We start from the raw sequence: 57,671 nt of genomic DNA on the forward strand, positions 1-57,671 counted from the left end.
AAATAGCGCGGCTTTTTATTGAGGCTAAGAGTTACTCAGCGCTCAACGTTTTGGTCATTGCAGAGCTTGCGCGACCCGCAGGTTTAATTGAACCTGCACGTAAACCACTGTCTGGAACTAGTTCACGTTTATCGTGCGCCATCGCAACAGAAGTATGTTTTACTTCGCTATCTGCAACTGGAGTCGGTTGTGCCATTGGTGCACTTGCCGCACCTTTGGTGATAACCGTTTTTGCATTGGCATCTTTTGCAGGTGCACTTACAGTCTCAACTTGCTCAGCTACTTTTTGCTCAGTTTCTGCTTTAACAGGCTCTGGAGTTACTGGTTGCTCAGTTACTTCAGTTTCTGCTTTAACAGGCTCTGGAGTTACTGGTTTCTCAGTTACTTCAGGTTCTGCTTTTACAGGCTCTGGTGTTACTGATTGCTCAGCTACTTCAGGCTCTGCTTTTACAGGCTCTGGTGTTACTGGTTGCTCAGCTACTTCAGGTTCTACTTTAACAGACTCAGGGGTAACTTCAGGCTCAGGTGCAGCGATAGGTTGTTCAGTTACTACAACTGGCTCTTCAGCTGTAACTGGGTCTACAGTTTTTACTGTTTCATCGCTTTGAGAAGGTTGCTCTGTTGCAGGCTCCATTTCAACTTTAGCCAAATCTTCAGCAGCAATTGCTTGCTCAACATTTTCAGAGGCATCATTTGATGTAGGCTGTTCAGCTTTTGCTTTCAACTCAGCTTCGTACTCTGCAGCAGCTTGGTCAGCTACTGGCACAAACGCTGGTGCTTCATCAGATTTCTCTTCTGTTGCTTCACCTTGCTCTGGGCGACGACGACGCTGACCAGATGCTCTAAGATGACGAGGTGAACGGCGTGAACGAGTACGCGTTTGACCTTGGTCATCATCACTTGTTGCTTCGTCAGTAGTGTTTGCATCAACCGGTTTTTCATCAAGCTCAGCTTTAGTATCAACCGCTTGCTCTTTGACAGGCGCTGGTTGCTTTTGTGGAGCCGGTTTTTCTTGCTCTACTTTTTGCTCTGTAGGTGCTTGCTTAGCTACTGGCGCTTTAGGCTGCTCTACTTTTGCAGTGTCTGCTTGTTCTGAGGCAGTTGTTGCTGATACTTGCTCTGCATTTTCATCTTGCACGCGTACTTTCTTACGAACATTACGACGTTGACGACGAACCTTAGGTTTTTGCTCTTTAGGTTCTGCATTTTGCTTTGTATCAGTCTCAGCTGCTTTTACGTCAGTTTTAACTTGCTCTTTGTCGGCGTTACGGTTTTCGTTATTACGATTATCGTTACGCTTGCGCGAGTTAGGGTTACGGCGACGCTTATTGCGGTTCTCGTTCTTCTCTTGGTTTTCGGTCGTTACTGGAGAATCTGTTTTAACTTCTTCTTCGTTGTTACGATCGGCACGCGGTTTAGAACGCGGGTTATTGCGACGACGCTGGTTGTTATTACGACGACGGTTGTCGTTGTTACCACGGCGATTATTATTGCGTGTTTGCTGTTGCTTTTCTTGCTCAGCTTTTTCTTTGGCTTGTTTTTCTTCTTCGCTTTCACCAGCAAATAAAGACTTAAACCAATTACCAATAGCGGCTAGTAAGCCACCTTCAACTTTAGGTACTGCAACAGGAGCTGCTGGCTTGTCTACTTTAGCTTGTGGCGCTGGCGTTGAAGGCATTACTACGCCTTTTAGCATTGGTTCTTCGCGTACTGGTGTAGAGGCGGGCTTTGCCATCTCAAACGACTCAGGCTCAGGTGCAACAACTTGCTCGTAGCTTACGGTTTCAAGCGTTTCATCTTTACGCAAACGCATTACTTCGTAGTGTGGTGTTTCCATGTGTTGATTAGGAATAATAACCACATCACACTTGTGGTGTTTTTCAATGCGGTGAACACTTCTACGTTGTTCATTTAGCAAATAAGCAGCTACAGCTACAGGCACTTGAGCGTTAACTTGTGCTGTGTTGTCTTTAATTGCTTCTTCTTCAATTAAACGAAGAATAGAAAGTGCAATAGACTCGTTAGAACGAATAGTACCTTGGCCGCTACAACGCGGACATGGGCCTTGGCTTGCTTCACCTAGTGAAGGGCGCAAACGCTGGCGCGACATTTCTAATAAGCCAAAGCGAGAGATTTTACCAATTTGTACGCGAGCACGATCTGGTCGAGCAGCATCTTTTAAACGGTTTTCAACTTCACGTTGGTGGCGCGGAGGCGTCATGTCGATAAAGTCGATAACGATTAAACCACCTAAGTCACGCAAACGTAGTTGACGCGCAATTTCATCAGCGGCTTCTAGGTTAGTATTAAGTGCTGTTTCTTCAATATCGCCGCCTTTTGTTGCTTTAGACGAGTTGATATCGATAGAGGTAAGCGCTTCGGTTGGATCAATTACAATTGAACCACCTGAAGGCAAACGTACTTCACGTTGGAACGCAGACTCAATTTGGCTTTCAATTTGGTAGTGCGTAAATAATGGGGTGTCGCCTTGATAAAGCTTTACACGGCTCATGAAGTCAGGGCGAAAACGCTCAATGTGCGCTTTTGCTTCTTCAAATACACGTGGTTTATCAATTAAAATTTCGCCAATATCACGACGTAAATAATCGCGAATTGCGCGGAAAATTACATTGCTTTCTTGGTGAATTAAAAACGGGGCTTTAGCACTGTCGGCTGCTTGTTGAATTGCATCCCAATGTACTAAAAGCGCTTTTAAATCGTAGTTTAACTCTTCAAACGATTTGCCAACACCAGCGGTACGTACAATTAAACCCATGCCTTTAGGAAGTTCTAGGCGGCTTAGTGCTTCTTTAAGGTCGGTACGTTCATCGCCTTCAATACGGCGAGAAATACCACCGGCACGCGGGTTATTTGGCATTAGTACTAAGTAGCTACCCGCTACGCTGATAAAAGTAGTTAAAGCAGCGCCTTTTTGGCCGCGCTCTTCTTTATCAACTTGTACAATAACTTCTTGGCCTTCTTTAATCACGTCGCGAATATTTGGGCGACCATGAAAAGTATAACCTTGCGGGAAGTAAGTACGGGCAATTTCTTTTAAAGGAAGGAAACCATGACGATCGGCGCCGTAATCTACAAAAGCGGCCTCTAAAGATGGTTCAATGCGTGTGATTTTGCCTTTATAAATATTGGCTTTTTTCTGTTCGTGACCTGGGCTTTCTATATCTAAATCATATAGGCGCTGGCCGTCAACCAGTGCTACGCGCATTTCTTCTTGCTGCGTTGCATTGATTAGCATACGTTTCATATTGTTACTCTACTTATTTTTTGTCGCTGACATGACGAAACGTGTTCGCCTGTTCAGTTGTTCCTTTTTTTAGAATGTGCAGCCTCACGACTGGGTCTGTAACGGAACGCTCTGTAATGTGTACGCAGTATTTTTTAAATGCTGGCTAACAATAACGTACGTTTACGTTATTAAATTCTTAATGGTGCTAAAACTGTCGGCTTTTAAGCTACGTTTACAAGTTTTACCCAGAAGTTGGCCTGTCATATCAATCTTTTTAGTGCGTTTATGTTAGGCGCGTAGGGCTCGTAAAGTTACTTAAATACTATGAGTATTTATATTGGCACTTTCGAGCAAAGTTCGCTGCCGAATGTTAATAAACGCTTATTTGCTAGATTTTTAGTTCTAAATAAGCTGCTGTACGGTACTACAATTGAGCAAATGCTGAACAACGTTTTTACGTCGTCACTATCAAACAAATTATTTGTTCATTGCTTTTATTTTTACATAAAACGTAAATTCATGTTCAAACTTAACCAGTAATATATTACGCGCATTACTGTTAATTGATCGCACGTGTTAACTGAGTAGGCATAAAAGCTTTGGAAAACTTAACTCGGATCTGTATGATCGGCTACCCAGAATGTGCATCACGAATGTTTTAATGTGTTAAAAAGCACCGTTGTTATTTGCAAATACTAAATATTTGCGCTGCTGATTATCCCACTATTATAACTGTGTTAGCAACTAAATTATTTTACTTAAATCAGTGATTAGGCAATGTCAGAAAAAACCGGCTTACAAGTATCTTTTGTTACAATCAACGAAGACCATTTAGGTCAGCGTATTGATAACTTTCTTATTACCCATTTAAAAGGGGTGCCTAAAAGCGCTGTTTATAGAATTTTACGCAAAGGTGAGGTGCGCGTTAATAAAAAGCGCATTAAGCCTGTTTATAAATTACAGCTCGATGATGTAGTACGTATTCCGCCAATTAAAGTGGCAGAGCGTGAAGAGTTTGTGCCTAAAAAACTTGATAAAGTAAAGCAATTAGAAGACGCCATTCTATTTGAAGATAAATACCTAATTGTGATCAATAAACCTTCAGGTATGGCTGTACACGGTGGCAGCGGCCTAAGCTATGGCTTAATCGAAGCGCTGCGAGTGTTACGCCCAGATGAGCGCAGTTTAGAGCTTGTACATAGGCTAGATAGGGATACATCAGGGTGTTTGTTAATTGCCAAGCGCCGCTCGGTGCTGACTGCATTGCATGAGCAACTGCGTGAAAAAACCATGGAAAAAAATTACTGGGCATTAGTAACAGGGCAGTGGGATTCGTCGGTTAAAAACGTAACCGAAGGGCTACGTAAAAATACATTAAAATCTGGCGAGCGAGTGGTGCGTGTAGATAATACCGAAGGTAAGCCATCGCATACGCGCTTTAAAGTGCTTGAACGTTTTAACGCGTGTTCATTAGTGCAAGCTTCTCCAGTAACCGGTCGTACGCACCAAATTCGTGTTCATACACAATGTAAAGGGCACGCTATTGCTTGTGATGATAAATACGGCGACCAAGGTTTTGATGAATCAATGCGCAAAATTGGCTTAAACCGCTTATTTTTACACGCTCACGATTTAAGCTTTTATCACCCTAAAAACGAAACCACCATGCGCGTAGAAGCACCGCTCGATAGCGCACTTAAAAATTGTATTTTAAAATTAAGAGATGCCAAAGCGTAATAAGTAGCCCTTACGCGCAGCAAGTAAACGAATTTACACCTATTGCAACTGTTAATAATTACTAACAGTTGCAACGTACTTTAATTGGTTAAGCTGTTGGCTGCTCAGCGAGTATATCAAGGTTAAACTCAGCTAATAATTGGCTGAGCTTAATAAGTGGTAAACCTATTAAGCTATTTGGATCGTCCCCGTTTAGTTTTTCAAATAAACAAATGCCTAATCCCTCACTTTTAAAGCTTCCTGCACAGTTATAAGGCTGCTCTGCGTCACAATAAGCTTCAATTTGCTTTTGAGTCAGTGTTTTAAATACGACTTTAAATGGTTCAATTAATGTTTTTGCTTTATTGCTCGCAATATCGTAAACACAAAGACCCGTTAAAAACGTAACGGTTTGCCCACTAAATAATGAAAGCTGTTTTATCGCGTTTTCTTTATTGTGAGGTTTTCCAAGTATTTGGCCATCAAAAACCGCAACTTGGTCAGAGCCGATGACTAAACCTTGGTCAAAGTGATTAATAGCCTCACGTGCTTTTGCTTCACTTAAGCGTTTTACTAGTTGCTCGGGGGATTCGTTTTGCTTAGCTGATTCGTCAATGCCGGGCGAGAAAGTACTAAATGGCAAATTAAATTTTTGTAATAAAGACTGCCTAAACGGCGAGCTTGAGGCTAATATAAGCGGGTACTTCATGGAATAATATCCTAATCAAAATTAGTTTGAGTTAGGATAAATCAGATCCGTGATGAAAACACGTGAAAAACCATGTAAAAATGCTTTTTTGCTTTGACTAACCAATTAACTATCTATATGATGCAGCCCCTATGCAAAAGGTAAAAATTCCCATCACTCTTCATCCTGGGAAAGCAGCGCAACACCGTTTAACTTACGATGGTATTGTACCGCTTGAAAAACTTGCTCGTTTACGAGGTGTTGTACAGGAAGAAGTAGGTGAAATAGCGGTAAAAATTCAGTGCAAAAACGATGAGCAAGGTTTAGTTGTGATTAGCGGCAATTTGTCCACACACGTAACTGTAACTTGTCAACGTTGTAATGATGATTTAGGGTTGGATTTGGATCAAGACTTTATGTATTCGCCAGTTGGTTTGGATGCTGAGTCAGATGATTTTCCAGAAGTCTACGATGAAGTAGCACTTGATGAAAACGGCGAAATTAACGTATTTGAGTTAATCGAAGACGAGCTAATTTTAGCAGTGCCATTAGTGCCTACACACAACGAAGCTTCGTGCAATTACTCATCAAAGCCTGCCAGCTTTGGTGTATTAAAGGCAGAAGATGATAAGCCAAATCCATTTGATATTTTGAAACAACTTAAGAAAGATTCTTAGGAGAAGACTAATGGCTGTACAAAAAAGCAAAAAGTCTCGTGCAAGACGCGGCATGCGCCGCTCACACGATGCGATCAACGGTCCAACTTTAACAGTTGACCAAACTTCAGGTGAGACTCATCGTCGTCACCATGTAACTGCTGACGGTTACTACAAAGGCGTTCAAGTAATTTCTAACTAAGAGATTGCTTTATGCTGACTAATCTAACCATAGCGTTAGATATGATGGGGGGCGATTATGGCCCCCGTTCATCTATCCCCGCTGCCGTTTGCGCAGTAAATGCTCATGCCAATTTAACACTCATTTTATGTGGCAACGAGCAGGTTATTACCAATCAATTAGAATCACTCGATTCGCTTTCACACCCAAGATTAATAATTCGCCATTGCAGTGAAGTTGTCACTAACGCATGCGAACCTGCTTTAGCTGTGCGATCTAAAAAAGATTCTTCAATGCGCGTTGCCCTTGATTTAGTTAAATCGGGTGAGGCACAAGCGTGTGTAAGCTCCGGTAACACCGGCGCCTTATTTTTTATGGCCCACTACGTTTTAAAAATGTTACCCGGCGTTAAGCGCCCAGCATTAATTTCAGCGGTGCCAACAGAGCGAAAAAATCCGGTATATTTGCTTGATTTAGGCGCTAATGTGCATTGCGATTCAGAAATACTTTATCAATTTGGCATTATGGGCTCGGTGGTAGCTGGCCAAGCACTTGGTTGCGACAACCCTAAAGTGAGTTTGCTCAATATTGGCTCTGAAGATATAAAAGGCCACGAAGGCATTAAACAAGCTGCCCAGCTTATGCAGCAAAGCCCTTATATTAATTACACCGGTTACAGTGAGGGCAGTGATATATTTTCGGGCAAGGCTGATGTGATTGTGTGTGAGGGGTTTGTTGGCAACGTTGCATTAAAAACATGCGAAGGTATTGCCAAGCTAATTATGAAAAAGTTTACAAAAGCCCTCGAAAAGCACTTAATTTACAAATGCATGGCGTTTATTTTAAGTCCTATCATAAAAAAACTCTATAATCGGGTGAACCCCGACCAGTATAACGGTGCTTCTCTGGTAGGATTGCGCGGTATTGTCGTTAAAAGCCATGGAAATGCATCAGCTAAAGCATTTCAAGCAGCAATCGATGAAGCGGTAAAAGAAGTTGAACGCCAACTTCCAGATAAAATAGCCGCTATTTTCGAAAAAACACATTCTAAAAACTCGGCGGCCAATTAAATTTTAGGTGCCGTAGTTACAATTAATTTTTGTTTAATTAAAAAGAGCAAAGTATGGCACAAAAAATTGCACTTCTATTTCCTGGTCAAGGCTCACAAAGCGTTGGCATGTTAAGCGAGCTACTAGAAAGCTCTGACATTGTAAAAGAAACCTTTAGCGAAGCCTCAAACGCACTAGGTTACGACCTAGCAGCACTGGTACTAAACGGCCCAGAAGAAGAACTCAATCAAACTCATCGCACACAACCGGCTTTATTAACAGCAAGTGTTGCTATTTACCGCCACTGGTTAGCAGCCAACCCTGATGCCGACGTTGTTATGGCAGGGCATAGCTTAGGTGAGTACTCTGCACTTGTGTGTAGTGAAGTTATTAGCTTAAGCGAAGCGGTAAAACTTGTTGAAAACCGCGGTTTATACATGCAAGAAGCAGTACCCGCAGGTGTAGGCTCAATGGCCGCTATTATTGGTTTAGGTGATGACGAAATAAAAACCGCGTGCGAGCAATCGGCGCAAGGCGAAGTGGTTTCTCCTGTAAATTACAATTCACCAGGGCAAGTTGTTATTGCCGGGCACACAGCTGCGGTAGATAGAGCATCTGTAGCGTGTAAAGAAGCGGGCGCAAAACGTGCATTGCCACTAAGTGTAAGTGTGCCGTCGCATTGTGAGCTAATGAAGCCTGCGGCTGAAAAACTAGCTAATGATTTAGCTGCTTTAACATTTAATGCACCTAAGTGTGATGTAATTAATAATGTTGATGTAAAAGCTGAAAATTCTGCCGATGCCATTAAAGATGCATTGGTTCGTCAATTATACAGCCCAGTGCGCTGGACAGAAACAGTTCAAGCACTTGTTGCGCAAGACGTAACACAAAGCTACGAATTTGGCCCTGGTAAAGTATTAACAGGCCTCGCAAAACGAATCGACAAAGCAATGGTGTGTGGCTCAGTAAATGACGCTGCTGGCATTGAAGCTGCTAAATAAGAGTATATAAAATGACTAATTTATTTTCATTAGAGGGCAAAGTTGTCCTAATTACTGGCGCAAGCCGTGGTATTGGTAAAGCAATTGCAAATACCTTAGTTGCTCAAGGCGCAAAAGTAGCGGGTACTGCTACTAGCGAGTCTGGTGCTGCTAAAATTAGTGAGTATTTAGGTGATAACGGTAAGGGTTATGCTTTAAACGTAACCGATCCTGCATCGATTGAGGCTACTTTGGCTGCAATAAAAGCTGATTTAGGTGATGTTGATGTATTAGTTAATAATGCAGGTATTACCCGCGATAACCTACTTATGCGCATGAAAGATGGCGAGTGGGACGATATTATTGATACTAACCTAAGCTCTATTTTCCGTTTATCTAAAGCCGTATTACGTCCAATGATGAAGAAAAAGAATGGCCGTATTATTAACATAGGCTCAGTTGTAGGCACTATGGGTAATGCGGGCCAGGCCAACTATGCTGCGGCTAAAGCCGGTGTTATTGGTTTTTCTAAGTCACTTGCACGTGAAGTTGCATCGCGCGGCATTACAGTAAATGTAGTTGCGCCTGGTTTTATTCAAACTGATATGACAGACGAGCTAACTGAAGATCAAAAAGCAGCAACGCTTGCTAATGTACCAGCAGGTCGATTAGGTCAGCCTGATGAAATAGCAGCAGCGGTGTGTTATTTAGCATCTGACGCGGCTGCGTATGTATCTGGCGAAACTTTGCATGTAAATGGCGCGATGTACATGGTTTAATAACCACAGTAACCCGTTAGCGAGCAAAATAACTTAAGTAAGCCACCTCAAAAACATTGAATTTTTTGTGATCTTGCTTTAAACATACTTGAAATCGCTGTGAAAATAAGCGATAAAAGACAAAACAAACACTCAGAGGTTTGACCAGACAATTATTTATGGTCAAATCATTGAATCAGAGAATTATGCGGCGTAAACTACGCCGCAATCTGAAAATAACGCATTGGCGTTTTTAATAAAGGAAAGAAGAATGAGCGATATCCAAGAACGCGTAAAAAAAATTATCATCGAACAGCTAGGTGTTAAAGAAGAAGAAGTTAAAAACGAAGCTTCTTTCGTAGACGACCTAGGTGCAGATTCTCTTGATACTGTTGAACTAGTAATGGCTCTAGAAGAAGAGTTTGATACTGAGATCCCAGATGAAGAAGCTGAAAAGATCACTACAGTACAATCTGCAATCGATTACGTATCAGCTCACGCTGAGTAATTAATCGCAAATTAAAGGCAGCATTCGCTGCCTTTAATCTATATATCCAAACCACCTCAAAGTTCATGATTCAAATTCACCCGCTTTTACTCTCTACTGCATTAATTTGTAATAGCACCTACTTAACAGAATTTGAGACTCGCACTTTGAGGTCGCTTGGGTATGAATTCCCTTTGTAATGCCAATAGATTTAAACTTAGTGAGTTAAACAGCTTACTAACATAATAAAATTTTAATCAATTGGTTTAAATATCCCTTATTGGAGGCAAACCGTGGCTAAACGTCGAGTCGTCGTAACTGGCTTAGGAATGTTGACGCCGCTAGGTAATGATGTTCAATCTACCTGGCAAGGCTTATTAGATGGTAAAAGTGGTATACAAAATATAACCCACTTTGATACATCGAAATTTGGTACTAAATTCGCAGGCCTTATAAATGATTTTGATGCAACTGCATACATGTCGGCGAAAGATACTAAAAAAATGGACTTATTTATTCAGTACGGCATTGCAGCGGGTGTTCAAGCCTTTCAAGACTCAGGCCTTGAAATTACCGAACAAAACGCAACACGTATTGGTGTAGCTGTTGGCTCTGGGATTGGCGGTCTTACACTAATCGAAGAAAACCACATTAAGTTACTTAATAGTGGCCCTCGTAAGCTTTCTCCTTTTTATGTGCCATCAACCATTATTAATATGATCTCGGGTCATTTATCAATGATGCACGGTTTACGTGGACCTAATATTTCTATTGTAACAGCCTGTACTACCGGTTTGCACAATATTGGCCATGCAGCGCGTATGATTGCTTACGGCGATGCTGATGCAATGGTTGCCGGTGGTGCAGAAAAAGCCTGTACACCAATTGGTATGGGTGGTTTTAATGCTGCACGTGCTTTATCTACCCGTAACGATGACCCTCAAGCAGCGTCTCGCCCGTGGGATAAAGACCGCGATGGCTTTGTGCTTTCAGATGGTGCAGGTGTTGTTGTAGTTGAAGAGTACGAACACGCTAAAGCACGTGGTGCTAAAATTTATGCTGAGCTAGTTGGCTTTGGTATGAGTGGCGATGCATACCACATGACATCACCACCAGAAGACGGTGCAGGTGCTGCACTGGCTATGGAAAATGCATTAAATGATGCACAAGTAAATGCAGAGCAAGTTGGTTACATAAATGCACACGGTACTTCTACCAATGCAGGTGATAAAGCTGAAACACAGGCTGTTAAATCTATTTTTGGTAATGCTGCAAAAGATGTAATGGTAGGTTCTTCTAAATCGATGATGGGCCACTTGTTAGGTGCTGCAGGGTCTGTTGAGTCGATTATTTCTATTTTATCGCTGGCCGATCAAAAAGTATCACCCACTATAAACCTTGATAATCCAGATGAAGGCTGTGATTTAGATTACATTGCCCACACTGCACGCGATGCAAAATTAGACTTTGCACTGTGTAACTCGTTTGGTTTTGGTGGTACTAATGGCTCGTTACTATTTAAAAAGGTATAATCTTTTTTAACAACGAACCAAATTATAGAAAGCTCAGTTGTTTAACTGGGCTTTTTTTATGCAAGTTAACTATGCAAAAAATAATAATAGCTGATGATACAAGTACAATTAGCACGCGAGACAGAGGCCTCAACTATGGCGATGGCTTTTTTACCACGGCCAAAATAGTTGCAGGAGAGGTAGAGCACTGGCAACACCATAAAGCACGGTTAATTGAATGTGCTGAGCGTTTAGGCTTTTCGGCGATTGATTTTACCGAGCTTGAACAAAGTATTAAAAAGCGTATTGCAACCTTAAGCTTAAATGTACTTAAAATAGTAATTACCCGTGGTGAAGGTGGGCGTGGTTATGCCTTACCAACGCACAGTAATTTAACTATTTTGATAAGCGTATTAGATTTTCCTACACATTATTCATCATTAGCTAATACCGGTATAAGCGTAAACATAAGCCCAATTAAATTAGCAGCTCAACCATTACTGGCAGGGCTTAAAACCCTCAACAGATTAGAGCAAGTATTAATTAAAAACGCGATGGCAAAACAAAACTGTGACGATGTTATTGTGCTCGATCATCAAAACAATGTGATTGAAGCCTCTGCAGCCAATATATTTGCCATAGCCAATAACACAGTATTTACACCAAGCCTTGAGCAATGCGGTATAAAGGGGGTTTATCTGCAATCGTTATGTGATAAATTAGCGGTTGAATTTAAGCAGGTAAGTGTACTTGAGCTTACCCAAGCAAGCGCAGTGTTTATATGTAATAGCTTAATGGGCGCCGTAGCGGTTAATCGTATTGAGCAGCACACATTTGATGTACCGCAAAGCCAGCGATTATTAAACGAATTACTAGCCAAGGAGGCTAAGTGTTAAAAGTTATTTTATCGGTATTATTGTTAGCTTTAATTACAACGCTAGTAGGGTATCAACAATTACAAGCCACAATAAACAGCCCGTTAAACATAACTACGCCTACGCAATTTGAAGTTGAAAAAGGCACAGGATTTAATAAGCTTTGTAAGCAGTGGCAAGCAAAAGGGTGGCTAAACAGCTGTTGGCGTTATCAGGTGGTCGCAAAGCTTGACCCTACGCTAACAGATTTAAAAGCCGGGCTTTACGAGCTGACAAATACGAGCGTTATCAACAATATAAAAAAAATTAACAATGGCGAGCAGCTTAGCTTTAGTTTTACCATTATTGAAGGACAAAACCTGCGCGAAGTGATTGCCGCTATTGCTAATGCGCCGCAGTTAAATAACAACTTAAACACTGAACAATTAGCTCAGCAAATACGTGGCGAAGACACTCATTTAGAAGGCTGGTTATTTCCAGATACGTACCACTACCATAGTAACGATACCGCGACGAGTTTATTAAAGCGCGCAGCTGAAAAAATGCAACAAACACTCGCTCAAGCGTGGCAGCAACGGGACAAAAACGTACCGTATAAAAACGCTTATGAAGCGTTAATAATGGCGTCAATAATTGAAAAAGAAACCGGCCTTGCCAGCGAACGCCCATTAATTGCGGCAGTGTTTGTAAATAGATTAAACGCTAATATGCGCCTACAAACAGATCCTACCGTTATTTACGGATTAGGCGAGGGTTTTGACGGTGATATTAAGCGCAAAGATTTACGCGATTACACGCCATACAACACGTATCGTATTAAAGGGCTGCCACCTACACCCATTGCTATGCCCTCAAAAGCAGCCATTTTAGCTGCCCTTAACCCGCCAAAAACAGAGTATGTGTATTTTGTGGCTAAAGGTGATGGCAGTCATCAATTTTCTACCACGTTGAAACAACATAACGCGGCAGTTAAAACGTATATATTAAATAAAACGAATTAAACTTTTTATGAAACCAAAATTTATTGTTATTGAAGGCCTAGAAGGCGCAGGTAAATCAACGGCTATTTCGTTATGCCAAGACTTTTTAAATAAAAAACAAATAGACTTTATTAACGTGCGCGAGCCGGGCGGTACACCGCTTGCCGAATCCCTACGCACGCTTGTAAAAGCAGAGCACGAAGAAGAAATAGCCTTTGAAACCGAACTACTTATTATGTACGCGGCGCGCTCGCAACTTATGCATAACGTAATTAACCCAGCGCTTGATAACGGGCAGTGGGTATTGGCCGATCGCCACGATTTATCGTCGCAGGCATACCAAGGTGGTGGGCGAGGTATTAGCTCTAACACGCTGGCGTCTTTATCATCTATGGTATTAAAAGGGTTAAAGCCTGATTTAACTATTTACCTTGATATAGACCCAGTAATAGGCCTTGAACGTGCTAAAGGCCGAGGTGAACTTGACCGTATAGAGCAAGAAGCTATAGAGTTTTTTCAGCGTACTCGTATGCGTTACCTTGAACTTGCAAACGACGACAGCTCTATTCAAACCGTTGATGCAAACCAAAGCATAGATAAAGTGCACCGCGATATAACTAACGTATTACGCGACTTTTTTGTAGGCTTAAAATAACATGGCATTGCCATGGCTAAACACGGTAGAGCAGCAGCTTGCGCAAAGTTATACATCGCAGCGGTTTCATCATGCGCAGTTATTTTGTGGCCCAATAGGTGTAGGTAAGTTTTCACTTAGTGAACAGCTAGCAAATAGTTTATTGTGCCAAAATATTAATACGCACATGGCAAGGCCTAATACAGTTTTAGCACCGTGTGGGCAATGTAAAAGTTGTTCATTAACACTTGCAGGTAATCACCCAGATAAACGTGTAACGCAAGTTGAAGGGCAAAGTATTGGTGTTGATGATATTCGCGCTATTAGCGATTTTATGAACCACTCTGCCGCGCAAAACGGTAATAAAGTAGCAATAATCGAAAACTGCGAAAAAATGACCACCGCGGCGGCCAACGCACTTTTAAAAACCTTAGAAGAGCCCAGTAATAGCCGGTTTTTAATTTTAACAACTAGCCAACCTGCGCAGCTTCCAGCGACTATTCTAAGCCGTTGTGCTAAAACAGATATAAAAGTAGCAAGCACTCAAAGTGCACAGCAATGGCTTGAGTCGCTTAACATAAGCGGGTTTGAATGGTTGCCATTATTTTACGCTCAGCCATTATTAATACAACAATGGCAAGCGCAAGAGCAGCTACAACATATTGATACACTTTATAAATTTGCAACTGAGTTTAAACACAGCCATAATTTTACTGCGCTGGTAGATATAATAAATAAACAACCAGAGCTAATACGCATTTTTACATTATTTTTAAGCGAGCAGTTAAAACAGCAGCTTATACTGGGTATGAGCTTTGATGCATACCAAAATGCACAGCAAGCGCTCAATGAATTTTTACAAAATAATACTCAGGTACTTGGGCTTAATTTACCTTTAGCTGTGTCGCGATTAGCGCACGCCCTGCGTAACATTTAATAGGATCACGTATGCAAGAGCTTTTAGTTGATGTAGATAATCTTGACGAACTTTATCGTTGCTACATGCCGTACCTAAAAAAAGGTGGCTTATTTGTACGCACAAATATGCGTTACGAAATTGGTTTTTCGTTAGCACTTAGAGTTACTCTGCCAGATGCACTTGAAGATGACGTAGTAACGGGTAAAGTGGCGTGGATCACACCACAAGGTGCACAAAGCTCTAACCCTCCAGGTATTGGAATAAGCTTTTTAGATGATAAAACGCACCTAAATGCCAAAATCGAAAAGCTGCTAGGCACCATGTTAAACTCTGGTAACCCTACATATACCATGTAGTTTTAAAGCGTTTATTACAAAAATTAACGCTAAACAACGTATTTTAATGGGCTACATTGCTCGTTAATTTGTAATACCAATTCGCCTAATTAAGTATTAACGTGAGTTGGTATAATTTAAAACCCAAAACAATACAGGCCGTATAGTGATTGTAGATTCTCATTGCCATTTAGATCGTCTTGATTTTGATAAACTAGATTTAAACCTTGACCAAGTACTCGACAAAGCGCGTGCAAAGCAAGTAGAACACTTTTTGTGTGTGAGTGTAACGCTTGATCAATTCCCAAGTATGCTTGATAAAATTAAGCATTATAATGATGTGTCGGCCTCATGTGGCGTACATCCGCTTGATCAAAAAGATGCACTAAACAAACAGCAATTAATCGATTTAGCCTCGCACGAAAAGGTAGTGGCTATTGGCGAAACTGGCCTTGATTACTACTACTCACAAGATACGCATGCAGTACAACAAGCAAGCTTTGTAGGGCATATAGAAGTGGCTAACGAGCTACAAAAGCCGCTTATTATTCATACCCGCGACGCCCGCGAAGACACAATTAATTTAATGCGCGAACACAAAGCTGAAAACTGCGGTGGCGTATTGCATTGCTTTACCGAAGATTGGGATATGGCAAAAAAAGCGATAGATATGGGCTTTTATATTTCAATTTCGGGTATTGTTACATTTAAAAATGCAGTAGAACTTAAAGAAGTAGTAAAGCAAATTCCGCTTGATAGATTACTTATAGAAACCGACTCGCCGTATTTAGCGCCAGTACCGTACCGTGGTAAAACAAATCAGCCAGCCTATGTTGAAGATGTTGCTTATTACATTAGCGAGCTTAAGGGTATTAACTTTAACGAACTTGCTAAAGCAACGACCGACAATTTTTATTCTTTATTTAAATTAGCAGCTAAAGGCTAACGCATGAGCACTCAACCGGCGCAACTTCCTCTTTTAATTATGGGGCCTATGGTGCGCCGAGCTGAACAAACTGCTATATGCATTCAATTTGCTACCTCAAAGCCTAGTAATTGCCGTATAACGCTTAATAACTACGACTGTTATAACGAGCAACAAAATATAGCGTTAGGCAAGCACCTGTATTTACACTTTATTGTTATAAAGCCGGTAAATAATCAGTTCCCGCTCGATACGTTACTAGCTTACACCCTATACATTAACGATGAAGCCATAGATTTAACGCCTTGGTGTTTTGACGGGCAAGCAGCGCCTTCTTTAGTAATACCTAATAAACTAACCCACATATTGCACGGCTCGTGCCGTAATGCGCACCACCCAGCAAAAGACAGTTTAGTATCAGCAAGCCATTGGCAAAACAAACAACGTAGTAACAACCAGCAAGGTGCACAATTATTGTTACTCAGTGGTGACCAAGTTTATGCTGATGATGTTGCAGGGCCAATGTTATTAGCAATACACAAGCTCATAACCGTACTGGGTATTTATAAAGAGCAACCGCTTGCGCTTAACTTACCTGAAGATTTAAACGAGCAGCTTTTTCACAGGCACCTTTATTTACCTAAAACGCCTTGGCAAAAGCGCTCTAAGTTTGGCGTAGGCTATTGGCTTAAAAAAGACGAGCCACACTTTTCGAGTGTAAAAGCGCATAATCACTTAATTCACTTTGAAGAATTTGTAGCACTATATTTGTTCAACTTTAGTGCTGCAGTATGGCAGTTTGTTGATATTGCAAATGTAAATTACATAGGTAAAAGTGATAAAAACAGCACAATTTTTAACGCCGAAAAAAAAGCACTCAGCGAATACGCCAAAGGCTTAAACCAGGTAGAGAAACTGTTTGCTAATGTATCTACCTTAATGATGTTTGACGATCACGATGTAACAGATGATTGGAACCTTACCGCAGGGTGGGAGCAGGCAATAAACCAAAACCCCAGCAGTAAGCGCATTATTAATAATGGCCTTATCAGTTATTGGTTGTTTCAAGGAATGGGTAACGACGCCTTACAAAAAACAGGTTCACTCATAACCGAGTTTAAACAAAGCCGCACGGCCAATAATATATGGCAGTTTAAAGCGTTTGATAAATCCCTAAATGAGTTTAATTATTGGCACTATGAGCTTACCACTACGCCTAAAGTGGTTGTGCTCGATACCCGCACACACCGCTGGCGTAACGAGAGTAACTTTAATGAACCCTCAGGCTTACTTGATTGGGAGCGCTTAACTGAGCTAGAAGAGAGCCTACTTAGCCACAGTAAAGTGATTATAGTATCGCCAGCACCGGTATTTGGTGTTAAATCAGTTGAGGCAATACAAGCTGCATTTAACATGTGCGGCCAACCGCTTATGGTAGATGTAGAAAACTGGATGGCACACGAAGGCTCGGCAAAAAAACTACTCGATACTTTCAGACGAACAGACACGCCAAACGAAACCCTTATTTTATCGGGTGATGTACATTACTCATTTTGCTTTTCGGTGCAAAAACGTTTTGGCGATCACCCCAATCGAATATGGCAACTTACCGCCAGCGGTATTAAAAACGAATTTCCGCGCAAGCTAATTAACGTACTCGATAAGCTCGACTCAATATTATACGGCCCTAAAAGCCCGCTTAACTTTTTTACCAAACGCTGGCATATGGAAGTAGATAAACACCAAACTAAAGGCGAAGGGCAAAAGTACTTAGTAAGCGATTCCGCCATTAGCTTAATTACATTAGAGCAAGGCGATTTAGCTCGCTACCAATTAATCCACGGCGACGGCCATTTAACTGAATTCGATTTAGAGCATAAATAAAAACGCCCAGAGCCATTGTATCAGCTCTGGGCTACAAATGGCTCTTAGTTGAGCCTTGCGCTAACTAAATACACTTTCACAATTCTTTAGGGAGAAGAAGAAAGTACCTTAAAGTGTAGTTAACTAATTTATAAAACTCTAAGTTTTGTTTGTTTATTAACCACAAATAATAACAAAGACTTAATAGTGTTGTGCACAGGTTAACTTTTGTATTGAGTGGTTTATGCCCAGCTTATTAACTGGGTATTTTGCACAAGATCGCGTGGCAAAGAGTTTTTGATCTTATTTTTTTGCCATTTGCCTAGTCCTATCGGGCAGCCACATAAGGTTAGTACTACTTCGCCGCTGGCTTTTGTTACTTCTTCAAAGCGTATATCTTTACCATTAAAGTAGTCGTTTGCTTGCTCGTTTGTTAAAGCATACGTATTGCTTTTGCATTCATTACCAAACACGGTAGCAAACTCGTGTGTGAGCCTTACTCCGTTTTTATGGATGATGCCTATTTGTATGCCTAAGCGTGCGTATTTAATCTTATTTTGCACGGCTTCAAATCCTTGTGGGAATAGCCACAGTTCTTTATCGCGCTGCATTAAATTACCCGGCAAGGCTTTTAAACCAAATTGTTTTTTAAGCTCGCTCATAAATGATGTTGTTTGTTTTTTATCAAACTCGTTAAACGGAAAGGCGCCTTTTTTAACGCTTTGGGTAGGATTATTGCAGCTTGCGAGTTTTTTAAATTTAGCAATAAAAAAACCTTCACTGTCGAATGTTTGCGGCCACACATGTAAATAGCCCTCGGCGGTTGTTGCTTTTTCTGCCCCTTGAAATAAATCACTTAGCGATTGCGGCTCAATGTAGTCGCCAAATTCGCTAAGCAAGTAGTCGCATACTTTTTGGTTTTCGAGCGGGGTGAGCGTACAGGTTGAATACACCAGTGTACCGCTTGGTTTTAATGCGTAAAAAGCGCTTTTAATTAAATCTTTTTGAACTTGAGCAATTTCTATATTTGATTCTATTGACCAGTTTTTAAGTGCATCGGCGTCTTTACGTACGGTACCTTCGCCAGAGCAGGGTGCATCAAGCAAAATGCTATCAAAGCATTCAAACATATAGTTACCAAATATGACGCCATCAAAATGCGAAAGCGCACAGTTACCAATGCCCATACGTTTAAGCGTAGCGCTAAGGACTTTTAAGCGTGATGACGAAAGTTCGTTGGCAACAAGTACGCCTTGGTTATTCATTATTGCGGCAAGTTGCGAAGTTTTAGAGCCAGGCGCTGATGCCATATCAAGTACGTAACTATCTTGTAAATCTGAGTTTTCAATACTTTGTTTTAGTGCCATAGGCGGCAGCATTGAGCTTGCCTCTTGCACATACATAGCGCCACTTAAATGTAGGTCGGTATTGCCTAATGCTAAATTTTGTTCTTCATCGCTTGGGCGTTCTAGCCAAAAACCCTCATTGCACCAGGGTATAGGTGTAAGTTGCCAATTTTTTTGATCCGCACGTTTTAAAAAATCTTCAATTGTTATTTTTAATGTATTAACACGAATAGACTTTCTTAAAGGGCGACGGCACGCGTTTATAAAGTCTTCTAAATTGAGGTGCGCAGGTAAATAGGTTTTTACGTCGTCAATAAAGTGCTCAGGAATATAAGTGTTGGCGTTCACGGGGGGCTCGTACATTAAAAATAAAGCGTGATATTAGCACTTTTAAAGTGTTTTTTCAGCGTTAAATACTGAATTTGCATGCATGCACTATGTCGACACTTTGTGGTTTTAGTGCATTTTTAGTGCAGTTATATACGACTTTAGGTTAACGGTGTCGACAATAAGTGTGTTTTTTACTCATTTAGGTAGGGCTAAGGGTTGACATGTTTTTTTATTAAGCACATAGTTAACCCATCAATTGTCGACAATTTATTTATGAAGCCATGACGCAACCTTTTTTAAACGATACACCTATTACTACAGCATCTGATCAAGTGTTTGTAGATATGCGCCGCGAAATAGTAGAAGGCAGCATAGAGCAAGGCAGCAAAATATCTGAGCCGGAGCTTGCAAAGCGCTATGGTGTAAGCCGTGCCACGCTGAGAGAAGCATTAAATCGTTTAGAAAGCTGTTATTTAGTTGAGCGTAAAGCCAATGTAGGCTGCCGCGTAGTGGCACTTACTGCCGAGCGCTTAATTGAAGTGTATCAGGTTCGTAGCTCCCTTGAGGGCTTAGCATGTAGGCTTGCTGCCGACAATATGGAGCCCGAGGAAGTTAAAGGCTTAAAGCAATTACTTAATCAGCATTTGCAAACACAACGTGTAAAAGAGGGCGAATCGTACTATCAAGAAGCAGGCGATTTAGACTTTCACTATCGCATCATCAAAGGTAGTAAAAACGCACACTTAATCCACTTGTTATGTAATGAGCTTTATCAATTAATTCGTATGTACCGCGTGCAAATGGGTATGGTGGGGCCGCGTGTATCTAAAGCGTTTGATGAGCATTTAGCCATTATTAACGCGATAGAAAACCATGATGGTGAACTCGCTGAAATGCTGATGAAGCGACACATAAGTGCATCGCAGGCCAATATTCAAACCAAATTTGATGTATACCAATCAATATGAGTATTCGAACAATTTAACTGATTAAATCGCTCTATAACGTCGTTAAGAATTTTTTATTTAGAACCACTAAACATAAAAATTATTGCCTAGGTATAGAACGATTTTCTTAGCGTTAAATAGACTTCATAAACATACAGATTGGTATTAGTCATAAAAAGAAACTACTGAAAGCTAAAAGCTAACAGCTAACAGCTAACAGAGCAGTAAAACAGTCACAATTTAAGATTAAAACTATAAGTTACTCCATGTAGCAACCGTTCAAAGTGAGGAGAAAGTAATGTCAGCAGGATTAAAATTTAAACAGGCTATTGCTAATAACCGCCCATTGCAGGTAGTAGGTACTATTAATGCCTACACAGCAATGATGGCTGAAAAAATGGGCCACCAAGCTATATATCTCTCTGGTGCCGGTGTGGCTAATGCCTCTTTTGGTATGCCTGATTTAGGTATGACCAGCCTTGATAACGTACTTGAAGATATTCGTCGTATAACCGGTGCAAGCGATTTACCACTACTTGTAGATGCCGATACAGGGTGGGGCGGCGCGTTTAATATTGCGCGTACCGTTAAAGAAATGACCAAAGCAGGCGCGGCGGGTTTTCACATTGAAGACCAAGTAGCGCAAAAGCGTTGTGGTCATCGCCCTAATAAAGAAATTGTAAGCCAAGGTGAAATGGTTGACCGCATTAAAGCGGCGGTTGATGCTAAAACCGATAACGACTTTTATATAATGGCCCGCACCGATGCGTTTCAAAAAGAAGGCTTAAGTGCCGCGATTGACCGCGCAGCTGCCTGTGTTGAGGCTGGTGCAGACGCAATTTTTGCAGAAGCCGTGCACGACCTTGCCGATTACCAAGCATTTGCAAAAGCGATTAATGTTCCTATTTTGGCAAACATTACTGAATTTGGCCAAACACCTATTTACACAAAAGAGCAGTTAAGCGAGGTAGGTGTTGAAATGGTGCTTTACCCACTTAGTGCGTTTAGAGCCATGAATAAAGCCGCGCTTAATGTGTACTCTGCCATTTTAAATGAGGGCTCGCAGCAAAGCCAAATTGAGAACATGCAAACACGCGCCGAGTTATACGACTTTTTAGATTACCACACATACGAAAACACACTTGATAACCTTTTTTCATCAAAATCTGGCAAATAATAACTATTAAAATAGATAACACACACAAATTTAAGATAGGAGAAGATCATGGTAGATAAAGCATTAGGCGGTGCAGGCTTACGCGGCCAAGTAGCAGGGCAAACAGCATTATGTACAGTAGGGCAAACAGGCTCTGGTTTAACGTATTGTGGTTACGATATTAGCGAACTTGCCGAAAAAGCGCAGTTTGAAGAAGTGTCTTTTTTACTTTCGCGCGGAGAGCTACCAACAGCCAGTGAATTGGCTGAATATAAAGCTAAATTAAAAAGCTTACGTGGCCTGCCAGATGCACTAAAAACCGTGCTTGAAAATATTCCTAAAGACGCGCACCCAATGGATGTTATGCGTACCGGTTGCTCTATGCTGGGTAACCTAGAAATGGAACTTGATTTTAGCCAAGCAAACGATGCGATTGACCGTATGGTTGCGCTCTTCCCAAGCATTATTTGTTATTGGTACCGCTTTACACACGATGGCGTTCGCATTGAAACCCAAACTGATGACGACTCAGTAGGCGCGCACTTTTTAAATTTATTACACGACAAAGCACCGAGCGAGCTTTTTGCTCAAGTAATGAATGTGTCACTAATTTTATACGCAGAGCATGAGTTTAACGCTTCTACCTTTACGGGGCGCGTGTGTGCATCAACGCTTTCTGATATTCATTCTTGTGTAACGGGTGCTATTGGCACGCTACGTGGGCCACTTCATGGTGGTGCTAATGAGGCCGCTATGGATATGATTCAAAACTTTACGAGTGCAGAGCACGCCGAGCAAGAAGTTATGGGCATGTTAGAGCGCAAAGATAAAATAATGGGCTTTGGCCACGCTATTTACCGCGAGTCGGATCCGCGTAACGTAATTATTAAAAAGTTCTCTGAAAAACTAGCGGCTGAGGTGGGTGATGATGTGCTTTACCCTGTGTCGGTTAGGTGTGAAGAAGTAATGTGGCGCGAGAAAAAACTGTTTTGTAATGCCGATTTTTTCCATGCATCGGCATATCACTTTATGGATATTCCAACCAAATTGTTTACGCCAATATTTGTTATGAGCCGTGTTACAGGCTGGACTGCACATGTTAAAGAGCAGCGTGCTAATAACCGTATTATTCGCCCAAGTGCAGATTACACAGGGCCAGACGCACGCAGCTACACGCCAATTGAATCAAGAGGCTGATTGCATAATACCAATCCGCAATAAAACTTAATTAATCGGATTGGTATAGGGTGAGCAATACGCTCACCTTTTCGCCTTTTTATTTCCCGTCACCTATTAGCGAACATGTATTATGACCATAATTAATAACACCCAATACCGAAAACCCTTACCCGGCTCCAATGTAGATTACTACGACACGCAAGCTGCGGTAGATGCAATAAAGCCAGGCGCTTATGCCACATTGCCTTACACATCGCGTGTACTTGCCGAAAACTTAGTACGCCGCTGTGAGCCCGCTATGCTAACCGATGCGCTTGAACAGCTTATTGAACGCAAACAAGATTTAGATTTTCCGTGGTATCCGGCGCGCGTAGTGTGTCACGATATTTTAGGCCAAACTGCCTTGGTTGATTTAGCAGGCCTGCGCGATGCTATTGCCCAAAAAGGCGGGGATCCGTCAAAAGTGAATCCTGTAGTACCAACACAGCTAATTGTTGATCACTCATTAGCGGTAGAGCACGCAGGTTTTGACCCTGAAGCATTTGAAAAAAACCGTGCAATAGAAGATAGACGCAACGATGACCGTTTTCATTTTATAAACTGGACTAAAACAGCCTTTAAAAATATTGATGTTATTCCGCCTGGTAACGGCATTATGCATCAAATTAACCTTGAAAAAATGTCGCCTGTTATTCAAAACCGCGATGGTATTGCATTCCCCGATACCTTAGTAGGTACCGACAGCCATACCCCGCATGTTGATGCACTAGGCGTAATTGCTGTAGGCGTAGGTGGGCTTGAAGCCGAAAGCGTAATGCTTGGCCGCGCCTCGTACATGCGCTTGCCTGACATTGTAGGTGTTGAGCTTACAGGTACTCGTCAGCCTGGTATTACCGCCACCGACATAGTGCTGGCTATTACCGAGTTTTTACGCGCTCAGCGTGTGGTATCAACCTATTTAGAATTTTACGGTGAAGGCGCTGATGCACTAACCCTTGGCGATAGGGCAACTATTTCAAACATGACGCCAGAATTTGGTGCAACTGCGGCAATGTTTTATATAGATGATAAAACAATAGATTATTTGCGTTTAACAGGGCGTGATGAAGAGCAAATAGCGCTTGTAGAAAACTACGCTAAAACGGCAGGCCTTTGGAGCGATAGTTTAACAACCGCAAAGTATGAGCGTGTTTTGACCTTTGATTTATCAAGCGTTGGACGCAATATTGCTGGGCCTTCAAATCCGCATCGTCGTGTATCAACGAGCGATTTAGCAAAAGAAGGTATATCAGGCAAGGTAGAAAACGAGGAAGGCTTAATGCCAGATGGCGCATGTATTATTGCTGCTATTACCAGTTGTACTAACACGAGTAACCCACGAAACGTGATTGCAGCAGGGCTTATTGCTCGTAATGCAAATGCCAAAGGCTTAATGCGTAAACCGTGGGTTAAAACATCTCTAGCGCCGGGTTCTAAGGCGGTGCAATCTTACCTTGAAGAGGCAAACTTACTCCCAGAGCTTGAAAAGCTCGGCTTTGGTATTGTTGGTTTTGCCTGTACTACCTGTAACGGCATGAGCGGCGCATTAGACCCTGTTATTCAAAAAGAAGTAATCGATCGCGATTTATACGCAACAGCGGTGCTTTCGGGTAATCGTAACTTTGATGGGCGTATTCATCCCTATGCTAAGCAAGCGTTTTTAGCGTCACCGCCATTAGTTGTAGCTTATGCTATTGCCGGTACTATTCGTTTTGATATTGAAAAAGATAGTTTAGGGCAAGATCAAAATGGTAACGATATAACGCTAAAAGATTTATGGCCAAGCGATGAAGAAATAGACGAAGTAATAAAACAAAGCGTAAAGCCAGAGCAATTTAAAAAAGTATACGAGCCTATGTTTGATTTAACCGTAGATTATGGTGAAGACAACGACCCACTTTATAACTGGCGCGAGCAAAGTACGTATATTCGCCGCCCGCCATATTGGGAAGGCGCACTTGCAGGTGAACGCACCATGACCGGCATGCGCGCTCTTGCTGTACTTGGCGATAACATTACAACGGATCATTTATCGCCATCAAACGCAATTATGGCAAGCAGTGCTGCAGGTGAATACCTGACTAAAATGAATGTGCCAGAGGAAGATTTTAACTCGTACGCAACGCACCGAGGCGATCATTTAACAGCGCAGCGTGCCACGTTTGCAAACCCTAAATTGTTAAACGAAATGGTGCTTAATGAAAACGGCGAAGTTAAACAAGGTTCATACGCACGATTAGAGCCACAAGGCACTAATACCCGTATGTGGGAAGCAATAGAAGCTTATATGCAGCGTAAACAGCCGCTAATAATTGTAGCGGGTGCCGATTATGGCCAAGGCTCGTCTCGCGATTGGGCTGCAAAAGGCGTAAGGCTTGCAGGCGTAGAAGTGATAGCCGCAGAAGGCTTTGAGCGCATACACCGTACTAACTTAATTGGTATGGGTGTTTTACCGCTTGAATTTAAACCAGGCACTACCCGCAAAACGCTTAACATTGATGGCAGCGAAAGCTTTGATGTAAAAGGCGAGCCAACACCTGGCGCTACCATTGATTTGGTGATTACGCGTAAAAATGGTGAGGTACTAACGGTACCTATGAAGTGCCGACTTGATACGCAAGAGGAGCTTTCTATTTATGCTGCTGGTGGTGTATTACAGCGTTTTGCACAAGACTTTTTAGAAGCAACGCAATCAGCATAAGGGGCGTGCAGTATGTTTAAACCACAAATTAAAGTACCAGCAACTTACATGCGTGGCGGCACCAGTAAAGGCGTGTTTTTTAAATTAACCGATTTACCAAAACCTGCCCAAGTGGCAGGTGAGGCCCGCGATAATCTATTACTACGTGTTATAGGCAGCCCCGACCCATACGGCAAACAAACCGATGGTATGGGCGGTGCTACATCAAGTACCAGTAAAACAGTTATTTTAATTAAAAGTGAGCAACCTAACCACGATGTTGATTATTTATTTGGGCAAGTTGCCATTGATAAACCATTTGTAGATTGGAGCGGTAACTGCGGTAATTTAACCTCCGCTGTAGGCGCATTTGCAATAACGAATGGCTTAGTTGATAAAAGCAAAGTGCCCGAAAATGGCGTTGCTATTGTGCGTGTGTGGCAAGCTAATATTAAAAAAAGTATTTTAGTTCATGTGCCTATGACCAATGGTGAAGTTCAAGAAACCGGTGATTTTGAGCTCGACGGTGTTACCTTTGCTGCCGCTGAGGTAAAGCTTGAGTTTTTAGACCCAGCCGATGGAGAAGGCGCGTTATTTCCAACAGGTAACGTAGTGGATAACTTAGAAGTACCAGGAGTCGGCACTTTAACAGCCACCATGATCAACGCAGGTATTCCTACTGTATTTATTAATGCAGATGATATTGGCTATACCGGCACTGAGCTACAAGATGACATAAATAATGATGTTACCGCGCTTGAAAAGCTCGAAACTATTCGCGCTTACGGCGCAGTAAAAATGGGGTTAATTACTAATATTAACGAAGCACAAGCGCGCCAACATACACCTAAAGTAGCATTTGTTGCAGGGCCCGCAGACTACACATCGTCGAGTAATAAGCATATTAGTGCAAACAGTATTAACTTATTAGTACGCGCTATGTCGATGGGCAAGCTTCACCATGCAATGATGGGCACTGCCGCAGTTGCTATTGGTACAGCTGCAGCCATAGAAGGTACGCTTGTAAATATAGCTGCTGGTGGCGGTGCGTTAAATGAAGTTAACTTTGGTCACCCCTCGGGCACGCTAAAAGTAGGGGCTGAAGCTAAAAATATAAAGGGTGACTGGCAAGTTACCAAAGCTAGTATGAGCCGAAGTGCTCGTGTACTTATGGAAGGGGTTGTAAGGGTTCCTCAATAGTCTACATTTTAATTAACGGCAACAAACGTTGCCGTTAATGTGTACCTCAAATTATGGATAAATATTTATATTTATTCATCATGTTCTAAACTTTATGTTTAGGCTCTCTTCAACAAAAATTTAGCTTCAAAGTCTAATGATTTTTCATTACATACTGCTGAATGAGCTTTTTTTTATGTGTATACGCCGCATTTACTTGAAGAATATTATTAACAAACTAAATTAAATGTAATATTCACTTAATATTGTGAATATATTGTACGTTAGAGCGATGCATCTTAATATTTTTAACATAGGTTATTGAAAGATAGTAAAGGTTATGAAGAAGCGTCGTTTAATTTGTGGTAAAAACATTCACTTTAAATGTATAAAGATGTAGCAAAAACTTATTACTTAATGTTACTTTAATCTATAAGTAACAAAGGTTGTTATTGTGTGTCTGTTTTTCTGTAAACTTTCACATGCATATTAACAAAATAATTTCTAATACTCATTGCAGGCTATCAAGGAGAAATAAATGGCACAGCGTATGACTAAAATTACCCCAATCGCAGCTTCTGTTGCACTAACATTAGGTTTAGCAGGTTGTGGCTCAGACAACGATAGAAACACTTATGTTCCTCCCGTTGAATCGGTAATATCATCTGATGACGCTCAATTTAATGTAGAAATAACAGGTAAAGCTGTTAAAGGTGCTATGAAAGGTGCCGTTGTTAGTGTAATGACATTAGATGCTTCAGGTGAAAGTGTACCTGTTGCATTTAGATTAGAAGCTTCAGCTGAAGCTGAAACGTTTACCGGCGAAGCAACTTCTCAAGATGCCGCTGACGCAGCTGTTGAAGCAAGCAAAATTGCAGGTAACCCTGATGCGCTAATCACTAACGATAGTGGTCGCTACAGCATTTACCTAGAAGATGATTTTTCTGGCCCTGTATACATTACAGTGACTACCTCAGAAGAAGGCGATGATAGTTTCTTAAGGTGTGATGCTTACGTTGGTTGTGGAACTTACGATGAGGCGCCAGAAGTTGATGACGTAAACGATGGCGACACAAACATTGAGTTTGGTGAGTGGTATAAAGCTGACTTAGAGCTTTCTGTTGTTAAATATGTAGCGGCAGCAGAAGCCGACTCATCTGAAGCGAGCGGCGCGGCAGGCGATGCAAACGTAGCACGTTCGTTTAAAGCGAATGTAACCTTTTTAACTACGCTGGTTGCTCAAGCCCTACTTGAAGCCGAAGGTGAAGTTGACGCTGATGCTATTGCATCAACAAGCTTAAATACAGTGATTCAAGTTTTAGGTCCTGATGCGGCTGTTTTATTATCAGCGCTTATTGGTGACTTATCTAACGGTGGCGCGGTAGATTTAAGTGATGTAGACGGCGAAGAAAGCCTTTCACAAGGTGTGTTAATGCTTGCTCAGCTGTCGTCTTCAGTACAAGGCTTACCATCAATTTCTGATTCTATTGAAAGTATTAAAGCCGGTATTGCGGCAGGTACTTTAAGCACCACAGATATTGCAACAACATTGCAAACAGCAGTTTCTAGCACTGCAAGCGTATTTGTAGCTATTGCAACGGGCGATGAAGATGCAATTAAAACGGCATTAGAAGCAGCCTACTTAGCTAATAACCCTGATGCAACAGCTGCCGAAATTTCTGCATTTGCGCAAAACTCTGCTGGTATTGCAGCTAATGCAAAAGCTGCAAAAGATGAGGCGGTTAAAAATGGTGCAGCAACTGATGCAGCACTTGCAGAGCTTGCAGGTACTGTGCAAGAAGCGCTAGAAGAGTTAGGTTGTACAGGCGATGAGTGTGTGGCAGGTGATGACTTTTTTGCAGACTTAGCTGTAGCTTTATCTGCACAAATCGATGCATCTACTACTGAACTTACTGCTCTTCAAGCATCGGTAGATGCTGCTGAAGGAATGCTTGCTGATGTTCAAGCCCTAGGCGGTGATGCAATTACCGATGCAGACTCTGCAATTGAATTTGTTGCGGCTGTAGCTGCACTTGAAAATAAAGCTGAAGCTGCAGATTTAGCTACTGCGACAGACATAATTTATGTTAAAGCACAAGGCTATGTTAGCACTGCATCTTTACTTGTAGCTGAAAATACTGATTACCAAGGTGTACTTGATACTGCAACTGACTTACAAGATGAAGCTTTAGTAGAAGTAGAAAACGTAAGTGTATATGAGTTAGCACTTGCGCAGTTAGTACTTGATGCAGAAGCCGCTATTGGTGAATACGAAATTGTAGTTGAAGCCGCTAAAGAAATTGCGATGGATACTGCTGATGTTGCAGATGAAAAGAAAACAGCTGCAGATACTGCTGAAGCTGCTTCAACAAGTGCACTTGCTGATGCGCAAGCTGCTGTTGATTCGGGTGACGATGCACAAGCAACTGTTGAATTAGTTGATGCTGCGGTAACTGCTGCGTCAGAGTTTTCTGCTGCTGTAGATGCACTTGAGCTTGCGATTGAACAAGCATTAGAAGCTGCAACTGCATATGAAGCTGTAGCAGTAACTGAAGCTGATATGGCTGAAGCTGCTGATTTAGTTGAAAGTGCAGAAATGATGGCAGAAGCTGCTGTAACTCAGGCTGAACTTGCAAACGAGCAACTTGTAACAGCGCTTAGCCTTCAAGCAGAAGCAGAGCTTGCGGTTGCGACGGCATCGGTTAAAGAAACATCAGAGTCACTTTCTACAATGACGGTATTAACAAGCACCGGTGGTGATGCACTTTACGACACAGCTGAAGTATTATTTGATGTGTTTGAAGAGCTTGCCGATATGGGGGAATCTGGTTCTGGCACATCGTCTGCGCACCCTGAGTGGGCATACGAATATAGCTTAGACGATTTAACGCTAATGCTTACAAACTCGACTACAGATAGCATGATAACAGCGTCTGCAGCGTACCAAGATGATCAATTGGTTGTTGCTTGGGGCGGCATGCTAACTACTGAAAGCGATGCAACTGTTGAGCTTGTTACGGGTGATGTAGCCGCAGATGCACTTGAAGAGTGTAAAGCATTTGCAGATGGTACAATTACTGACTCTACACAAATTGATTCGTGTTTAGTATTTACGTTTGACGGTGATGTGAGTGCAGATAGTGTTGATGACGCTGAACTAACTATGACTCAAGCGTGGAACCGTGTTGAAATTATGGACGGCGACTCAGGCTTTATGGGTACGCTAAACCTAAGCGGCATGGAAGAGACAGACATGGCTATGCTAGAACTAGCAGGTATGTCTGGTGATTTAGACTTTAGCGTTATGTCTGAGGTTGATAGTAGTGGTGATGAAGACATGACCATGCTTGAAATTAAAGTAAATGGCGACGCTGCAATGGGTTACACCTTGTCTATGTCGGGTTCTGAGTCAGCTGGTTACATGGGCGATGTTAAAGCGATGTACGATGGCATGATGATGACCTTTGGTACAGCAACTAAAGTAACAAACGGTGTTTCAATTACTTATATTGATGATGAAGTAATTGAGTACACAGATGTGACTTTAATTGACTCATCTAACTAATACTTAAATTATTAAAGGGAAAAGCTGTGCGCTTTTCCCTTTTTTTATAGAAAGCGATTAAATTATGAAAAAAAAAATTCTCTTGTTAGGATTTTCAACTGCTCTACTTTCACCTCTAGCTACTGCTAATAATCAATTTCAAATATTTACTCACTTTGACGCAGAAATTTACACTGAAGCACAACCTGTACAAGCATTTATAGATGATTTTGACGCGCCTATTAAATCAGGCGATAGCGCATTTACCTATAATATTTTTGAAGTTGGGGTTGGTTACGGAAACTTTAAAGTAGGCCTGCAAAGCCGATATGATTACGTACTTAATTTTGACCCAGACACAGCACTTTACACTTATTTAGAAAAAAACGACTTACCCTTTGAAGATCGTTTTTATAGATACCAACTAGATGCTAAGCAAGTTACCTCTAATGGTATGTTTGTCTCTTATGACTTTAAATTTTTAGACAAAAATGCATTAACCATTACGCCTAAACTGTCTGTTTTTGCCAGCACTCATTTTCAAGATGCCTCAGTAGATGGCCGTATTTTTAGTGATGAAGTTGAAGGCAGTATCACTGCCGATTATAACTTTTCGAAAGATATTTTATTTAAAGAGTTTACACCATCAAACAACCCAGAAGGTTTAGGTTATAGCCTAGATATATTTGCTGATTGGCAAGTAAACGATGAGCTAAAAGTAGGCTTAAGTGTTAAAGACTTACTCTATAAAACCGACTTCGACGACACAGGCTCTGTAAAAGGACAAACAACAGAGATCCCGTTTAGCGAAGATGAAAATGGCGATGTAACATCTACGCCTACTGTATCATTACAAACTTCAGCGTTTGGTAATACACAGTCACACACTCTTGATATGGAAATGCGCATTGCAGCATTTGCCGATTACAGAATTAATCAACGTTATTCAACAGTGCTAACCATTAAACAATACGATGAAGACACCTTTAGTCAATTAAAGGGGCGCGTTCATTTTTGGGATCATTGGAAAGTGCAAGCAGGGTATGAAACAAAAAGCGAAGCGTTTTTAGTTGGTATTGAAAACGAGTATTTTGGACTTAATTTACAAACCGACAGCTTAGATTTAGATAAAGCTTATTATGCGAATGTAAATTGGTACATGAACATTAAGTTTTAAGGAATGCAGATGTTTAAAAAACTTTTACCTTTATCGGTTGCTTTAGCAATAAGTGGCTGTGGCGGTTCTTCAGATAGTAATGAAGATGAAGCGGTTGTAATTAGCGTAGCATCTACCTCTACAGTAAACTTTTATGTGCCACAGTGGCAATCAGCTAAAGGCACGCTTAACCAATTAGATAGCCAGGGCAATGTGATTGACTCGGTTGCTGTTGATAATATTAACACTGCAAGTGTAAGCGTATCGCCACTTAATTTTTATACATTTGAGTTTGTTCCTGATGATAGCGCACTGCCTTGCCCACGTTTTACAGGCTGTGGCAGAACACTACGCGGTGATGTTAACGATTTAAATGAAAACCGCATAATTGATTTTGAAGAAATAACAGGTGTGAGTTTAAATTACGCGGCACGTGCGTATGTTGCACCGGGTGTGAATGAAGTGTTTTTCTCGCCAATGAGCAGCGTTATTACTGAGAACAACTATGATGCAACGCTTGCAAGTTTAGCTGCAAGCCCATTTTATCAGCTAACACATAGCAATTTAAGCAACACATTAGAGGCTGAAGTTGTCGCTAATGCATTTACCTATGGTGCTATTGTGGCGGGTGTATCGGTTGAGGGCTTTGATTTATCAACAGCGTTTGATGATTTCATTACTGAGCAAGCAGATACGAGTGCATGGCAAACATACAGTAGCATAGCGGATCAATACCTTGCAGATAACCTTTATAGCGAGCAAGGTAATGGCCTAATTCAAAGTGTAGCGGGGCAAGTTAAACAAACGGTTGCCAGTGTAACAACCTTTAAAAATTGGCAACAAAAAACGGAAACTGAACAACAGCTAGAGTCGCGCGAATTACTTGAAGACGTAAGAGATGCGCTTGGTGTAGTACGTTTACAAGATTCAACCTACGCAGATGACTTAGATGCAAAACTGGTTGAGTTAGAGAGTGCGCTGGATGATGATACGCAGCAAGCAATTACAGTGCTTGCTAATGTTATTAACGAGGTTTTAATTAACTACTCGCCACTTGCTGAGGTGTCAGCGAGCGAAGGGCAGTACACGCTTCGCGAACTTGATATTACTTATTCAACGTCACCTTATGAGTGGGTAATTACGGGCACGTACGATGGTTTACCCGTCAATATTGATATGTCTATTCCAACCTTTAGAGTAAGTGGTGTACTTGGCGATAAAATTGAAGGAGTAATGAGTGCGTCTGTCATTAATGGCGATACCAGCTTAAATGTAGATGTAAGCGAATTATTGGTTGAGTTTGATGGTATAGATAGCCAAAGTGAGTTACTCCCCGATGCGCAAACTGGTATTGCTAATATTACAACTGATGTAGTGATTGTTAAGCCGTCGGGAGAGCTTTCAGGTGAGTTATCCTTAGATATAGAACGGTTTGTTTCTGCGTTTGCAGAAGAAGTGACGTCTTTATCTGCGTTTGATTTTTCAGGGCAGTTTCAAAGCGATATTCAAACAACACCTTTTCATATTACTGCACTTGAGGCTTCTCCGCTAACAGGCGATGAAAATGATGATTTAATGTTTGGTTTAGAGCTTGCTTTACCCTTAGGTGGAGCGAGTGACTTTAGCTTAGCTTATGTTGGCGATGTGGTTGATTTATCGCAGCTTACGAGCACAGATGTGTTTGTTAGCATACAGCAAAAAGCGCTAGATTTACGCATTAGAGAAGTAAATAGTAATATTAGTTTAACTGCAAAAGGTGAAAACGGTCGCTGGCTTGATGTAAAGCAGTCGGGTAGTAATTACAGCGGCGGTTTATATGTAGGTGATACTAAAATAGCGGATGTAACAGCAGTACGTGGTATTCCAGGGGTGTTATTTCCTAATGGGGATTTTGAGTCTGTATTTTAATTTGCTTTAAACTTACTTTATCTACAATTAAGCCCAATAAATTTAAGCGTTTATTGGGCTTTTTTTACATTTAAGGCTGAGTTATAGCAGCTCTATTTCCACCGTTTCACCTTCTGCGATATTGCCACTTTTGGCAGGTACAACAATTAAGCAATTGGCTTTACTCAATGAAGAAAGTACGCCAGAGCCTTGTTTTACAACAGGGCTTACAACAAGGTTATTGTGCTCGTCATTATGGGCAATACCACGTTGAAAGTCAGTGCGGCCAGGTCGTTTTTTAATTTGTGCAGTTGTCACTGCTTTTAAACGTAACTTAGCTTTATGCTCGTTACCAGAGAGCTTAGTAAGCGCGGGTTTTACAAGTCGCTCAAGTGTAACAGCTGCAGATACAGGGTTGCCCGGTAAACCAAAAAAGTAGCTATTAGGTAATTTACCAAAGGCAAAAGGTTTGCCTGGTTTCATGGCTATTTTCCAAAAATGAATGTCACCAATTTCGTTTAACACTTCTTTTGTAAAATCAGCTTCGCCGACCGATACACCGCCAGAGCTAATTACGGCATCTGCTTGCTCATTGGCTTTTACAAAGGTGTTTTTAATAAGGGTTTTATCATCGGGAATGATTCCAAAATCAATTACTTCAATGTTTTGATCGTTAAGCTCACTAATTATTACAGCCCGATTGCTCTCATAAATAGCGCCAGCTGGCAGCGCATTACCAGGTTCTATAAGTTCGTCACCTGTAGAAAAAACAGCGACTTTTAGCGTTTCATATACACTTACTTGGTTAATGCCAATAGAGGCAAGTAAACCTACATCTACGCCTTTTAGCTTTCTACCTGCTTTTAAAACAACACTGTTATCGGCTATGTCTTCACCAGCAAAACGTACGTTAGCATTAAGCTCAATGTTGCCTGTAAATGTTATTTCGTCATTATTAGCAGTCGCGTTTTCTTGCATTACTACCGCATTAGCGCCAGGCGGTAGGGCAGCGCCGGTCATAATTCTTACACACTGGCCTGGTGTTAAGGTGTTTTTAAACGTTTGCCCCGCAAAAACACTGCCTATTTGTTTATACGTTTTTAGGCCTTCGCTAATACATAAAGCATACCCGTCCATTGCTGAATTATCATGAGCGGGTACATTAATACTTGATTTAACGTCATCAGCTAAAATGCGACCAACACTTTGCATTATTGAGAGTGTTTGTGCGCCTTTTTTAAAGCTAATTGCGCTGAGCATATTTTTAATTGCTGTTTCTACTGGTAATAAACCAGGTGCATTGCATACATCGTTCATATATATTGTTTTTTATAATGTGTCTGATTTTTAAAACAATACTTATAATGTTAAAGCTTTACAATACATGGCGTGGTTATTTGTTAATACTGTTAGCTGTATTGAGTAATCCCTTACACGCTAAAGAAACACTACACATAGCGGTAGCAAGTAATTTTAAACCTGTACTACAAACGCTGGTAAAAAACCCAGCGCTTAAAAATTTAAATATAAAAATTTCTGCGGCCTCCAGTGGCGTATTACATTCTCAAATAATGCATGGTGCGCCTTACGATATTTTTTTATCAGCCGATGCCGCTCGCCCGCAAGCGCTTATTAAAGACGGTTTTGCAATAAAAAGTAGCCTTACTACGTATGCCATAGGTTTATTAGCGCTGTGGCAGCCTAGTACGGGCGCAATAAATAATAAATTAGCGATAGCTAACCCGCGTTTTTCACCTTATGGGCAGTCATCGGCGCATTACGCTAAAAATTATATTAACCCACCGTATGAGTTTGTGTATGCAAATAATATTACTCACGCATTTCAGTTTGTAGAAACCGGTAATGCGGCTAAGGGCTTAGTGGCTTTATCTACCCTAAAGGCAGCTTACAAAAAAAATAATGATAAAAAATACTTAAATTATGAGCTTGTGCCAATCAATCAATACCCAGAGATCACGCAACAAGGGGTTATTATAAGTGCAAGCCGCCATTTAGCAGCTGCCGAGCAATTTATGGCATTTATAACCCAGCCAAGTACTGCCAAATTGCTGCAAACTGAAGGCTACAAAACAAAGGAAGCACATGTTAGCAAGTGATGTAACCGCGCTTTGGTTAACCATAAAGCTTGCATTTATAACTGCAGCCATTTTACTTGTGCTGTGCATCCCCCTTGCATGGAAACTGGCAAGCTATAAGGGCAGGCTAAAACCCATTTTAGAGGCGCTCATTGCAATGCCGCTAGTACTGCCTCCTACATTAATGGGGTTTTATTTATTGGTGTTGTTTTCGCCAACCCATGCGTTTGGCCAGTTTTGGTTTTGGTTAACAGGTACTCAACTTGCGTTTAGTTTTCAAGGTGTGGTTATAGGCTCGTTATTTTATTCATTGCCTTTTGTAATGCAGCCTTTACTTGCAGGGTTTAAACAAATAAATACAACGTATAATCAGGCCGCGGTAGCGCTTGGGATCAGCCCAATTAAGCGTTTTTTTTATTTAACGCTGCCATTATTAAAGCCCAGTATAGGCAGTGCATTTGCGCTGGGTTTTGCCCATACACTGGGCGAATTTGGATTAGTATTAATGATAGGCGGAAATATTCAAGGCGAAACACAAGTGGTGTCTATTGCGCTTTATGACCATGTTGAATCGTTAAACTATGGTGCTGCGCATCAGTTGTCGTTAGTGCTTCTTGCAATTTCGTTTGCGTGTTTAGTTTTATTATTTAAGTTTAATAAAACCGTGATAAACGGAGACGCTAATCGTGCTTAAATTACAGTGTAAGCAAGTTTTTGATAGCTTTAATCTTGATGTAGATATTAGCATTAATGACTTTAATGTATTAGGTGTGTTTGGGCCATCTGGCTCAGGTAAATCAAGCTTGTTGCACGCTATAGCTGGGCTTAACAGTGCACGCAGTGTTTATATTAATAATAAAAACATTACTCATCTAGCGCCTGATAAACGCGCACTTACTTTACAACTGCAATCGTGCCCGTTGTTCCCGCATTTAAATGTTTTGGGTAACTTACAATTTACGCAAAAGCATTGTAAAAACAAATCAACCACTTTAACTCTTGAGCGGGTTAGCGCGCTTTTAAACTTAGAACCATTATTAAACCGTGATGTATCGGGCTTATCGGGCGGTGAGCAACAGCGCGTTATTTTTGGCAGAACACTTTTAAGCGGACAATCGGTAATATTACTTGATGAGCCCTTTAGCGCACTAGATTGGCACACTCGCTTTAATATGCTTAGCGCAGTACAAGAGCTAAATAAGCAGCACGCCATTAAATTCATAATTGTGAGTCACTCTTTAAAAGAGCTGCTTTTTTGCAGCGATACCCTGTTACACATAGTTAAAGGTAAAGTGCTAGCGGAGGGCAATGCACAGCAAGTTGCCAATGCTATTTATGCAAGCAACAACCAAACGCCGTTAAGCGTATTAAATTATAGCAACCAACAATTTGATGAAAATTTTCAGGTGTACAAACTTACACTAAACAACAGTAATCAGAGCTTATATGTAGCGCCTGAGCACATCAAGAAAAACCAAAAGTTAATAGTAGAAAGCGCGCAAATTACTTGCAGCAAAGCTAAGCCTAGTGCTACGAGTGACTGTAATGTTCTCATAGGTGTATTTGAACACGCCAAGCTTATTAATAATCAATACCAGCTTACAATTACCGTCGATACTCAGCTAATTTATTGCACCGCATCAAAACGCCAGTGGCAGCAAAATGAGGTAAATAAAGGTGAGCTACTGTACGTTAGCATTAATAATCTAGAGACTAATTAAGCACCACACACCGCGCAGTGCTTATTTTTTGTAATGTTAAAGCGGTTAAACTCCATGCTAAGCCCGTCTACCAGTAATAGTTGTTCAGTGAGTTTACTCGGCAAGCCTGCTAATAATTTAAGTGCCTCAGTGGCTTGAATACTGCCAATTAACCCTACAATTGGGGAAAGGACCCCCGATTCTGAGCAGCTTTGTGTTTGCTCACTAAATAACTGTGATAAGCACCCATAACAATGGCTATTTTGTGCCATGGTAAAACAGGCAACTTGGCCTTCCATTCTAATTGCAGAGCCCGATACTAACGGCGTATTGGTATTATAGCAGGCGCTATTGAGTAGGTTTCGCGTGGCTATGTTGTCAGAGCAATCTATAACCACATCAACAGTGTTTAATAGCGTATTAAGTGCAAAGTCTTCATCTAAAAAAGCATCAATTGTGTGTATATCTATTTCATCATTCAAGCTGGTTAACTGCGCTTTAGCGGCGTGTGCTTTTAAGCTTCCCACATCTGTTTGCTTATAAAGCACCTGCCTTTGCAAGTTTGTAGCATCGACCAGATCGTTATCTACAAGCGTTAATGTTCCCACACCTGAGGCAGCTAAGTACTGTGCAACCGGGCAGCCTAAGCCACCTAAACCCACTATAAGCGCATGAGATTGCCATAGTTTTTCTTGTCCATCTATATCAAGTTGTACAAGCATAATGTGGCGAGAATAACGTAATTGCTGTTGATAAGTTAATGGCGGTTTTTGCATAAATGTACGCTCAAATTTTTTTGTAACAATACCAAGTAGTTAAAACCTAGAGCAAGTAAAGCTTTAAAAATCTTTGCACTGTTAACGCCCATCGCTGCTACTTAAATAGTGCAAAGCGAAATTATTATCAATAGCGAAAATTGTAACTTACTGAATTTGTTATTTTTTAATTGTTGGCTTAGTAATTGCTGAATATGGTTAACGTTAAATTAACAACTGGCGCGGTATATATGCTACCAAAGTAGTATGTACTGCTTAAAACAATAATCGTTACAAGGAAAAAATAACATGCAACCGAGTACTGGGTTTAATCTCATATCGTTTAGCGGAAAAATGAAAATACTGCATTTAAGCTGGATGGTGTTTTTTATCTCATTTTTTGTCTGGTTTAACCATGCACCATTATTAGGTGCTATAGCGGGTTCGTTAGGTATTACTATGGCACAAGTAAAAACACTGCTTATTTTAAATGTTGCCTTAACTATTCCTGCGCGTGTTGTAGTAGGTATGCTAACCGATAAATTTGGCCCGCGTATTGTATACGCAGCTCTACTCATTTTATGTAGTATCCCGTGTTTTATGTTTGCAATGGCTACCACATTTGAGCAAGCCGCTATTGCCCGTTTTGCACTTGGTTTTATTGGTGCGGGTTTTGTTGTTGGTATTCGCATGGTGAGCGAGTGGTTCCCGGCAAACGAGTTGGGTACAGCCGAAGGTATTTACGGCGGCTGGGGTAACTTTGGCTCGGCGGCAGCCGCAATGCTATTACCAGTATTAGCGCTTATGTTTGGCGGTGACGATGGTTGGCGCTATGCGATTGGCTTAACGGGTGTGTTAAGCGTAATTTTTGGTGTTATTTGGTATATAAACGTTACCGACACGCCTAAAGGCGGCACTTACTTTAAGCCTAAAAAAGTAGGGGCAATGGAAGTAACCAGTAAAGGCGACTTTGTACTGCTGCTGATAATGAAACTACCTATGTACGGTGCTTTAGCGCTACTTACCTGGAAGCTTTCGCCATCGGGCGCAAGCTTACTTTCTGAAAATTTGGTAATAGGGACGTACGCGTTTTTAGTACTGCTGTATATTTACGAAGTGTATAAAACGTTTGATATAAACGGCCATATTTTTAAACAACCTGTTCCAGAGTCACATCGTTACGAGTTTAAGCAAGTGGCTGTTTTAAATGTTCTGTACTTTACAACATTTGGCTCAGAGCTTGCCGTTGTATCTATGTTGCCATTATTTTTTATGGAAGTATTTGGCCTTGATATGGTGTACGCAGGTTTACTTGCATCAGCCTATGCATTTATGAACTTAGCCTCTCGCCCTGGTGGTGGTTGGATTTCAGATAGAATGGGTCGTCGTAAAACACTGATTGTACTTACCACCGGCTTAGCTGTAGGTTATTTTGTTATGGGTTTAGTGGATGCTAGCTGGCCGCTTTGGCTTGCAGTTGCCGCTGCCATGGCATGTTCGTTTTTTGTGCAAGCAGGTGAAGGTGCTGTATTTGCGGCTGTGCCACTAATTAAACGCCGTTTAACGGGTCAAATTGCAGGTATGACGGGAGCGTACGGTAATGTAGGAGCTGTTGTATATTTAACGGCGCTTTCATTAGTTGATTACCAAACATTCTTTATGATTATCGCGGCAAGCGCATTGTTAGGTTTAGGTGCTTTGTTATTTATGAAAGAACCTGATGGCCATATCACAGAAGTAAACGAAGATGGCACCGTTGAACTTATTTCTGTGACTTAAGGCAACCTTATGTTTGATGAAACCCAAAAAGCCAGCGCACTTAAAAACGAACTTAACGTTGAGTTTGGTGGCTATAGCAGCAAAGGTATAAAAACCGAAAACCAAGATGCGTTTGCTGCCCTTAATACTCAAGCGCAAGAAAAAGAGTCAAAAGGGGTTATTGCCTGCTTGGCCGATGGGTGCTCATCAGCAAAAAATGCCAAACAAGCGTCACAGTTATCGGTAACGCACTTTATAAATGAGTATTTAAATACACCACCAAGTTGGGCCGTTAAAAAGTCGGTATCTAAGGTATTGGCCAGTTTAAATCAGTGGCTCTATTCGCAATCGGTTAATTACAATCACCTTGGCCAGCGCCAAGCAGATTGGATGACCACGTTTACAGCGCTTATTTTAAAATCGGCCACGGGTTATATTTTTCATTTAGGTGATACCCGAATTACGCGTTTACGTGCAAAAAGTATGGAGGCGATAACACGCGACCATAAAGTAAACGATACCCTAACGCGAGCTTTAGGCGCACAACTTCATCAAGAAATTGATGTATACGAAGTTGAACTTAAAGCTGATGATATTTATATACTTACCTGCGATGGTGTACACGATGTGTTGCCATACAGTGATATACAAAAGCTAATTGATGAGCATACTAATTTAGAGCACGCAGCAAAAGCAGTGACAGAGCTTGCCATAACAAGAGGCAGTAACGACAACGTAAGCTGCTTACTTGTAAAAGTGAATAGTATTGCAAAACAAAATTTAGACGAGTTATATCATTCTTTAACTAGGCGAAAAATTCCGCCACCGTTAAAGGTTGGCCAAAAAATTGATGACTTTACTGTTATCCGTGAATTACACGCTAGTAGCCGCTCGCACATTTATTTAGTGCAACAAACACCCGATACACCGCCTGTTGTATTAAAAGCGCCTTCGGTAAATTTTGAAGACGATGTGCACTACCTTCAAGGCTTTATAAGAGAAGGCTGGGTGGGGCAACGTATTAATCATCCCAATGTAATGAAGGTTTTAAATACGCAATCGCAAAGCCGATTTTTATATCATATTTGCGAATACATGGACGGGCAAACACTGAGTGATTGGAAGCATGATGTGCCGCATCCAGAAATTACCCAAGTGCGCAGTATTATTGAACAAATAGTACAAGCACTTAGAGCGTTTCAGCGCTTGGATATGGTGCATCGCGATTTAAAACTCGATAACGTGATGATAGACGCTCATGGCAAAGTAACATTAATCGATTACGGCACGGTAAGTGTTGCGGCTATGGATGAGTCAGTAAAGCAAATTGCAGATGATTGCCCGCAAGGGACGGTAGATTATACCGCACCAGAGACGCTTATTACTATGCACGCCGATTTTAAAAGCGATTTATTTTCGCTAGGCGTTGTTGCGTACGAATTATTATGTTCAAAATTGCCGTATCAGCCACTCGCGCATAATCATGTACCAAAAGATTACAGTCACTGGCAATACACAAGTATTCGTAAACACAGAGCAGATATCCCGTTTTGGTTAGATCAGGCTTTAATGAAAGCATTGGCTCCCAAACCCGAATTTAGATACCACGCATTTTCTGAATTTATAAGTGATATCAATAAACCTAATCCACATTTAAAAAGTACCGCCCCGAAAGACTCAATAATGAAACGCGATCCGGTTTTAATCTGGAAAAGTATTTCGTTGTGCTTATTTATAGCCTTGGTGTGTGTACTCATAATTAAAAATTAAGAGATAAACATGTTAAATCATAAAAAAAACTTACCTATTATTTTTATACTGGGTAGCTTAACTGCGCCTTCAATAAGCCAAGCGGCGCAAACCGATCTTAACTTTAGACTGCGTTTTGAAAGCGCAGAGCAAGATAACGCGTTAAAAGATGCAAGTAGCTTAACGCTGCGTACACGCCTTACTCATAAAACAGATGAAGTGAATGGTTTTTCTGCACTTATTGAAGTTGAAGACAGCCGAAGCCTGTTAGGTGTAGACGATTACAATAATACATTGGGTAAAAATACTAATTACTCAGTAATAGCGGACCCAGAAATCACAGAAGTAGATCAGGGTTTTATAAAGTACGCAAAAGATGCTTTATCAATTAAAGTGGGTAGGCAAGTAATAGCGCTTGATGGGCAGCGGTTTGTCGGCCACGTTGGTTTTAGGCAAGACAGGCAGACCTTTGATGCTGCAACAGTAAATTACACGTTTAATGACATTAACTTGCACTATAGCTACATAAGTAAGCGCAACCGTATATTTGCCGATAACAAAGATATTGATTCATCAGATCACCTTATCAATGCAAGTTTTAAAACAAGCGTAGGTAAGGTGGTTTTATACAGTTATTTATTAAGTAACGATGCGGTAGATGATGACAGCTTAGATACCTATGGCGTTTCTTTTAATGGTAATAAAACGCTCAGCGATATTAAATTTTACTACAAAGCTGAGTACGCCACGCAATCTGCATCAACGAGTATGAGCGATTTTGACGCAGATTATTATGCGTTTGAAGGCGGTATTGATTTAGGCGGTTTAGGCATTGAAACCGTTACATTAAAAGCCGGTATTGAGTCACTGGGTTCTGATAATGGCGATTATGGTTTTGCTACGCCGCTTGCCACAATGCATAAATTTAATGGTTGGGCTGATACGTTTTTAGCAACTCCTGCACAAGGGCTTGATGACACTTATATAAGCTTAAATGGTAAAGCCTTTGACGGTAAATGGTTAGTGGCGTATCACAGCTTTAATGCAAACGACAGCGTCAATGGGGTTGATGATTTAGGCTCAGAGCTTAATGTGCAATACGTTAAGCCTATTAATAAAACCTATGCCGTAGGCGCTAAATATGCCGATTATTCAGCAGGCGATAGCGCGGCAGGCAAAGTCGATACCCAAAAGCTATGGGTATGGGTAAGTGCTAAATTTTAGCCTTCGTAATTTAAAGCGTTACAAGTTGGTGCAATAGCGTCAGCTTGTGGTGCTTTCACTTCTTTTTCACTGCACAAATTTGGTTAAGTTACTGAAATATAATATTTATATATCTGGCTTGCATATTGCTATAACAATCACATAATAAATTATACGTTTGCAGTATTCATTTATGTAATGAGTACTTTAAACAAAACAGGTGATTTTAATGCCAAGCAAGCAGCGTGTTGTCGTCGTAGGAAACGGAATGGTCGGGCATCATTTTGTACAGCAGCTAGTATCACAACAAGGTGATAGCAAAAATGTTGATATTACCGTGCTCAGTGGTGAAGACCGCCTCGCTTATGACCGTGTACAACTCTCGTCATTTTTTAAAGGTAAAAGCGAAGACGATTTAGCACTTACCTCAAGTAAAACCTACCAAGATTGGCAAGTCAGCTTTCATACTCATTCTAAAGTGGTGGATATAAACCGCGATGCAAAAAAGGTGACTACCTCAAAAGGCGAATCATTTGCGTACGACAAGCTAATACTGGCAACGGGCTCATTTGCATTTGTGCCACCTATTCCTGGTAAAGAACGTGAGCATTGCCTAGTTTACAGAACCATTAACGATTTACACGCCATAAAAAAATCAGCACAAGGTAGTAAAGTCGGCGTGGTTATTGGTGGCGGTTTATTAGGGCTGGAAGCTGCAAATGCGTTAAAGCAGCTTGGCTTGCAAACCCATGTAATAGAATTTGCGCCTCAACTTATGGGCGTACAAATAGATAGTGCTGGTGGGCGGTTACTAAAAAATAAAATTACCGAGCTCGGCGTTACAGTGCATACCTCAGTGGCTACAGAGCAAATTATTGAGGGTAAAAACAGCCGTTATAAAATGTGTTTTAAGGGGGGGCAAACCCTAGAAACCGACATGATTGTATTTTCAGCCGGTATTCGCCCATACGATAATTTAGCTCGCGAGTTTAATTTAGAATTAGGTGAGCGCGGTGGCATTGTAATAAACAACCATTGCCAAACGAGTGATAAAAACATATACGCAATAGGCGAATGCGCCCTTTGGAATAACTTTATTTTTGGCCTTGTAGCACCGGGCTACGCTATGGCAAAAGTAGCGGCGGGGCATGTTCTAAAACAGCTTTCTTCAAGTACAGCTTCAGACACACCTTTAAATAACAATTCAAACAATACTGATGAATTTAGCGGCGCCGATATGAGCACCAAGCTTAAATTAATGGGTGTTGAAGTGGGTTCAATTGGTGATGCCCATGCACGCAGTGAAGGCGCAATTAGTTATTACTTTGAAGATCAGCCAAACGGTATTTACAAAAAAGTAGTCACTAATGAGCAAGGTAATAAACTCATAGGTGCTGTACTTGTTGGCGATACCAGCGAATACGATAACTTATTGCAGTATCACTTAAATAGTATAGAGCTTAGTGTGCCCGCGGAGTCTTTAATAATGCCGCTTGCAGGAGATACTGGTGAGCTAAGCGCTGATGATTTACCAAGTGATGCCATTATTTGTGCGTGCCACAAGGTTACAAAACACACCATTGAACACGCTGTTATGCAAGGCTGCAGCGATTTAAGTGATGTGCAGCAAGCCACTAAAGCAAGTACTGGCTGTGGAGGCTGTGAAAAATTAGTGCAAAGCGTTATTAGTAGTGCACTTAATAATAAAATAGCCACCCTTATCCCTGTAGATGAACCTGTATCACAGAGCGCTTAACGCTAACAATATGAGAGCAGTATGGAAACTTTAAACACTTGTTCAAACACGCCTTTGCTTAAACAAACTACCTGCGCTTATTGTGGTGTAGGGTGCGGGGTTGATATTTCATTATTAAATAATACCCCAACAAAACTTGAAGGTACGCGCGAGCACCCCGCTAATTTTGGCCGCTTATGTGTTAAAGGCACGCATTTGCTTGACACCACCGGCAGTGATAACCGCTTAACATCGCCCCTTATTGATAACGAGCCTGCCAGCTGGGATGCTGCAACAAAATACGTTGCTAATAGGTTTAACGCCATTATTAAAGAGCATGGGCCGGAATCGGTTGCGTTTTATGTATCGGGGCAGTTACTCACTGAGGATTACTACGTTGCCAATAAATTAATGAAAGGCTACATAGGCTCAGGCAATATAGATACAAACTCAAGGCTTTGTATGTCATCGGCGGTTGCCGGTTATAAACGTGCGTTTGGTGAGGACGTAGTGCCATGTACCTACGAAGATTTAGAGCAAACTGAGCTACTTATTTTAATTGGCTCGAATGCAGCTTGGACTCATCCGGTGCTATACCAGCGTATGGAGCGCGCAAAAAAGCTTAATCCTAACATGAAAGTAGTGGTTATCGACCCGCGAAAAACCGATACAGCCGAACTTGCCGATACCTTTTTAAATATAAAACCAGGCAGCGACGGAGCACTTTATAACGGCTTACTTAATTATTTAAGTGAACATAACTATTTAGATACACAATTTATTAACGAGCATACAAATGGCTTTGAAACAGCGCTTGCAGAGGCGACAAAGTGGAGTGTAAAAGCGGTAAGTGATTTTTGTGATATCGACGCGCAGCAAGTGAAAGATTTTTTCGCCTTATTTGCAAAAAGTCCCACCGCCATTAGTTTTTATTCAATGGGTATTAACCAATCAAGCTCAGGGGTTGATAAGTGTAATGCCATTATAAATGCGCATTTAGCGTCGGGTAAATTACTAAAGCCTGGCTGTGGCCCGTTTTCAATAACTGGGCAACCTAATGCAATGGGTGGGCGTGAAGTAGGTGGCTTAGCAAATCAATTAGCAGCACATTTAGACATTGAAAACGAAGCGCACCAACAGTTAGTGCAGCGTTTTTGGCAATCACCAACAATAGCTAAAAAAGCAGGGTGTAATGCTATTGATATGTTTGATGAAATCGCCAAAGGTAAAATAAAAGCTATTTGGGTAATGGCAACAAACCCTATGGTGAGCCTACCTAATAACGCAGCAATACAAAATGCACTTGAGCAATGTGAGCTGGTGGTTGTGTCTGACTGTATTGCCAAAAGTGATACGCTAAAATTTGCTAATGTGGCGTTTCCATCAACCGGATGGGGCGAAAAAAACGGCACAGTGACTAACTCAGAACGCAGAATATCAAGGCAGCGCCCGCTAGTTGAGCCTTTCTCAGGAGCTAAAAACGATTGGCAAATAATGTGTTTAGTTGCCCAAAAAATGGGTTTTGAAGGATTTGATTTTACAAACCCAAGTGGCATTTTTGAAGAATGGGCACAACTTACTGATTTTGAAAATAACGGTGAGAGGCTATTAAACTTATCAGCCTTAGTAGGGCTTTCGCAGCAGCAATACGATAACTTAAAACCCGTTATGTGGCCGGTACTAAAAAATGAGCCATATAAAAACGGGCAGGTTTTTGTTAATAAACAATTTAGCACCGCAGATAAAAAAGCCCGCTTTATACCTATAACGCCCAAACTTCCGGTGCAGCAAACATCAAGCGATTACCCTTTTGTAATGAACTCAGGGCGAATACGCGATCAATGGCATACAATGAGCCGCACCGGGAAAAGTACAGCGCTTTCTAATCATATAACCCGCCCATACATTGAAATAAACCCCATTGATGCCAGCAGATTAAATATAAAAGCAAACGATTTAATAACTGCCAATGCTAAAACGGGGCAGGTTACAGCTCATGCAAAAGTAACGGATGCCGTGCGTAAAGGTGAGTGTTTTATGCCTATTCATTGGAACAAGCAATTTGCCTCATCCGCTACGGTAAGTGGGCTTTATCAATCGGTTGTTGACCCTATTTCGGGCCAAGCTGAATGCAAACATGGTGCCGTTGATTTAGTTAAAGCGCAGTTTGCTCAGTACATGCAAATTTTTAGCAAAACAGAGCTTAATATAAAAAGTGATTTTTGGCTTAAAGTTAACGCAAGCAATTGTGTTAATTACCAGTTAGCGCTAAATGAGGCACAAAATGACTTACTTTATTACTGCCAAACCCTTACAGGGTTACAAGGGCAGTGGTCGGCAATGGGCAGTGCAAAAGCAATGCATATTCAGTGTATTCAAAACGAGCAGTTAGTGTTTGTTGCGGTTGTTTCGTCAGCTCAAAAAGACATATCACTTGAGTGGATAAATCATTTATTTGCAGAGCCTTTAATAACCTTTAGCCAATTACAGTCATTGCTGTATGCCACCCCCGATGAAGAGTTTACCCAAGGCGCACAAGTATGTAGTTGCTTTAAAGTACGTGAGCAACCCATTATAAATGCCATTAAAAGTGGTACAAATACAGTGGATCAATTGGGGTCTAAATTAAAATGCGGCACTAACTGTGGTTCGTGTAAAACGCAGTTAAGCCAATTAATAAAGCAACATGGTACAAAAAACGCTAACAGTATTGATGTTGCGGTTGTCATTTAAAGTGCTATTTAGAAAAAATAACATAAACACCAAGGAAGCATATGCTTAATGATCAATTTGGTCGGCAGTTTAACTATTTGCGCCTCTCAATTACCGATGTGTGTAACTTTAGTTGCACCTATTGTTTACCAAACGGGTATCAGTGCGATACCCCGCGTAACTTTTTAAATAAAAGCGAAATAAACACCTTAGTAAATGCGTTTGCGCAACTTGGCACAAAAAAAGTGCGTATTACAGGCGGCGAGCCGTGTTTACGCAGTGATGTAACCGATATTATAAAGCTATGTAAAAACACCCCAGGCATAGAAAAAGTAGCCATAACAACGAATGGTTTTAACTTATTTAATAAAATTGATGAGTTTTACAGCGCTGGCTTAGATGCGTTAAACATTAGTATTGATAGCTTAAACCCAAGCATGTTTAAATTAATTACAGGACACGACAAGCTAACCCATATTTTAAAAGGGATAGACCGGGCAATTGAGCTGGGTATAAAAGACATAAAAATAAATGCAGTGCTGGCTAAGCAGTTTAATAAAAACCAATTGAAGGATTTTTTAGACTGGGTGAAACATAAAAAAGTAACGGTACGCTTTATCGAATTAATGGAAACAGGCAATGGTGCCACCTTTTTTGAACAAAATCATTTAAGCGGGCAAAGTGTTAAAGCGCAGCTTTTAGCAAAAGGTTGGTTACAGGTAGTGAGAGGTAAATTAAACGGCCCTGCAGAAGAGTTTTGTCACCCCGATTTTAAAGGCCGCATTGGCTTAATTATGCCCTACAGTAAAGATTTTTGTAAAAGCTGTAACCGATTAAGAGTATCGTCATTAGGCAAGCTACATTTATGTTTATTTGCTGAGCAGGGAATAGACTTACGCCCGCATTTAAATGAGCAAGATACGGCAGCCACTGTAAACGCTATTCAAGCAGCAATGGGCAATAAAACTATTAGCCATGAGCTTGATAAGCGCTTAACGGGCGCTACAACCCATTTAGCTATGTTGGGCGGCTAAAATGATCAATAAAGCAGTGTTTACGGGGGTTGTACTCGCCGGAGGGCAATCATCCAGAATGGGCAGCGATAAAGCCAATCTCATTTTAAAAAATAAAACATTACTACAAAATGCATGTGAATTATTAAAAACTGCAGGAGCAAGTAATGTACTTATAAGTCGTAATGTAAAATGTGCTAATGGGCAATACATACCTGACATATACCCTGATTCTGGACCGCTTGGGGGGATTTATTCAACCTTAATGGCAACAGAGCAAGATATACTTGTAACCGCTGTTGATATGCCATTGCTTACTTGCACGTTATTATCGCAAATTGCATCTGCAGGCAGCTATAATTCCCACTTTCAAACAAATCAGCCACAAATACATGCGTGGCACTTTGAAAATGAACCATTACCCCTGTATATTCGTAACACCCAAAGCGTTAAACGTCATTTAAAACAATTACTCATAAACGCAAATAGTCATAAATCAATTAAACAGTTTACCCGTAGTATTGGTGTGCAAACGCTAAAATGTGATAAAGCGCACGCACTTGTTAATACCAATACACCGGCGCAATTTAAAGCTGTTAACGAGCAATTTGACCAACACAAACCTAATTTACTGAGAAGAACCCTATGAGCCACACAACTGAGTCACAAATCGCATTAAACATTGCCGTAATGACAGTAAGCGATACACGCGATGAAATTACGGATACCTCAGGCCATTATTTAATTAAAGCCCTTACTGAAGCCGGCCATCACTTAGCTGATAAAGACATAGTTAAAGATGATGTTTATCAAATGCGTGCAGTTGCCTCGCAGTGGATTGCCGATGACACCATTCATGCCATTTTAGTCACCGGTGGTACGGGCTTTACCGAGCGCGACTCAACACCAGAGGCATTTGCACCGCTGTTTGATAAAAGCGTAGATGGATTTGGCGAGCTATTTAGGCATATTTCGTACGGCGAAATTGGTAACTCAACTATTCAATCGCGTGCGCTGGCAGGCCTTGCTAATAACACAGTTATTTTCTGTATGCCTGGCTCTACGGGGGCATGTAAAACAGCCTGGACAGGTATTATAAAAGATCAGTTAGACTCAATGCATAAGCCATGTAACTTTGCCCCGCACATTACCATTGGTAAAAAATGCGAATCGCGAGAGCAATAATATGCTGAGCCACGTAGACGAAAATGGCCAAGCAAACATGGTTGATGTATCGCTAAAAGAGGTTACTCTGCGCGATGCATCTGCCGAGGCCTACATTAAAATGAGCAAAAAAGCTTTTGAACAAGTGTTGCTTAACCAAAATAAAAAAGGTGACGTGCTAGGCGTTGCCCGTATTGCGGGTATTCAGGGCGCTAAAAAGTGCGCCGATTTAATTCCGCTTTGTCATCCGCTTGCACTGAGTAAAGTAGCCGTTGATTTTGAGCTTGATGAAGCACATAGCCAAATTAAAGTCACTAGCTACTGTAAATTGGCGGGTAAAACTGGCGTTGAAATGGAAGCGCTCACCGCTGTATCTGTGGCTACTCTTACACTATTTGATATGTGTAAAGCCGCCGATCCGCTTATGGAAATACACGGTATGCGTGTAACGCAAAAAGCAGGAGGCAAGCATGGCAGCTGGCAGCGAGATTAATTTAAATGATACAGCTGCAGGGCATGTAAATGTACTCTTTTTTGGCCAACTTAAAGAGCGCCTAAAGTGCGATAAGTTAACCGTTGATATAGCTCACACCCTTAGCATTTCAGCGTTTAAACACATGCTGGTTGAGCAAAACCCGCACTGGCAGGCATGGCTTGAAGAGCGTGATGTATTGTGTGCGCTTAATCAAACAATGTCATCAAGTGATGAGCTTGTAAAAGCAGGGGATGAGCTTGCTTTTTTCCCACCCGTTACAGGTGGCTAATGAGTATAAGCATTAAAGTACAAACGATGGATTTTTCAGTAGGCGAGCAACATGGCGCACTTTGCAGTGATAACAAAAGTGATGGTGCAGTAGTCACGTTTACAGGGCTTGTGCGAGAATTTAGTAGCGGCGATAACGTAATCGCGCTTGAGCTTGAACACTACCCAGGTATGACTGAGCAACTACTGCAGTCGATAGCCGAGCAAGCGCAAACACGTTGGCAACTTGCTCGCATAAGCATTATTCATCGAGTCGGTTATTTAGCCCTTGGTGAGCAAATTGTATTTGTTGGCGTAACCAGCCGCCACCGCCAAGCCGCGTTTGAAGGCGCGCAATTTATAATGGATTACTTAAAAAACCACGCTACGTTTTGGAAAAAAGAGCATTTTAAAGATTCATCAAACTGGGTTGAGTTTAAACAAAGTGACAAGCAAGCGTTAAATAAGTGGAAAAAGTAGGCGGCCTGAATAAAAATGCGTTTGTAATATATTAATGAAAAAGCTTATCTCAAAAAGAGAATCAGTAGAGTCAGCTTACCTTTGGATAGCGGCTCTATTTATTTTTATAATTATGTTAGAGCTACTAACTGGCTGGTCAATTGGGTCCAAAAGCTCGCCGAGTCAATCTTTAAATATTAATCCGGAACAGTTTTGGCTGGAAATAAAATTTCACTGTAGCTTAGTCATATGGGTAATTTTTAGAGCTTTTATTACATTCCCACTTTTTAGAGCGACTTACAATGGCATGCTCCGTTTTAGAGAAAAACACAAAGTCATAGCAAATATCCTTTTCTATGTACTTACCCCTGTATTTGTCGTGTTTCTTGTTTTAACTTTGTTATATATTTTTGACTTATAATCTTACTTTGTTGATCATCAAGGATGAATGATGAAACTTACGCACTCTTACTTTTATTTATAATCAAAGGTTTAAGATGAAAATAATCTCTACCAATACCTCTAAAATAAAAACGGTTGTTCATAACGGCAAAGAAGTTAAAACCGGTATTTTTAAAACGCCAACCAATGAGCCTGTTGTTATTGAAAAGCTAAATATAATAGGTGATGAACAAGCCGATTTAGTCAATCACGGCGGTATTGATAAGGCAGTTTATGCGTTTTCGCATAATCATTATGCTTATTGGAAACACACCCTTGAGAATGATGATTTAGCAGTAGGCGCCTTTGGCGAAAACTTTACAATTTCAGAGCTTGATGAGCAAAATATTCATATTGGCGATCGTATCCGTGTCGGTACTGCACTGCTTGAAGTAAGCCAGCCCCGTGTGCCGTGCTTTAAGCTTGCCATTGCACTTAATAATAAACAAAGCCTAAAATTATTTACTCAGTATTACCACACGGGTGTTTACTTTAGAGTGCTTGAGCCAGGTATGGCTAAAACAGGGGATGCAGTCACTATTGAGCATAAAGCTGATCATAACATTTCAGTAAAAGCGTTGTTTCAGGCGTTTTACGATAAAAAATACCCAGATTATGAGAGCGTATTATTAGCAGCACTTGAACTCCCCGAGCTTGCGCTTGAGTGGCAAACTAAGATTAAAAAGAAACTCGGTATATAACGCTTTATAAGTGCTATTAAGCTTTTGCTTGCCAACCATCTTCGTTTGAAAAATGTTGCTGTAACAGGGTGAGTAAACTTTCGGTTACTGGGCCTGTAGGTTTACTTCTTGATACCACACAGCCTACAGGCGTTAGCCAACCGCCTTGCTCATGTACTACAGGTAGAGCAACAACGTCACCTTGTTTAAGTTGTTGTTTTATAGCCAACTCAGGCACCAGTGCCCAGCCCACATTTTGTGTTACCAAATCTATGAGTGTTTGATGAGTATTGGCGTACCAAACCTTAGCGCTTATAGCATAGCTAAACCATAACTCTGATTGATTAAGGCTACGGTGAGCACATTGCCTATGTGCTTTTAAGTCACTGCTATTTACTTTATTAAGTTTACCAAGCGCATGTTGCGGTGACGCAATTGTTAAAAAACGAGCTTGGCCTAGCAAAAAAAAGTCCATATCTACCTTTAATTCACCATCACTATATATGATACCTATTTGCGCTTTACCCGTTTTTACAAGCTCTTCTACATCAAACGTAGTGACCGATATTAGCTCAAAGTTTGTAATAGGGTACTGCTGTGCAAGGGGGGCTATTATTTTTAATATTCCGTGGTTACTTATGCTTTCGTCAATAGCTATTACTACGTCTTGCTCGTAGTTTTTAGCAAGAGACTCTACTTTTTGATCAAAATAAGTTTGTTGGTGCAGTATTGAATAAGCCACGGGGAGCAAGGTTTTTCCACTTTTTGTTAAAGTGGGAGTGTTTTTATTACGGTCAAACAATGGTTGATCTATTGCAATTTCAAGATTAGAAATAGCTTGGCTAATACCCGACTGCGCTCGCTTTAGCTTTCGGCCTGTTGCTGAAAAAGAGCCGGTTTCTACTACGGTTACAAATATTTTTAGTTGTTCTAAGCTGTACATTTGATTCTGCTTTATTTAGCTCGGTATATTTATCTTATCACTATAAGTAATGGTTGCTAACTTTTGTATCGCTATAAATCTGTCATTATTACTGCACTTAAATATTAAGAGATAAAAGAGGGCACTATGACAGAGAAAATGGGAGCAACAGAGCGATTATTTCAGGCAGTTTTGTTTGAGGTTTTAGCCGTGTCGTTATCAATTTTAGGTTTAGTACTATTTACAGATCATGCAATTGGGGCTTTGTCGGGCACTATGATAATAATTGCGACTATAGCTATGTGTTGGAACTTTATTTTTAACTGGTTTTTTGACCGAGTGGCCACCGGCGCTAAAGAAAAACGCTCGTTATTGTTTAGGTTGTTTCATGTTGTTTTGTTTCAAGGTGGCTTATTAATTTTGACAGTGCCTATTATGGCGTACATTTTAAAAGTAAGTTTGTGGCAGGCATTACTAATGGATATAGGCGTTACGTTATTTGTAACCTGCTATGCGTTTACCTTTAACTTAGTTTACGACCATACACGGGCCTATGTATTAGCCTCAAAAAAATCAAATCATGCAATAAATACTTAAGGCTATCCATCACTTAGTTCAAGAATTTTTTTAGCCACATCATAAAGCGAGCTGTGTTTATCCATGGCTTGCTTTTGTAGTTTTTTGTGTGCTTGTTCCTCCGTTAACTTTAACTGTTCAATAAGTATATATTTAGCCTGATGAATTATTTTTTGTTCAGTAATAACGCGTTTAGCATCAACTAATGCTTGGTTAATTTGTTTGATATGCTGGCTTTGCTCTAAAATTAAATCGTACATGCTTTTGTTGCTATTAAGCTTGTTTGCTGCTGTATTTTGCACTGACGTTTGTTTAAGCGCTAACTGCCCGTCGGTCATTGGCATGTATTGTTCTTCTAAGGCATTAATTACCTGTTTATTTGAGTTTAAAGTGCGCTGTGCTCGGGCAATTTGCATGGCTGCTGAATCTATTAAATAGTCGCTTAGGTTTTGTTCAATTTTATGCATAATGTCTATGCGGGTTGTTGTAACCTCGTACCAAACTTCACTAAGCTGCGAAAGAGGTTGGGCATTTTCGTCATCTAAATTTTGCAAAAGCCCCCTTAATTGCTCTACTTGTTTATTAACTGGGTGCTCTGTTAAAGAGCGATAACATTTTAATACGTGATCGTCTGCATATTCATTAAAAAACGTAAAGCTATGGTGTTGCTGCTGCACAAAATGCGCAAGCTGTTGTTTTTGCTCAACGGTAAATTTACTAGAAGCAAATGCTTGGGCTCCGCAAGCGCGCTCTTGCCCTGCGTATTCTTTTCCTTGCATAAAATTAAAGTAAGCAACTAATAGGCGAGTAACATGCGGGTCGCTTGCGCCATCTGCAGCTTCTAAAATTATATTTAATAAACACGAAATAAGTTGCGTGTAAGACTGCGTAGCATGCACTGGGGTTATTTTCTGCTGGGCTATTTGTTGGCGAATATCTGGCAGAGCATCTAGCGATTGTAAGCTATGGGTGATCAGGTTATATAAACGAGTATGGCCGGTGTCGGCATTATCTGTAATAAAGGTGCTTTTAATAGAGTGATAAAACTGCGTTTGTGTTTGCTCAGTAAGCAAAATTTGCTGTTGGAGTTGTTCTTTAAAGCGCTTGCGATTGGAGGCCAAGTATATATTGCTCATGCCGCGCTCTTTTTGTAGCTGATGTATAAAGTCGCCAAGTTTTGTAAGCGATGCACAACTTTTTTGAAGTTGTTTGAGGGCATGTATTTCTTGATATTTAGCCGCTAATAAAAATTGTTTTGTGAGAGGATTGCTCGATATCATAGGACTTATTCCACACTTTTTTGTTAATAAAGTGCAACCACTGTTCCAATCATAAAAAAATGTACCGATTGAATTTAAAATCAAATTAAAACAGCCGCTTAAAATCATGTTAATTTTGGGGTCCAATTTAGAACGAGTTTATTTATTACAGGAACAAACCCTTTTGGTGCAAAAAATATAGCTTTTGCACTTTATTGCGACTTAGGTATAAAACAAAAAAAGTGTTTACTCTGTTAACTGCACAGAGCAAACACCAGAGGGGGAATTTAAACGCTGCTATAACTCAGTAGTTCTGGGCTAATAGCCATTTTATGATTAATTACCTCACCTACCATAATTAGCGTAGGGCCGCTTAATGCAGATACTGATGGGTTGTTTAATATGTGCTCTAGCGTACTTGTAATTACTTTTTGCTTACTCGTTGTGGCGTTTTCGATAAGTGATATTGGTGTAGTACTTGGCCAATTTACCGATTGAAGGCCGCTACTTAGCTCTTTTAATCGTCCTAAGCCCATATAAACCACTAAAGTTGGATTATTCTTACCTTGCACAAAGGCATAATTGCTCCAGTTTGGCATTTTTTTAGGATCTGCAAATTGGGCAGTTAAAAATGTGACGCTTCGCGCTACATCACGCGTGGTAAGCGGAATGCCTGTATAGGCAGAGGTTGCGCATGCAGTGGTAACACCAGGTACAATCGCAAAGCTAATATTATGCTTTGTAAGCGCATCAGCCTCTTCGTTTATACGTGCAAATATACTCGGATCGCCTCCTTTTAAACGTACTACGTTTAACCCTTGTTGAGCATATTTAACGAGCAGGGCGCAAATATTGGCTTGTGTCATTGAATGCATACCGGCTCGTTTGCCTACAAATACCCGCTGCGCTTTTTTAGGTAATGTTTTTAGTAAATCTTCGCTTACTAGCCAGTCGTATAAAACGACGTCGGCTGTTTGTATTAAACGCTGCGCTTTTACGGTAATTAGCTCAGCATCGCCTGGGCCTGCACCAATAATATAGACATGGCCGTTTTTACCCCCTGTGCTGGTAAGCTTAACGCCGTTGGTAAGTTTATTTGTAAACTTGTTTAGCCAACCATTTTCAATACCCGAAAAATAAGAAAGCACGCTCATAATAATCTCCTTAAGCAACCGCTTTAATTACTTTTGGCTCGGCGCTTATAAGTATGTTGCCGTCTTCAATTTTTGCATCAAAAACCGGTAAATGTATTGCTTCTGCCTCTAGGCACTCGCCTGTTGCTAAACAAAAATGTTGTTTATATAACGGCGAAGCCACAACCAGTTTTCCCTCTATAGAACCAATAATACCGCGCGATAATACATTCGCTTTTCCAATTGGGTCGTAGTTACTAATGGCAAACACGCTTTGTGTGTTTTGTGGTACATAAAAAATGGCCACTTGCTGATTATTAACTAATGCGCATACACCACTGTTAGCAACTAGGTCGTCGATTGTTCCAATATTATGCCAAGACATCAGCTTGCTCCTCTTCAAGTTCCACTACCGGAATACGGTTTTGAGTAATTAGTTGTTCGCGTTTTTCAGCGTCTGTAGCTGGGCGAATTTGATTACGTTCTTGTACAAATAAAATATTGTCATCGGGGTTAGGGCTATTAACAAACTGGCGAAAACGCTTAGAAGCTTCAGGGCTTTCTACTGCTTTTTTCCACTCACAGGCGTATGTTTGAGTAATAAGTTTCATTTGTTCTTCAAGCTCTTGGCAAATACCTAAGCTGTCATCTATTACTACACTTTTAAGGTAGTCTAGGCCGCCTTCAAGGTTTTCCATCCATACAGACGTACGCTGTAATTTGTCGGCGGTTTTTATGTAAAACATTAAAACGCGATCTATGTATTTAATGAGTGTGGCTGTATCTAAATCGGTAGCAAATAAATCGGCGTGACGAGGGCGCATTCCGCCATTACCACACACATATAGGTTCCAACCGTTTTCGGTGGCAATAATACCTATATCTTTACTTTGTGCTTCGGCGCATTCACGGGTACAACCCGACACGGCCATTTTAAATTTATGTGGTGAGCGTAACCCTTTATAGCGGTTTTCAATTTCTATTGCGTGGCCAACACTGTCTTGTACACCATAACGACACCAAGTACTTCCCACACAAGATTTAACCGTTCTAAGAGACTTACCATAAGCGTGGCCTGTCTCAAAGCCAGCTTCAATGAGTCTTCCCCAAATAACGGGTAGCTCTTCTAAACGTGCACCAAATAAATCGATACGTTGTCCGCCGGTCACTTTACAATAAAGGTTAAAGTCTTTTGCTACTTGGCCAATGACAATGAGTTTGTCGGGTGTTATTTCGCCGCCAGCAATACGCGGTACTACAGAGTACGAGCCGTCCTTTTGCATGTTAGCAAGGTAGGTGTCGTTAGTATCTTGCAGGCCAACATGGGCGGGCTCTAAAATAAAGTCATTCCATGTTGAGGCTAAAATAGAGGCGATAGCAGGCTTACAAATTTCACAGCCGTGCTGCCCACTGCCGTGTTTAGCTAATAAATTATCAAAGGTTTTAATGCTTTCTACTTTAACCATATGCAGAAGCTCTTGGCGCGAATACGCGAAGTGCTCGCACACATGGTTGTTAACTTCAACACCACGACTCGCTAGCTCATCATCTACTACCGATTTAAGTAAAGCGGCGCAGCCACCACAACCACTGGCCGCTTTTGTGCACGATTTAACAGCGGCTAAATCGCATGAGCCACCATCAATAGCACCCACAATGTCGCCTTTACTCACGTTATGACACGAACAAATGGTGGCGGTATCGGGTAGGGCACTGCCCGCTAATGAAGGTGCGCCAGCGCTGTCTGGTAAAATTAAACACTCTGGATGCTCTGGTAAGTCCATGTCGTTTAACATGTACTGAAGTAGCGTATCGTAATCGCTGGTATCGCCAACCAGTACTGCTCCAAGCAGCTTATCGCCGGTTTCATTTAAAATGATTTTTTTATAGCAGTCTCTAATTGGATCTTGGTAAATAAGCTCTTTGCAGTTGGGTGTTTTTGCATGAGCGTCGCCAATAGAGCCAACTTCAACACCGAGTAGTTTTAATTTAGTGCTCATATCGGCACCTAAAAACTCAAGCTCGCCGCCACTTAGCTGGCTTGCTGCAACCCGGGCCATGTTGTAGCCAGGTGCCACTAAACCAAATAGTTTTTTATCCCATAGGGCACATTCGCCAATAGCTAAAATATCAGGGTCTGAGGTTTGGCACTGGTTATTAATAATAATACCGCCACGCTCGCCAAGCTCTAGTTCAGCCACTTTGCCAAGTTGATCATAAGGACGAATACCCGCAGAGAACAAAATTAAGTCGGTTTCTAAAAACGTACCGTCTGAAAAATTTAATCTAAATCGGCTCGTTTCACCTTTAACAATTTCGCTGGTTGC

Annotated in this window: 49 protein-coding genes (1 of these 49 only partly in view); 39 read left to right on the forward strand and 10 right to left on the reverse strand. The window is 41.1% G+C overall.

Annotated features, from left to right (window positions below):
• Positions 1–31: 31 nt before the first annotated feature.
• Positions 32–3,265 (reverse strand): ribonuclease E, encoded by a 3,234-nt coding sequence (gene rne, locus PESP_RS07025; RefSeq protein ID WP_089347380.1) that lies wholly within the window; start codon positions 3,263–3,265, stop codon positions 32–34.
• Between the two features lie 759 nt (positions 3,266–4,024).
• Here rne and rluC point away from each other — a divergent pair.
• Entirely contained in the window at positions 4,025–4,984 is a 960-nt protein-coding gene (rluC, locus tag PESP_RS07035; RefSeq protein ID WP_089347382.1) for a 23S rRNA pseudouridine(955/2504/2580) synthase RluC, read from the forward strand.
• A gap of 88 nt (positions 4,985–5,072) precedes the next feature.
• On the opposite strand, the gene PESP_RS07040 is transcribed toward rluC, so the two are convergent.
• The gene (locus PESP_RS07040) at positions 5,073–5,672 is read right to left on the reverse strand and encodes a Maf family protein (RefSeq protein WP_089347383.1); all 600 of its coding nucleotides are present in this window, start codon (positions 5,670–5,672) and stop codon (positions 5,073–5,075) included.
• A 131-nt stretch (positions 5,673–5,803) separates the two neighbouring features.
• Between PESP_RS07040 and yceD the strand changes: the two genes are divergently transcribed.
• The 14 genes from yceD (at position 5,804) to PESP_RS07110 (ending at position 17,825) form a co-directional block, all read left to right on the forward strand.
• Complete coding sequence (yceD, locus tag PESP_RS07045; protein ID WP_089347384.1) at positions 5,804–6,328, forward strand: 23S rRNA accumulation protein YceD; 525 nt, start codon at positions 5,804–5,806, stop codon at positions 6,326–6,328.
• A gap of 10 nt (positions 6,329–6,338) precedes the next feature.
• A complete protein-coding gene (gene rpmF / locus PESP_RS07050) occupies positions 6,339–6,509 on the forward strand; it encodes a 50S ribosomal protein L32 (RefSeq protein ID WP_004587686.1) in 171 nt (56 codons plus the stop codon).
• Positions 6,510–6,520: 11 nt separating this feature from the next.
• Positions 6,521–7,558 (forward strand): phosphate acyltransferase PlsX, encoded by a 1,038-nt coding sequence (gene plsX, locus PESP_RS07055; protein WP_089347385.1) that lies wholly within the window; start codon positions 6,521–6,523, stop codon positions 7,556–7,558.
• A gap of 53 nt (positions 7,559–7,611) precedes the next feature.
• Positions 7,612–8,538: an ACP S-malonyltransferase gene (fabD, locus tag PESP_RS07060; protein ID WP_089347386.1), complete on the forward strand. Its 927-nt coding sequence runs from the start codon at positions 7,612–7,614 to the stop codon at positions 8,536–8,538.
• Positions 8,539–8,549: 11 nt separating this feature from the next.
• A complete protein-coding gene (fabG, locus tag PESP_RS07065; RefSeq protein ID WP_089347387.1) occupies positions 8,550–9,296 on the forward strand; it encodes a 3-oxoacyl-ACP reductase FabG in 747 nt (248 codons plus the stop codon).
• 250 nt (positions 9,297–9,546) lie between these two features.
• The gene (gene acpP / locus PESP_RS07070; protein ID WP_004587690.1) at positions 9,547–9,783 is read left to right on the forward strand and encodes an acyl carrier protein; all 237 of its coding nucleotides are present in this window, start codon (positions 9,547–9,549) and stop codon (positions 9,781–9,783) included.
• A 272-nt stretch (positions 9,784–10,055) separates the two neighbouring features.
• A complete protein-coding gene (fabF, locus tag PESP_RS07075) occupies positions 10,056–11,294 on the forward strand; it encodes a beta-ketoacyl-ACP synthase II (RefSeq protein ID WP_089347388.1) in 1,239 nt (412 codons plus the stop codon).
• A 71-nt stretch (positions 11,295–11,365) separates the two neighbouring features.
• Positions 11,366–12,169, forward strand: a complete 804-nt coding sequence (gene pabC / locus PESP_RS07080; RefSeq protein WP_089347389.1) for an aminodeoxychorismate lyase — start codon at positions 11,366–11,368, stop codon at positions 12,167–12,169.
• Positions 12,163–13,149, forward strand: a complete 987-nt coding sequence (gene mltG, locus PESP_RS07085; protein ID WP_089347390.1) for an endolytic transglycosylase MltG — start codon at positions 12,163–12,165, stop codon at positions 13,147–13,149. The genes pabC and mltG overlap by 7 nt, the downstream gene beginning before the upstream one ends.
• Positions 13,150–13,156: 7 nt before the next feature.
• Entirely contained in the window at positions 13,157–13,783 is a 627-nt protein-coding gene (gene tmk, locus PESP_RS07090) for a dTMP kinase (protein ID WP_089347391.1), read from the forward strand.
• Between the two features lies 1 nt (position 13,784).
• The gene (gene holB, locus PESP_RS07095; RefSeq protein ID WP_089347392.1) at positions 13,785–14,699 is read left to right on the forward strand and encodes a DNA polymerase III subunit delta'; all 915 of its coding nucleotides are present in this window, start codon (positions 13,785–13,787) and stop codon (positions 14,697–14,699) included.
• 11 nt (positions 14,700–14,710) lie between these two features.
• Positions 14,711–15,037 (forward strand): PilZ domain-containing protein, encoded by a 327-nt coding sequence (locus tag PESP_RS07100; protein ID WP_089347393.1) that lies wholly within the window; start codon positions 14,711–14,713, stop codon positions 15,035–15,037.
• Positions 15,038–15,182: 145 nt separating this feature from the next.
• Entirely contained in the window at positions 15,183–15,962 is a 780-nt protein-coding gene (locus PESP_RS07105) for a TatD family hydrolase (protein WP_089347394.1), read from the forward strand.
• 3 nt (positions 15,963–15,965) lie between these two features.
• On the forward strand, positions 15,966–17,825 hold the full coding sequence (locus tag PESP_RS07110) for an alkaline phosphatase D family protein (protein WP_089347395.1): 1,860 nt from the start codon (positions 15,966–15,968) through the stop codon (positions 17,823–17,825).
• Between the two features lie 221 nt (positions 17,826–18,046).
• On the opposite strand, the gene rsmF is transcribed toward PESP_RS07110, so the two are convergent.
• On the reverse strand, positions 18,047–19,498 hold the full coding sequence (gene rsmF, locus PESP_RS07115; protein WP_089349119.1) for a 16S rRNA (cytosine(1407)-C(5))-methyltransferase RsmF: 1,452 nt from the start codon (positions 19,496–19,498) through the stop codon (positions 18,047–18,049).
• 263 nt (positions 19,499–19,761) lie between these two features.
• Here rsmF and PESP_RS07120 point away from each other — a divergent pair, with 263 nt between their 5' ends.
• The 8 genes from PESP_RS07120 to PESP_RS07155 all read left to right on the forward strand — a co-directional run bounded on the left by PESP_RS07120 (position 19,762) and on the right by PESP_RS07155 (position 33,268).
• A complete protein-coding gene (locus tag PESP_RS07120) occupies positions 19,762–20,448 on the forward strand; it encodes a GntR family transcriptional regulator (RefSeq protein ID WP_089347396.1) in 687 nt (228 codons plus the stop codon).
• A 277-nt stretch (positions 20,449–20,725) separates the two neighbouring features.
• Positions 20,726–21,604 (forward strand): methylisocitrate lyase, encoded by an 879-nt coding sequence (gene prpB, locus PESP_RS07125; protein WP_089347397.1) that lies wholly within the window; start codon positions 20,726–20,728, stop codon positions 21,602–21,604.
• Between the two features lie 48 nt (positions 21,605–21,652).
• The gene (gene prpC / locus PESP_RS07130) at positions 21,653–22,780 is read left to right on the forward strand and encodes a bifunctional 2-methylcitrate synthase/citrate synthase (RefSeq protein WP_089347398.1); all 1,128 of its coding nucleotides are present in this window, start codon (positions 21,653–21,655) and stop codon (positions 22,778–22,780) included.
• Positions 22,781–22,892: 112 nt separating this feature from the next.
• The gene (gene acnD, locus PESP_RS07135) at positions 22,893–25,502 is read left to right on the forward strand and encodes a Fe/S-dependent 2-methylisocitrate dehydratase AcnD (protein ID WP_089347399.1); all 2,610 of its coding nucleotides are present in this window, start codon (positions 22,893–22,895) and stop codon (positions 25,500–25,502) included.
• Positions 25,503–25,514: 12 nt separating this feature from the next.
• The gene (prpF, locus tag PESP_RS07140; RefSeq protein WP_089347400.1) at positions 25,515–26,681 is read left to right on the forward strand and encodes a 2-methylaconitate cis-trans isomerase PrpF; all 1,167 of its coding nucleotides are present in this window, start codon (positions 25,515–25,517) and stop codon (positions 26,679–26,681) included.
• Between the two features lie 517 nt (positions 26,682–27,198).
• Positions 27,199–30,225, forward strand: coding sequence for a hypothetical protein (locus PESP_RS07145; protein ID WP_089347401.1), 3,027 nt, complete (start codon positions 27,199–27,201; stop codon positions 30,223–30,225).
• Positions 30,226–30,289: 64 nt separating this feature from the next.
• Positions 30,290–31,381 carry a hypothetical protein gene (locus PESP_RS07150; RefSeq protein ID WP_089347402.1) on the forward strand — a complete coding sequence of 364 codons (1,092 nt, stop codon included), beginning with the start codon at positions 30,290–30,292 and terminating at the stop codon, positions 31,379–31,381.
• A gap of 9 nt (positions 31,382–31,390) precedes the next feature.
• Positions 31,391–33,268 (forward strand): hypothetical protein, encoded by a 1,878-nt coding sequence (locus tag PESP_RS07155; RefSeq protein ID WP_089347403.1) that lies wholly within the window; start codon positions 31,391–31,393, stop codon positions 33,266–33,268.
• Between the two features lie 81 nt (positions 33,269–33,349).
• Here the strand turns inward: PESP_RS07155 and moeA are convergent, their stop codons facing one another.
• Entirely contained in the window at positions 33,350–34,564 is a 1,215-nt protein-coding gene (gene moeA, locus PESP_RS07160; protein WP_089347404.1) for a molybdopterin molybdotransferase MoeA, read from the reverse strand.
• A gap of 47 nt (positions 34,565–34,611) precedes the next feature.
• Between moeA and modA the strand changes: the two genes are divergently transcribed.
• Genes modA through PESP_RS07175 form a run of 3 tightly spaced genes read left to right on the forward strand, consistent with a single transcriptional unit; the run spans position 34,612 to position 37,064 of the window.
• A complete protein-coding gene (gene modA / locus PESP_RS07165; protein ID WP_089347405.1) occupies positions 34,612–35,364 on the forward strand; it encodes a molybdate ABC transporter substrate-binding protein in 753 nt (250 codons plus the stop codon).
• Positions 35,351–36,037, forward strand: coding sequence for a molybdate ABC transporter permease subunit (modB, locus tag PESP_RS07170; RefSeq protein ID WP_089347406.1), 687 nt, complete (start codon positions 35,351–35,353; stop codon positions 36,035–36,037). The genes modA and modB overlap by 14 nt, the downstream gene beginning before the upstream one ends.
• Entirely contained in the window at positions 36,030–37,064 is a 1,035-nt protein-coding gene (locus PESP_RS07175; protein ID WP_089347407.1) for an ATP-binding cassette domain-containing protein, read from the forward strand. The genes modB and PESP_RS07175 overlap by 8 nt, the downstream gene beginning before the upstream one ends.
• Here PESP_RS07175 and PESP_RS07180 read toward each other — a convergent pair.
• Entirely contained in the window at positions 37,061–37,819 is a 759-nt protein-coding gene (locus tag PESP_RS07180; RefSeq protein ID WP_089347408.1) for a HesA/MoeB/ThiF family protein, read from the reverse strand. The two genes, PESP_RS07175 and PESP_RS07180, sit on opposite strands and share 4 nt — an antisense overlap.
• Positions 37,820–38,107: 288 nt before the next feature.
• Here PESP_RS07180 and PESP_RS07185 point away from each other — a divergent pair, with 288 nt between their 5' ends.
• The 12 genes from PESP_RS07185 (at position 38,108) to PESP_RS07245 (ending at position 51,475) form a co-directional block, all read left to right on the forward strand.
• The gene (locus PESP_RS07185) at positions 38,108–39,577 is read left to right on the forward strand and encodes a NarK family nitrate/nitrite MFS transporter (protein ID WP_089347409.1); all 1,470 of its coding nucleotides are present in this window, start codon (positions 38,108–38,110) and stop codon (positions 39,575–39,577) included.
• A gap of 9 nt (positions 39,578–39,586) precedes the next feature.
• Positions 39,587–41,326, forward strand: coding sequence for a bifunctional protein-serine/threonine kinase/phosphatase (locus tag PESP_RS07190; RefSeq protein WP_089347410.1), 1,740 nt, complete (start codon positions 39,587–39,589; stop codon positions 41,324–41,326).
• Positions 41,327–41,335: 9 nt separating this feature from the next.
• A complete protein-coding gene (locus tag PESP_RS07195; protein WP_089347411.1) occupies positions 41,336–42,529 on the forward strand; it encodes an alginate export family protein in 1,194 nt (397 codons plus the stop codon).
• A gap of 208 nt (positions 42,530–42,737) precedes the next feature.
• Positions 42,738–44,264, forward strand: coding sequence for an FAD-dependent oxidoreductase (locus tag PESP_RS07200; RefSeq protein WP_089347412.1), 1,527 nt, complete (start codon positions 42,738–42,740; stop codon positions 44,262–44,264).
• Between the two features lie 21 nt (positions 44,265–44,285).
• Positions 44,286–46,976 carry a nitrate reductase gene (locus PESP_RS07205; protein WP_089347413.1) on the forward strand — a complete coding sequence of 897 codons (2,691 nt, stop codon included), beginning with the start codon at positions 44,286–44,288 and terminating at the stop codon, positions 46,974–46,976.
• Between the two features lie 41 nt (positions 46,977–47,017).
• On the forward strand, positions 47,018–47,989 hold the full coding sequence (gene moaA, locus PESP_RS07210; protein WP_089347414.1) for a GTP 3',8-cyclase MoaA: 972 nt from the start codon (positions 47,018–47,020) through the stop codon (positions 47,987–47,989).
• Between the two features lies 1 nt (position 47,990).
• Positions 47,991–48,617 (forward strand): molybdenum cofactor guanylyltransferase, encoded by a 627-nt coding sequence (locus PESP_RS07215; RefSeq protein ID WP_089347415.1) that lies wholly within the window; start codon positions 47,991–47,993, stop codon positions 48,615–48,617.
• Entirely contained in the window at positions 48,614–49,153 is a 540-nt protein-coding gene (moaB, locus tag PESP_RS07220) for a molybdenum cofactor biosynthesis protein B (protein ID WP_004587753.1), read from the forward strand. Before PESP_RS07215 ends, moaB begins: the two co-directional genes overlap by 4 nt.
• Position 49,154: 1 nt before the next feature.
• On the forward strand, positions 49,155–49,625 hold the full coding sequence (gene moaC, locus PESP_RS07225) for a cyclic pyranopterin monophosphate synthase MoaC (RefSeq protein ID WP_089347416.1): 471 nt from the start codon (positions 49,155–49,157) through the stop codon (positions 49,623–49,625).
• Positions 49,603–49,896, forward strand: a complete 294-nt coding sequence (locus PESP_RS07230; protein WP_089347417.1) for a MoaD/ThiS family protein — start codon at positions 49,603–49,605, stop codon at positions 49,894–49,896. Before moaC ends, PESP_RS07230 begins: the two co-directional genes overlap by 23 nt.
• Complete coding sequence (moaE, locus tag PESP_RS07235) at positions 49,896–50,354, forward strand: molybdopterin synthase catalytic subunit MoaE (protein WP_089347418.1); 459 nt, start codon at positions 49,896–49,898, stop codon at positions 50,352–50,354. Before PESP_RS07230 ends, moaE begins: the two co-directional genes overlap by 1 nt.
• A 476-nt stretch (positions 50,355–50,830) precedes the next feature.
• Positions 50,831–51,475, forward strand: a complete 645-nt coding sequence (locus PESP_RS07245; RefSeq protein WP_089347420.1) for an MOSC domain-containing protein — start codon at positions 50,831–50,833, stop codon at positions 51,473–51,475.
• A 16-nt stretch (positions 51,476–51,491) separates the two neighbouring features.
• On the opposite strand, the gene PESP_RS07250 is transcribed toward PESP_RS07245, so the two are convergent.
• Entirely contained in the window at positions 51,492–52,397 is a 906-nt protein-coding gene (locus PESP_RS07250) for a LysR family transcriptional regulator (protein ID WP_089347421.1), read from the reverse strand.
• A 126-nt stretch (positions 52,398–52,523) separates the two neighbouring features.
• Between PESP_RS07250 and PESP_RS07255 the strand changes: the two genes are divergently transcribed.
• Entirely contained in the window at positions 52,524–52,973 is a 450-nt protein-coding gene (locus PESP_RS07255; protein ID WP_089347422.1) for a PACE efflux transporter, read from the forward strand.
• 2 nt (positions 52,974–52,975) lie between these two features.
• On the opposite strand, the gene PESP_RS07260 is transcribed toward PESP_RS07255, so the two are convergent.
• From PESP_RS07260 to nirB, 4 genes are all read right to left on the reverse strand, one after another.
• Positions 52,976–54,232 carry a nitrate- and nitrite sensing domain-containing protein gene (locus PESP_RS07260; protein WP_089349120.1) on the reverse strand — a complete coding sequence of 419 codons (1,257 nt, stop codon included), beginning with the start codon at positions 54,230–54,232 and terminating at the stop codon, positions 52,976–52,978.
• 266 nt (positions 54,233–54,498) lie between these two features.
• The gene (gene cobA, locus PESP_RS07265; protein ID WP_089347423.1) at positions 54,499–55,365 is read right to left on the reverse strand and encodes a uroporphyrinogen-III C-methyltransferase; all 867 of its coding nucleotides are present in this window, start codon (positions 55,363–55,365) and stop codon (positions 54,499–54,501) included.
• A gap of 10 nt (positions 55,366–55,375) precedes the next feature.
• Entirely contained in the window at positions 55,376–55,729 is a 354-nt protein-coding gene (gene nirD, locus PESP_RS07270) for a nitrite reductase small subunit NirD (protein ID WP_089347424.1), read from the reverse strand.
• Positions 55,716–57,671, reverse strand: the 3' portion of a protein-coding gene (gene nirB, locus PESP_RS07275; RefSeq protein WP_089347425.1) for a nitrite reductase large subunit NirB. Its footprint extends 621 nt past the window's final position; only the last 1,956 of its 2,577 coding nucleotides appear in the window; its start codon lies beyond the right edge, outside the window — the gene reads right to left on this strand; the stop codon is at positions 55,716–55,718. Before nirB ends, nirD begins: the two co-directional genes overlap by 14 nt.

It is taken from the genome of Pseudoalteromonas espejiana DSM 9414, from assembly GCF_002221525.1.
Classification (GTDB): domain Bacteria; phylum Pseudomonadota; class Gammaproteobacteria; order Enterobacterales; family Alteromonadaceae; genus Pseudoalteromonas; species Pseudoalteromonas espejiana.

Bases quoted from the DNA above. Each gene is read 5' to 3' on its own strand.
- rne (WP_089347380.1), bottom strand. From the start codon at position 3,265: ATGAAACGTATGCTAATCAATGCAACGCAGCAAGAAGAAATGCGCGTA.
- rluC (WP_089347382.1), top strand. From the start codon at position 4,025: ATGTCAGAAAAAACCGGCTTACAAGTATCTTTTGTTACAATCAACGAA.
- PESP_RS07040 (WP_089347383.1), bottom strand. From the start codon at position 5,672: ATGAAGTACCCGCTTATATTAGCCTCAAGCTCGCCGTTTAGGCAGTCT.
- yceD (WP_089347384.1), top strand. From the start codon at position 5,804: ATGCAAAAGGTAAAAATTCCCATCACTCTTCATCCTGGGAAAGCAGCG.
- rpmF (WP_004587686.1), top strand. From the start codon at position 6,339: ATGGCTGTACAAAAAAGCAAAAAGTCTCGTGCAAGACGCGGCATGCGC.
- plsX (WP_089347385.1), top strand. From the start codon at position 6,521: ATGCTGACTAATCTAACCATAGCGTTAGATATGATGGGGGGCGATTAT.
- fabD (WP_089347386.1), top strand. From the start codon at position 7,612: ATGGCACAAAAAATTGCACTTCTATTTCCTGGTCAAGGCTCACAAAGC.
- fabG (WP_089347387.1), top strand. From the start codon at position 8,550: ATGACTAATTTATTTTCATTAGAGGGCAAAGTTGTCCTAATTACTGGC.
- acpP (WP_004587690.1), top strand. From the start codon at position 9,547: ATGAGCGATATCCAAGAACGCGTAAAAAAAATTATCATCGAACAGCTA.
- pabC (WP_089347389.1), top strand. From the start codon at position 11,366: ATGCAAAAAATAATAATAGCTGATGATACAAGTACAATTAGCACGCGA.
- tmk (WP_089347391.1), top strand. From the start codon at position 13,157: ATGAAACCAAAATTTATTGTTATTGAAGGCCTAGAAGGCGCAGGTAAA.
- holB (WP_089347392.1), top strand. From the start codon at position 13,785: ATGGCATTGCCATGGCTAAACACGGTAGAGCAGCAGCTTGCGCAAAGT.
- PESP_RS07100 (WP_089347393.1), top strand. From the start codon at position 14,711: ATGCAAGAGCTTTTAGTTGATGTAGATAATCTTGACGAACTTTATCGT.
- PESP_RS07110 (WP_089347395.1), top strand. From the start codon at position 15,966: ATGAGCACTCAACCGGCGCAACTTCCTCTTTTAATTATGGGGCCTATG.
- PESP_RS07120 (WP_089347396.1), top strand. From the start codon at position 19,762: ATGACGCAACCTTTTTTAAACGATACACCTATTACTACAGCATCTGAT.
- prpB (WP_089347397.1), top strand. From the start codon at position 20,726: ATGTCAGCAGGATTAAAATTTAAACAGGCTATTGCTAATAACCGCCCA.
- prpC (WP_089347398.1), top strand. From the start codon at position 21,653: ATGGTAGATAAAGCATTAGGCGGTGCAGGCTTACGCGGCCAAGTAGCA.
- acnD (WP_089347399.1), top strand. From the start codon at position 22,893: ATGACCATAATTAATAACACCCAATACCGAAAACCCTTACCCGGCTCC.
- prpF (WP_089347400.1), top strand. From the start codon at position 25,515: ATGTTTAAACCACAAATTAAAGTACCAGCAACTTACATGCGTGGCGGC.
- PESP_RS07145 (WP_089347401.1), top strand. From the start codon at position 27,199: ATGGCACAGCGTATGACTAAAATTACCCCAATCGCAGCTTCTGTTGCA.
- PESP_RS07150 (WP_089347402.1), top strand. From the start codon at position 30,290: ATGAAAAAAAAAATTCTCTTGTTAGGATTTTCAACTGCTCTACTTTCA.
- PESP_RS07155 (WP_089347403.1), top strand. From the start codon at position 31,391: ATGTTTAAAAAACTTTTACCTTTATCGGTTGCTTTAGCAATAAGTGGC.
- moeA (WP_089347404.1), bottom strand. From the start codon at position 34,564: ATGAACGATGTATGCAATGCACCTGGTTTATTACCAGTAGAAACAGCA.
- modA (WP_089347405.1), top strand. From the start codon at position 34,612: ATGTTAAAGCTTTACAATACATGGCGTGGTTATTTGTTAATACTGTTA.
- modB (WP_089347406.1), top strand. From the start codon at position 35,351: ATGTTAGCAAGTGATGTAACCGCGCTTTGGTTAACCATAAAGCTTGCA.
- PESP_RS07180 (WP_089347408.1), bottom strand. From the start codon at position 37,819: ATGCAAAAACCGCCATTAACTTATCAACAGCAATTACGTTATTCTCGC.
- PESP_RS07185 (WP_089347409.1), top strand. From the start codon at position 38,108: ATGCAACCGAGTACTGGGTTTAATCTCATATCGTTTAGCGGAAAAATG.
- PESP_RS07190 (WP_089347410.1), top strand. From the start codon at position 39,587: ATGTTTGATGAAACCCAAAAAGCCAGCGCACTTAAAAACGAACTTAAC.
- PESP_RS07195 (WP_089347411.1), top strand. From the start codon at position 41,336: ATGTTAAATCATAAAAAAAACTTACCTATTATTTTTATACTGGGTAGC.
- PESP_RS07200 (WP_089347412.1), top strand. From the start codon at position 42,738: ATGCCAAGCAAGCAGCGTGTTGTCGTCGTAGGAAACGGAATGGTCGGG.
- PESP_RS07205 (WP_089347413.1), top strand. From the start codon at position 44,286: ATGGAAACTTTAAACACTTGTTCAAACACGCCTTTGCTTAAACAAACT.
- moaA (WP_089347414.1), top strand. From the start codon at position 47,018: ATGCTTAATGATCAATTTGGTCGGCAGTTTAACTATTTGCGCCTCTCA.
- PESP_RS07215 (WP_089347415.1), top strand. From the start codon at position 47,991: ATGATCAATAAAGCAGTGTTTACGGGGGTTGTACTCGCCGGAGGGCAA.
- moaB (WP_004587753.1), top strand. From the start codon at position 48,614: ATGAGCCACACAACTGAGTCACAAATCGCATTAAACATTGCCGTAATG.
- moaC (WP_089347416.1), top strand. From the start codon at position 49,155: ATGCTGAGCCACGTAGACGAAAATGGCCAAGCAAACATGGTTGATGTA.
- PESP_RS07230 (WP_089347417.1), top strand. From the start codon at position 49,603: ATGGCAGCTGGCAGCGAGATTAATTTAAATGATACAGCTGCAGGGCAT.
- moaE (WP_089347418.1), top strand. From the start codon at position 49,896: ATGAGTATAAGCATTAAAGTACAAACGATGGATTTTTCAGTAGGCGAG.
- PESP_RS07245 (WP_089347420.1), top strand. From the start codon at position 50,831: ATGAAAATAATCTCTACCAATACCTCTAAAATAAAAACGGTTGTTCAT.
- PESP_RS07250 (WP_089347421.1), bottom strand. From the start codon at position 52,397: ATGTACAGCTTAGAACAACTAAAAATATTTGTAACCGTAGTAGAAACC.
- PESP_RS07255 (WP_089347422.1), top strand. From the start codon at position 52,524: ATGACAGAGAAAATGGGAGCAACAGAGCGATTATTTCAGGCAGTTTTG.
- PESP_RS07260 (WP_089349120.1), bottom strand. From the start codon at position 54,232: ATGATATCGAGCAATCCTCTCACAAAACAATTTTTATTAGCGGCTAAA.
- cobA (WP_089347423.1), bottom strand. From the start codon at position 55,365: ATGAGCGTGCTTTCTTATTTTTCGGGTATTGAAAATGGTTGGCTAAAC.
- nirD (WP_089347424.1), bottom strand. From the start codon at position 55,729: ATGTCTTGGCATAATATTGGAACAATCGACGACCTAGTTGCTAACAGT.